The 57,671-nt window shown below is 44.5% G+C and carries 55 protein-coding genes and 1 pseudogene (1 of these 56 running past the window's edge); 48 read left to right on the forward strand and 8 right to left on the reverse strand.

Going from position 1 to position 57,671, the window contains the following annotated elements:
- Window positions 1-168: 168 nt before the first annotated feature.
- Complete coding sequence (locus tag B5G33_RS15520; protein WP_087418265.1) at window positions 169-828, reverse strand: tetratricopeptide repeat protein; 660 nt, start codon at window positions 826-828, stop codon at window positions 169-171.
- 178 nt (window positions 829-1,006) lie between these two features.
- On the opposite strand from B5G33_RS15520, the gene B5G33_RS22025 reads away from it, so the two are divergent.
- The 11 genes from B5G33_RS22025 (at window position 1,007) to B5G33_RS15570 (ending at window position 9,859) form a co-directional block, all read left to right on the forward strand.
- A complete protein-coding gene (locus B5G33_RS22025) occupies window positions 1,007-1,204 on the forward strand; it encodes a hypothetical protein (protein WP_140403136.1) in 198 nt (65 codons plus the stop codon).
- On the forward strand, window positions 1,201-1,374 hold the full coding sequence (locus tag B5G33_RS21185; protein ID WP_242974721.1) for a type II toxin-antitoxin system RelE family toxin: 174 nt from the start codon (window positions 1,201-1,203) through the stop codon (window positions 1,372-1,374). The genes B5G33_RS22025 and B5G33_RS21185 overlap by 4 nt, the downstream gene beginning before the upstream one ends.
- Window positions 1,375-2,003: 629 nt before the next feature.
- On the forward strand, window positions 2,004-2,756 hold the full coding sequence (locus tag B5G33_RS15530) for an ABC transporter ATP-binding protein (RefSeq protein WP_087418267.1): 753 nt from the start codon (window positions 2,004-2,006) through the stop codon (window positions 2,754-2,756).
- Complete coding sequence (locus tag B5G33_RS15535; RefSeq protein WP_087418268.1) at window positions 2,756-3,673, forward strand: SufB/SufD family protein; 918 nt, start codon at window positions 2,756-2,758, stop codon at window positions 3,671-3,673. Before B5G33_RS15530 ends, B5G33_RS15535 begins: the two co-directional genes overlap by 1 nt.
- 111 nt (window positions 3,674-3,784) lie before the next feature.
- A complete protein-coding gene (locus B5G33_RS15540; RefSeq protein ID WP_242974722.1) occupies window positions 3,785-4,756 on the forward strand; it encodes an alanine-tRNA synthetase second additional domain-containing protein in 972 nt (323 codons plus the stop codon).
- Between the two features lie 86 nt (window positions 4,757-4,842).
- On the forward strand, window positions 4,843-5,022 hold the full coding sequence (locus B5G33_RS15545; protein ID WP_140403134.1) for a FeoB-associated Cys-rich membrane protein: 180 nt from the start codon (window positions 4,843-4,845) through the stop codon (window positions 5,020-5,022).
- A 9-nt stretch (window positions 5,023-5,031) separates the two neighbouring features.
- Window positions 5,032-5,391 carry a heavy-metal-associated domain-containing protein gene (locus B5G33_RS15550; protein ID WP_087418269.1) on the forward strand — a complete coding sequence of 120 codons (360 nt, stop codon included), beginning with the start codon at window positions 5,032-5,034 and terminating at the stop codon, window positions 5,389-5,391.
- Window positions 5,392-5,624: 233 nt separating this feature from the next.
- A complete protein-coding gene (locus B5G33_RS15555) occupies window positions 5,625-6,857 on the forward strand; it encodes an NAD(P)-dependent oxidoreductase (RefSeq protein WP_087418270.1) in 1,233 nt (410 codons plus the stop codon).
- Window positions 6,858-7,073: 216 nt separating this feature from the next.
- Window positions 7,074-7,286: a FeoA family protein gene (locus B5G33_RS15560; RefSeq protein ID WP_087271461.1), complete on the forward strand. Its 213-nt coding sequence runs from the start codon at window positions 7,074-7,076 to the stop codon at window positions 7,284-7,286.
- Window positions 7,287-7,393: 107 nt separating this feature from the next.
- Entirely contained in the window at window positions 7,394-9,391 is a 1,998-nt protein-coding gene (feoB, locus tag B5G33_RS15565; RefSeq protein WP_087418271.1) for a ferrous iron transport protein B, read from the forward strand.
- 87 nt (window positions 9,392-9,478) lie between these two features.
- On the forward strand, window positions 9,479-9,859 hold the full coding sequence (locus B5G33_RS15570; protein ID WP_087418272.1) for a heavy-metal-associated domain-containing protein: 381 nt from the start codon (window positions 9,479-9,481) through the stop codon (window positions 9,857-9,859).
- A gap of 93 nt (window positions 9,860-9,952) precedes the next feature.
- Here the strand turns inward: B5G33_RS15570 and B5G33_RS15575 are convergent, their stop codons facing one another.
- Window positions 9,953-10,759, reverse strand: a complete 807-nt coding sequence (locus B5G33_RS15575) for an ABC transporter permease (RefSeq protein ID WP_087418273.1) — start codon at window positions 10,757-10,759, stop codon at window positions 9,953-9,955.
- Window positions 10,746-11,489: an ABC transporter ATP-binding protein gene (locus B5G33_RS15580; protein ID WP_087418274.1), complete on the reverse strand. Its 744-nt coding sequence runs from the start codon at window positions 11,487-11,489 to the stop codon at window positions 10,746-10,748. The genes B5G33_RS15575 and B5G33_RS15580 overlap by 14 nt, the downstream gene beginning before the upstream one ends.
- Here B5G33_RS15580 and B5G33_RS21410 point away from each other — a divergent pair.
- Window positions 11,479-11,643, forward strand: coding sequence for a hypothetical protein (locus B5G33_RS21410; protein WP_158229633.1), 165 nt, complete (start codon window positions 11,479-11,481; stop codon window positions 11,641-11,643). The two genes, B5G33_RS15580 and B5G33_RS21410, sit on opposite strands and share 11 nt — an antisense overlap.
- A gap of 140 nt (window positions 11,644-11,783) precedes the next feature.
- On the forward strand, window positions 11,784-12,494 hold the full coding sequence (locus B5G33_RS15585; RefSeq protein ID WP_087418275.1) for a hypothetical protein: 711 nt from the start codon (window positions 11,784-11,786) through the stop codon (window positions 12,492-12,494).
- A 160-nt stretch (window positions 12,495-12,654) separates the two neighbouring features.
- Here the strand turns inward: B5G33_RS15585 and B5G33_RS15590 are convergent, their stop codons facing one another.
- Complete coding sequence (locus tag B5G33_RS15590; protein WP_087418276.1) at window positions 12,655-13,236, reverse strand: LysE family transporter; 582 nt, start codon at window positions 13,234-13,236, stop codon at window positions 12,655-12,657.
- A 156-nt stretch (window positions 13,237-13,392) separates the two neighbouring features.
- Here B5G33_RS15590 and B5G33_RS15595 point away from each other — a divergent pair, with 156 nt between their 5' ends.
- The 4 genes from B5G33_RS15595 to B5G33_RS15610 are packed head-to-tail and all read left to right on the forward strand — an operon-like array spanning window position 13,393 to window position 17,856.
- Window positions 13,393-13,935, forward strand: coding sequence for a helix-turn-helix domain-containing protein (locus tag B5G33_RS15595; RefSeq protein WP_330396337.1), 543 nt, complete (start codon window positions 13,393-13,395; stop codon window positions 13,933-13,935).
- Window positions 13,932-14,900, forward strand: coding sequence for a carbohydrate kinase family protein (locus tag B5G33_RS15600; protein WP_242974723.1), 969 nt, complete (start codon window positions 13,932-13,934; stop codon window positions 14,898-14,900). The genes B5G33_RS15595 and B5G33_RS15600 overlap by 4 nt, the downstream gene beginning before the upstream one ends.
- Complete coding sequence (locus tag B5G33_RS15605; protein WP_087418277.1) at window positions 14,893-16,206, forward strand: L-cysteine desulfidase family protein; 1,314 nt, start codon at window positions 14,893-14,895, stop codon at window positions 16,204-16,206. The genes B5G33_RS15600 and B5G33_RS15605 overlap by 8 nt, the downstream gene beginning before the upstream one ends.
- A gap of 45 nt (window positions 16,207-16,251) precedes the next feature.
- Complete coding sequence (locus tag B5G33_RS15610; RefSeq protein WP_204247407.1) at window positions 16,252-17,856, forward strand: recombinase family protein; 1,605 nt, start codon at window positions 16,252-16,254, stop codon at window positions 17,854-17,856.
- On the opposite strand, the pseudogene B5G33_RS22635 reads toward B5G33_RS15610, so the two are convergent.
- Window positions 17,852-18,001, reverse strand: a pseudogene (locus B5G33_RS22635) (spermidine/putrescine ABC transporter ATP-binding protein); the annotation flags it as partial. The gene B5G33_RS15610 and the pseudogene B5G33_RS22635 sit on opposite strands and share 5 nt — an antisense overlap.
- A gap of 158 nt (window positions 18,002-18,159) precedes the next feature.
- Between B5G33_RS22635 and B5G33_RS15615 the strand changes: the two are divergent.
- From B5G33_RS15615 to B5G33_RS15730, 24 genes are all read left to right on the forward strand, one after another.
- Window positions 18,160-19,155: a 2-hydroxyacid dehydrogenase gene (locus tag B5G33_RS15615; protein ID WP_087418279.1), complete on the forward strand. Its 996-nt coding sequence runs from the start codon at window positions 18,160-18,162 to the stop codon at window positions 19,153-19,155.
- A gap of 85 nt (window positions 19,156-19,240) precedes the next feature.
- Window positions 19,241-19,885: an epoxyqueuosine reductase QueH gene (locus B5G33_RS15620; protein WP_087418309.1), complete on the forward strand. Its 645-nt coding sequence runs from the start codon at window positions 19,241-19,243 to the stop codon at window positions 19,883-19,885.
- Window positions 19,886-19,997: 112 nt separating this feature from the next.
- Complete coding sequence (gene argH / locus B5G33_RS15625; RefSeq protein ID WP_087418280.1) at window positions 19,998-21,380, forward strand: argininosuccinate lyase; 1,383 nt, start codon at window positions 19,998-20,000, stop codon at window positions 21,378-21,380.
- 92 nt (window positions 21,381-21,472) lie between these two features.
- Window positions 21,473-22,558 (forward strand): aspartate-semialdehyde dehydrogenase, encoded by a 1,086-nt coding sequence (gene asd, locus B5G33_RS15630; protein ID WP_087418281.1) that lies wholly within the window; start codon window positions 21,473-21,475, stop codon window positions 22,556-22,558.
- A gap of 21 nt (window positions 22,559-22,579) precedes the next feature.
- Window positions 22,580-23,368, forward strand: coding sequence for an MBL fold metallo-hydrolase (locus B5G33_RS15635; RefSeq protein WP_087418282.1), 789 nt, complete (start codon window positions 22,580-22,582; stop codon window positions 23,366-23,368).
- A gap of 285 nt (window positions 23,369-23,653) precedes the next feature.
- The gene (locus B5G33_RS15640; protein ID WP_158229634.1) at window positions 23,654-24,403 is read left to right on the forward strand and encodes a Tim44 domain-containing protein; all 750 of its coding nucleotides are present in this window, start codon (window positions 23,654-23,656) and stop codon (window positions 24,401-24,403) included.
- Window positions 24,404-24,521: 118 nt separating this feature from the next.
- On the forward strand, window positions 24,522-25,715 hold the full coding sequence (locus B5G33_RS15645) for a dicarboxylate/amino acid:cation symporter (RefSeq protein ID WP_087418283.1): 1,194 nt from the start codon (window positions 24,522-24,524) through the stop codon (window positions 25,713-25,715).
- Between the two features lie 13 nt (window positions 25,716-25,728).
- Window positions 25,729-26,637, forward strand: coding sequence for a LysR family transcriptional regulator (locus B5G33_RS15650; protein ID WP_087271414.1), 909 nt, complete (start codon window positions 25,729-25,731; stop codon window positions 26,635-26,637).
- Between the two features lie 347 nt (window positions 26,638-26,984).
- Window positions 26,985-28,877 carry an anaerobic carbon-monoxide dehydrogenase catalytic subunit gene (cooS, locus tag B5G33_RS15655; protein ID WP_087418284.1) on the forward strand — a complete coding sequence of 631 codons (1,893 nt, stop codon included), beginning with the start codon at window positions 26,985-26,987 and terminating at the stop codon, window positions 28,875-28,877.
- Window positions 28,878-29,102: 225 nt separating this feature from the next.
- A complete protein-coding gene (locus B5G33_RS15660) occupies window positions 29,103-30,575 on the forward strand; it encodes an APC family permease (protein WP_204247408.1) in 1,473 nt (490 codons plus the stop codon).
- A gap of 133 nt (window positions 30,576-30,708) precedes the next feature.
- A complete protein-coding gene (locus tag B5G33_RS15665) occupies window positions 30,709-31,956 on the forward strand; it encodes an aminopeptidase P N-terminal domain-containing protein (protein ID WP_158229635.1) in 1,248 nt (415 codons plus the stop codon).
- A gap of 3 nt (window positions 31,957-31,959) precedes the next feature.
- On the forward strand, window positions 31,960-32,814 hold the full coding sequence (locus B5G33_RS15670) for a DegV family protein (RefSeq protein WP_087418285.1): 855 nt from the start codon (window positions 31,960-31,962) through the stop codon (window positions 32,812-32,814).
- A 4-nt stretch (window positions 32,815-32,818) separates the two neighbouring features.
- Entirely contained in the window at window positions 32,819-33,493 is a 675-nt protein-coding gene (locus tag B5G33_RS15675; protein ID WP_087271403.1) for a response regulator transcription factor, read from the forward strand.
- The gene (locus tag B5G33_RS15680; RefSeq protein ID WP_087418286.1) at window positions 33,490-34,842 is read left to right on the forward strand and encodes a sensor histidine kinase; all 1,353 of its coding nucleotides are present in this window, start codon (window positions 33,490-33,492) and stop codon (window positions 34,840-34,842) included. Before B5G33_RS15675 ends, B5G33_RS15680 begins: the two co-directional genes overlap by 4 nt.
- 87 nt (window positions 34,843-34,929) lie before the next feature.
- Window positions 34,930-35,610, forward strand: a complete 681-nt coding sequence (locus B5G33_RS15685) for a PepSY domain-containing protein (RefSeq protein ID WP_087271396.1) — start codon at window positions 34,930-34,932, stop codon at window positions 35,608-35,610.
- 552 nt (window positions 35,611-36,162) lie between these two features.
- On the forward strand, window positions 36,163-36,777 hold the full coding sequence (locus B5G33_RS15690) for a biotin transporter BioY (protein ID WP_330396713.1): 615 nt from the start codon (window positions 36,163-36,165) through the stop codon (window positions 36,775-36,777).
- Window positions 36,774-37,187, forward strand: coding sequence for a DUF1284 domain-containing protein (locus B5G33_RS15695; RefSeq protein ID WP_087418287.1), 414 nt, complete (start codon window positions 36,774-36,776; stop codon window positions 37,185-37,187). Before B5G33_RS15690 ends, B5G33_RS15695 begins: the two co-directional genes overlap by 4 nt.
- Window positions 37,188-37,594: 407 nt before the next feature.
- Entirely contained in the window at window positions 37,595-37,807 is a 213-nt protein-coding gene (locus B5G33_RS15700; RefSeq protein WP_087203261.1) for a helix-turn-helix domain-containing protein, read from the forward strand.
- 66 nt (window positions 37,808-37,873) lie between these two features.
- Window positions 37,874-41,110 carry a helicase-related protein gene (locus tag B5G33_RS15705; RefSeq protein WP_087418288.1) on the forward strand — a complete coding sequence of 1,079 codons (3,237 nt, stop codon included), beginning with the start codon at window positions 37,874-37,876 and terminating at the stop codon, window positions 41,108-41,110.
- Between the two features lie 21 nt (window positions 41,111-41,131).
- The gene (locus B5G33_RS15710; protein ID WP_087418289.1) at window positions 41,132-41,734 is read left to right on the forward strand and encodes a DUF4391 domain-containing protein; all 603 of its coding nucleotides are present in this window, start codon (window positions 41,132-41,134) and stop codon (window positions 41,732-41,734) included.
- Window positions 41,731-42,594, forward strand: a complete 864-nt coding sequence (locus B5G33_RS15715) for a hypothetical protein (protein ID WP_087418290.1) — start codon at window positions 41,731-41,733, stop codon at window positions 42,592-42,594. The genes B5G33_RS15710 and B5G33_RS15715 overlap by 4 nt, the downstream gene beginning before the upstream one ends.
- On the forward strand, window positions 42,587-44,479 hold the full coding sequence (locus tag B5G33_RS15720) for a site-specific DNA-methyltransferase (RefSeq protein WP_204247409.1): 1,893 nt from the start codon (window positions 42,587-42,589) through the stop codon (window positions 44,477-44,479). Before B5G33_RS15715 ends, B5G33_RS15720 begins: the two co-directional genes overlap by 8 nt.
- Window position 44,480: 1 nt before the next feature.
- Window positions 44,481-45,536, forward strand: a complete 1,056-nt coding sequence (locus B5G33_RS15725; RefSeq protein ID WP_087418291.1) for a virulence RhuM family protein — start codon at window positions 44,481-44,483, stop codon at window positions 45,534-45,536.
- Window positions 45,526-48,675 (forward strand): type III restriction-modification system endonuclease, encoded by a 3,150-nt coding sequence (locus tag B5G33_RS15730; RefSeq protein ID WP_087418292.1) that lies wholly within the window; start codon window positions 45,526-45,528, stop codon window positions 48,673-48,675. Before B5G33_RS15725 ends, B5G33_RS15730 begins: the two co-directional genes overlap by 11 nt.
- Window positions 48,676-48,908: 233 nt before the next feature.
- Here B5G33_RS15730 and B5G33_RS15735 read toward each other — a convergent pair whose 3' ends face one another.
- Window positions 48,909-50,081, reverse strand: coding sequence for a cation diffusion facilitator family transporter (locus B5G33_RS15735; RefSeq protein WP_087418293.1), 1,173 nt, complete (start codon window positions 50,079-50,081; stop codon window positions 48,909-48,911).
- Between the two features lie 141 nt (window positions 50,082-50,222).
- On the opposite strand from B5G33_RS15735, the gene B5G33_RS15740 reads away from it, so the two are divergent.
- The 7 genes from B5G33_RS15740 (at window position 50,223) to B5G33_RS15770 (ending at window position 55,536) form a co-directional block, all read left to right on the forward strand.
- Entirely contained in the window at window positions 50,223-50,645 is a 423-nt protein-coding gene (locus B5G33_RS15740) for a bacteriohemerythrin (protein ID WP_087271387.1), read from the forward strand.
- Between the two features lie 11 nt (window positions 50,646-50,656).
- Window positions 50,657-51,022, forward strand: a complete 366-nt coding sequence (locus B5G33_RS15745; protein ID WP_087271384.1) for an arsenate reductase family protein — start codon at window positions 50,657-50,659, stop codon at window positions 51,020-51,022.
- A 166-nt stretch (window positions 51,023-51,188) separates the two neighbouring features.
- Window positions 51,189-52,043 (forward strand): hydroxyethylthiazole kinase, encoded by an 855-nt coding sequence (gene thiM, locus B5G33_RS15750; protein ID WP_087418312.1) that lies wholly within the window; start codon window positions 51,189-51,191, stop codon window positions 52,041-52,043.
- Complete coding sequence (thiE, locus tag B5G33_RS15755; protein ID WP_087271381.1) at window positions 52,000-52,641, forward strand: thiamine phosphate synthase; 642 nt, start codon at window positions 52,000-52,002, stop codon at window positions 52,639-52,641. The genes thiM and thiE overlap by 44 nt, the downstream gene beginning before the upstream one ends.
- Window positions 52,638-53,282: an HAD family hydrolase gene (locus tag B5G33_RS15760; protein WP_087418294.1), complete on the forward strand. Its 645-nt coding sequence runs from the start codon at window positions 52,638-52,640 to the stop codon at window positions 53,280-53,282. The genes thiE and B5G33_RS15760 overlap by 4 nt, the downstream gene beginning before the upstream one ends.
- Window positions 53,279-54,064 carry a bifunctional hydroxymethylpyrimidine kinase/phosphomethylpyrimidine kinase gene (gene thiD / locus B5G33_RS15765; RefSeq protein WP_087418295.1) on the forward strand — a complete coding sequence of 262 codons (786 nt, stop codon included), beginning with the start codon at window positions 53,279-53,281 and terminating at the stop codon, window positions 54,062-54,064. The genes B5G33_RS15760 and thiD overlap by 4 nt, the downstream gene beginning before the upstream one ends.
- 65 nt (window positions 54,065-54,129) lie before the next feature.
- Entirely contained in the window at window positions 54,130-55,536 is a 1,407-nt protein-coding gene (locus B5G33_RS15770) for a uracil-xanthine permease family protein (protein WP_087418296.1), read from the forward strand.
- Between the two features lie 150 nt (window positions 55,537-55,686).
- Here the strand turns inward: B5G33_RS15770 and pckA are convergent, their stop codons facing one another.
- Window positions 55,687-57,291 carry a phosphoenolpyruvate carboxykinase (ATP) gene (gene pckA / locus B5G33_RS15775; protein ID WP_087418297.1) on the reverse strand — a complete coding sequence of 535 codons (1,605 nt, stop codon included), beginning with the start codon at window positions 57,289-57,291 and terminating at the stop codon, window positions 55,687-55,689.
- A gap of 178 nt (window positions 57,292-57,469) precedes the next feature.
- Window positions 57,470-57,671, reverse strand: partial view of a LysR family transcriptional regulator gene (locus B5G33_RS15780; RefSeq protein WP_087418298.1) — the end only. The gene runs 683 nt beyond the window's last position; 202 of the gene's 885 nt are visible here — the last part of the coding sequence; its start codon lies beyond the right edge, outside the window; its stop codon occupies window positions 57,470-57,472.

Genomic DNA, 57,671 nt, shown 5'->3' on the forward strand with positions numbered 1-57,671 from the left:
GATTTGGTCTTTTGCTACTGCCATAAATAAACTCCTTTTCGATAAGAATTGTCATATCTGTAATTCTTACCAAAAAGGAGCCATTTTTTACCAAAGCCACAAAGTTTTTTACACTACCACGACAGCGTCCTTTATTCCATTATTCTTCCCCTTTGTTGTCTATAGTTTTCACGCCAGTTCCTCCGGATCTTTATCCGGATTTTCCAGCTCTTTTATGGCAAGCTTAAAACCGTTCTGGGCAGCCTTCATCCGCCAGAAATCTGACTTTTCCTCATCTTTTTCCACTCCTTCTCCGTAACGGTAGAGTACAGAGAGGTTGTACTGGGCAGCAGGGATATTGGCATTTGCAGCTTTTTCAAATAGCTGGAAAGCTTTGACCGGGTCGTATGGAACAGGTTGTCCGGAGAGATAGGAGACGCCCATACAGCACATAGCCCGGAAGTCTCCTTGTGCGCCAGCCTTTTTATACCAGTCGAAGGCCTTGGAGGGATCTGGTTTTGTTCCCAGGCCTTCCTCATAGCACCGTCCCATATTAAACTGGGCGTTGACATTTCCGTCTTTGGCCGCCTGTTCCATATACCGGAGGCCTTTCCGCTCATCTTTTTCCACGCCTTTTCCCTGGTAATACATAAGCGCCAGGTGCATGGCGGCTTCAGCTTGCCCCTTTTTTGCCGCTTTCTCATACCAGACGGCGGCCTGGGCCAGATCTACAGAGGTGCGGATTCCGTTTTCATAGTAATAGCCTACTCCATAAATAAAATCTCTCTGGCCGTTTTCCGCCAGAATTTTTAGTTCTTCTACACTGAGATTCAGATTTTTAACGTTCATAAGTAACTCCTTGAAATTTAGTAAAGCCGATATATCGGCGGATTATTTTCTGATATCTTAGTATAGCATAAGACAGGATATTTGTGTATAAATAAAGAGACAAGTATTTTGGAATACATGTTATAATACAGACAGAAAATAATTTAACAGTCTGCTCGCTGAGAAAGGGCGTGATTACATGAGTAATAAAGAGCGTATTATGGAGTTGATAGATGGGATACCTGACAGAAGACTGGTGTTTATAGTGGATATGCTGGAATCTCTAAAGGCTTATGCGAGAGAGGAGATTCCACCAGATGAATGGGATCTTCAGATGATTCAGGAAGCGGAAAAAGAAAATGATGGAAAAACTATAAGTTTTGAAGAAATATTTTGAAGGCGATATCTGAATTGCCAGAAGGAACAGATATAAAACGCCTTCAGGGGTATGATCTGTTTAGACTCAGAGTAGGTACTATCAGGGTGATTTACTCCATTGATGAGGAAATGAAAATTATTAATATTGAAAATATCGGAAATAGAGGAGACATCTATAAAAGATATTAGAAAATCTTAGAGGGCATAAAAAGATTAGAGAAGTAACAAAGCTTTTTATGCCCTCTTTATGTTCAGCCGCTGACTATGGACAAAGAAGCAAAGTCGTACCAAATCAGGGAAAGCAGCAATAGTCCCAGGGAAACAGAGGTAAAAATGATCTCAAGGATAAAAAAGGTACAGTGATGTTTTTTCTTGAGGATCAAAAGTACAAGGATAAAAAGGTTAAGGACAATCCACAGTCCCCAAAGACCATAAAACCAGGTAAAGGGAGTGGTCAGAAGATAATTTCTGCTGTATCCCCGAAAAGTAAATAATCTCAAATAAAAGGCTGTGAAATAAAAAACACCATGGAAAAGAAATAATGCGATATAAAAAGTATTTGATTTTTTCAATTTTATCACCTTCTGATTTCAATGGCGCCGGTTAAAGAATGGCTGTGTCAGCCCCATGCCAGGCGAATGATCCGAAACTGTCTTATATATATCATCTGACTGCGGGTCTGTCAATCTATATTCTAAGATAGCTCTGTTTTCTTATGGAAAGAAAAGTAAAAATAGAGTTTACAAGAGCCGGACAGGCGTATATAATAGAAACCGGACAAAAAATATCTATATTCATATATAAACGGAGGAAAAACAATGCTTGAATTAAGAGATGTTTCTTTTCGTGTAGACGACGAAAAGGACAAGGAGAAGGATATCCTGGAGCATGTAAGCTTTACCCTGGAGGACAATAAGTTTGTTGCCATTACAGGACCGAACGGGGGCGGAAAGTCCACTATGGCCAAGATCATTGCCGGTATCCAGAAGCCCACGGAAGGAAAGATCTTCTTTGACGGAGAAGACATTACAGACTGGAGCGTTACAGACAGAGCCAAAGCCGGTATCAGCTATGCTTTTCAGCAGCCGGTGCGGTTTAAAGGCGTGACGGTCTTTGACCTGATCAATCTGGCTGCAGGAAAAGAGATTTCCCTTTCAGGAGCCTGTCAGTACCTTTCTGAGGTAGGGCTTTGTGCGAAAGATTATATTAACAGAGAAGTAAATTCCAGTCTTTCCGGAGGCGAGATGAAACGTATTGAGATCGCCACCGTTATGGCCAGAAATACTAAATTATCTGTTTTTGACGAGCCGGAGGCAGGGATCGACCTTTGGAGCTTCCAGAATCTGATCCATGTGTTTGAAAATCTTCACAAAGAAAAACATGGTTCCATTCTGATCATCTCTCATCAGGAAAGGATCCTGAATACAGCAGATGAAATCCTTGTGATCGCAGAAGGTAAGCTGGTGAAGAGAGGAACCAGAGACGAAGTGCTGCCGGGACTGTTAAATGCGGCAGATGCTCCGGAAGATACAGCAAACTGCGCCATTTGGCAAAAAGGAGGACTGAACTGATGGATACAATACAGAAAGAACTTTTAGAGGCGGTTTCCGGACTCCATGAGATTCCGGTGGGAGCCTATAATATCCGCACAAACGGCAAGACGGAGGCCAGAAACAGCACAGAACATATTGAGATTCTGCCAAGAGAAAGCGGAGACGGCATCATCATCAAGATTAAACCGGGAACAAAAAATGAAAGTGTGCATATTCCCGTAGTGCTGTCCCAGGCAGGCCTGAAAGAGACCGTTTACAATGATTTTTATATTGGTGACGACTGTGACGTGACCATTATTGCAGGATGCGGTATCCACTGCGGTACTGATGACGGAAGCCAGCATGATGGTATCCACAGCTTCTTTATCGGAAAAAATTCCAGAGTAAAATATGTGGAGAAGCATTATGGAACCGGCGACGGAAAAGGTCAGAGGATCATGAATCCGGAGACTATCATTGAAGTGGGCGAAAACAGCTATATGGAAATGGACACTGCTCAGATTAAAGGTGTGGACTCTACTATCCGTAAGACCACTGCAAAACTGGCGGACCACGCCAGCATTAAGGTTATGGAAAGACTGATGACCCATGGTATCCAGAAGGCAGAGAGCCGTTTTATCGTAGATATGAACGGAGAGGATTCAGGGGCCAACATCATTTCCCGTTCTGTTGCAAGGGATGACTCCTACCAGTTATTCCAGTCTGTCTTAAACGGAAATGCCAAATGCAGCGGTCATACAGAATGCGATGCCATTATCGTAGGCAACGCCAAGATCAGTTCTATTCCGGAGATTACGGCCAACAATTCCGATGCAGCTCTGATCCATGAGGCAGCTATCGGAAAAATCGCCGGAGAACAGATCATTAAACTGATGACTCTGGGACTGACCGAGGAAGAGGCAGAAGAGCAGATCATCAGCGGATTTTTGAAATAATCAGACGTATTTTAGACTCTTTCTCTGATAAAATAGAAGCAACTATAAAACGATAGGGACTGTGATATGAAACAGATCAATATTCTTGATTTGGCTTCGTGCCACAGTCCCATGGATATTGGGAATGAGGGTGTTTCTATGGTTTATAACAATGTAAGACATGAGTGCAATCTGTACAATTTCTTCTTTGCTCCCAGAGGGAACAAAAGAATGATGGAACTGGGGAGAAAGATTACCCAGATGTATCTGAATCCCTTTGACCGTATCATCGGAATCATTGGGGCAAAGGACTCAGGAAAGAGCTGGCTGATCAAGGGGATGTTTCCTGGAATCCAGACAGTAGAGGAAGACGATGAATTTGATATTCTGAACATGCCTCTTTTAAATTCTGAGGAAGTGGGATTTTACACGCCAAAGACCTTTCATGTAGATGTGCGGACAGCAAAAAAATATGTGTCTTTGGAGGAGATCGCAGAGGCTGTTCGCCATGTGACCTCCCAGCATAAGCGGGTAATTGTGGAGCATTTTGAGATTTTATATCCGGCTTTAAAGAGAAATGCAGACCTGCTGATCGGAATTGGAGAAGAGGTTATCGTTACCAGACCTTCTCTTTTCGGACCGCCGCCGGACAATATTGCCCAGATTGCTTTCAGTTCTCTTATATATCGGAAGATGGCTCACAGTGCTGAAGATCTTTTTGGATACTGTGTGAAGGACATTCCCAGGCCAGACTATCACCGCTCGGATATCCGCCATGGATTTGCCATAAATTATCAGAGCAGGCCGGAGTTTGATCTGGAGGAAATAGAAGCAAAGATACTGGATATAATCCGGCAGGACCTTCCTATAGTCCCCTATGATGAAGAACATGTGAAAATCGGGGATTATCTCATGCACTGTACAGGTCCTTTGATGCATGTGGAGAGTACAGGGAAGATAGAGAACTTTTCTCTGATGAAGGAATTCTATTATGAACCCAGGTTCAACTATTATGTGGTGGCTGGAACAGTGGGAGTAAAACACACGGAGAATGAGACTGACGAAGAGGTCAATAAGATAGAGATAGCTGATGAACCTTTGTAAATCAGGTGTTGACAAGTTCCTGAAAAAAGAGTATTTGTATTAATAGAGTTAGTGATAACTAAAAAGACTCTCAGGAGATGGATAAGATGATCGCAGATATATTGGTACTTACAGTAATTGGGATCTGCTGCGGATTTGTGATCCGCAGGCAGATTAAAATCAGGAAAAATCCCCAGGCTGGGTGCAGAGGCTGTTCCGGCTGCGGCGGAAACTGTCCTGGGAGCAGAGAAAAGGATTATTGTGATATGAAAAATCCAGGAAAGTAGGGACTTGTTATGACAGATGCAATTATATTGATAATTGTGCTGATTGTACTGATTTTTGCAGTAAAAGGCACGGTAAAGCATTTTAAGGGAGAAGGAGCCTGCTGCGGAGGCGGAAGCAGTACGGTGAAAGCCAAGAGAAAGATGCTGAAGAATCCTAAAATAGGAGAAAAGATCATCCAGATTGAAGGGATGCACTGTGAACATTGCAGGCAGAGCGTGGCCTCAGAGCTGAATAAGATTGACGGTGTGGCTGCGAAAGTGGATTTGAAGAAAAACAGAGCAATCGTCTCTTTCGACAGACCGGTAGAAGATGAAACCTTGCGGCTGGCAGTGGAAAAAGCCGGTTTTAAGGTGGTTTCTATCGGCTGAGAGAAGCAGAAAGGATTGAAGCAGATGGGACTGGAACTGAGGTATGAAACCTATGTCAGGAAGCGCTATTCTTGATTTGGTTTTATGGGCAGTTCCAGTCCCTTTTTCTAAATTTTATTCTATATTCCCTAAAGAGGGAACTTTGACAGTGCAATACACGGATAGTACAATGGAGATATACAAAAGCTGATAAAAAGGAGAGGTTTCTGCCAGAGAAGAAAGGAAGGATGAATATGGCAATACATGTACTAGATGAGGCTAAAAGATGTTTGAACTGTAAAGTCCCCCAGTGCCAAAAAGGGTGCCCGATCCATACTCCCATTCCCCAGGTGATCCAGCTTATGCTCAACGGAGAGCTGGACAAGGCGGGATGGATGCTTTTTGAGAACAATCCTCTGACTACGGTATGCAGTCTGGTCTGTAATCACGAAAATCAATGTGAGGGACATTGTGTCCTTGGTAAAAAGGGAGCTCCGGTACACTTTTCCACCATTGAAAATTATATTTCCAGTACCTACAGTTCAAAAATGGTAAAAGGACCGGCAGAGCCAAATGGAATGCGGGTGGCGATCATCGGCTCCGGTCCAGCCGGATTGACCATTGCAGTCCTTCTGGCCAGGAAGGGATATCAGGTAACTATTTTTGAAGGAAAGGATAAAATCGGAGGTGTGCTGCGGTATGGTATTCCGGAATTCCGTCTGCCAAAGAGCGTGCTGGATGACTTTGAATACAGACATCTGCTTCTGAAAGACATCAAAGTGCGGCCAAATACGACCATTGGCGGGGCGATCACCATAGACGACCTTCTGAGAGACGGCTATAAGGCAATTTTTGTGGGAACCGGAGTGTGGCGTCCAAATACTCTCCACATTAAGGGAGAAACTCTGGGACATGTACATTTCGGCATAAATTATCTGAATAATCCGGACAGCTTCCACCTGGGAGAACGGGTCATTGTTATAGGAGCAGGAAATTCCGCCATGGATGTGGCCAGAACAGCCTTACGTAAAGGTGTACGCTGGCTTCAGTGCTTTTCCAGAACGTCTACAGTAGCGGCCAGCCAGCATGAATATAATTATGCACTGCTGGAAGGGGTAGAATTTGTCTATTGTAAGATACCGGTAGAGATTACCGATGAAGGGGTCATCTTTGCTGATGCAGAGGAAAAAGAAGACGGCTCCATTGAGCAGATTCCGGGAACAGAAAAGCTTTACCCTGCGGACAGCGTGATCATCTCCATTAGCCAGGGCCCCAGAAATCAGCTTGTAAACACTACAAAAGGGTTGGATGCCAACCAGAGAGGACTGCTGGTGGCAGATGAGGAGGGGCATACCTCACGTCCGGAAATCTTTGCCAGCGGTGATGTAGTAAATGGCGCAAGAACTGTAGTGGAGGCAGTCGCCCATTCCAAAAAAGTGGCAGAGGCCATGGATAAATATATGCAGGGCTTAAAAGAAGAAGAATAGGAAATCGCTAAAACTCCAGGCGGAAATTATAGTCATGAAAGCCTGGAGTTTTTGCTGTCTACAGTATTTTTTTGTTAAAAATAAAAAAAATATAAAGTATTTCTTGACAGAATCAATTAGTTAGAATATACTAATCATTGTGAAAGGTAGCGATACCTAACTTAACAAAAAGGATTTAAAGAGACTTTTTGTATTTAGTTAGAAAGGACAAAGAATATGACTTTATTGGATGCCAAAGAAGGCGAAGAATATATTATAAAAGACATTGCCACAGACGATGAGGAACTGGAGGCCTTCCTGTTTTCTCTGGGATGTTATACAGGGGAGCCTATTACGGTAGTTTCCCATTTAAAAGGCGGATGTGTGGTTTCCATTAAAGATGGCAGATATAATATTGATACTGATTTAGCCAAGGCTATTTCAATATAAAATAAGCAGTGATCCTGTTCACTGAAAAAATTTAATAATTGGCCATAGGTTAGTAAAAACTAATTTTTGTTTGCGCCAACTAATTGGATGAAGGAGGAACCTTGTATATGAGAATTGCTTTTGCAGGAAATCCTAACAGCGGAAAAACCACCATGTACAATGCGTTAACAGGAAGAAATGAACGTGTTGGAAACTGGGCCGGTGTTACGGTAGAGCGAAAGGAAAGCCCGATCAAAAAGGCTTACTATGATGGAGGGGAAGAATTGATCGCAGTGGACTTGCCTGGCGCCTATTCTATGTCTCCCTTTACTTCAGAAGAGAGCATCACCAGCAGTTATGTGAAAAATGAACATCCAGATGCGATCATTAACATTGTGGATGCCACAAACTTAAGCCGAAGCCTGTTTTTTACCACACAGCTTCTGGAACTGGGCGTTCCTGTAGTAGTAGCTTTAAATAAAAGTGATATTACAGAAAAGAAACAGACAAAAATCGATATAAAGCGTCTGTCTGAGAAGCTGGGCTGTCCGGTGGTGAAGACCGTCTCTACTTCCTCGGGACATGAAGGGTTGAAAGAGGCTGTAAGCCAGGCTGCCGCCTTATATGGAAAAGGGCAGAAGGCGCCTTATGTCCAGGCAGATATCGACCTTCATGACAAAAGCGCAGTAGAAGCTGCGGACAGAAAACGTTTTGATTTTGTAAACAATATTGTAAAGGAAGTAGAAAAGAGAAAAGTCTTTACAAAAGATAAGACTATTCAGGATAAGATTGACGCGGTGATCACCCATAAGATCATTGGTATTCCCATTTTTGCCGTGATTATTTTCCTGGTTTTCTACATATCTCAGACTACACTGGGAACCTGGATCGCAGACTGGCTGGTTGCCTGGATTGAAACCTTCCAGGGATGGGTAGGCGGAATGATGGAAAATGCCAATCCTCTGCTGTATGCAATCCTGGTTGACGGTATTATTGGCGGCGTTGGCGCAGTAGTAGGTTTCCTGCCGCTGGTAATGGTTATGTATTTCCTCATTGCTCTTCTTGAGGACTGCGGTTATATGGCCCGTGCCACTGTTGTACTGGACCCGATTTTTAAAAGAGTAGGTCTTTCCGGTAAATCTGTAATTCCTATGGTGATCGGTACCGGATGTGCGATCCCAGGCGTTATGGCCTCCCGTACTATCCGCAATGAGAGAGAGCGGAGAACAACCGCTATGCTGACGCCATTTATGCCCTGTGGAGCTAAAATTCCTGTAATCGCATTATTTGCCGGAGCTTTCTTCGCAGACGCATGGTGGGTATCTGCAACTATGTATCTGGTAGGTATTGTACTGGTCCTTCTGGGAGCACTCCTTGTAAAGAGGATCACTGGACAGAAATATCGTAAATCTTTCTTCATCATTGAGCTTCCGGAATATAAAGTTCCTAGCTTAAAGAGAGCCTGCGTATCCATGCTGGAGCGTGGTAAAGCATATATCATCAAAGCCGGAACCATTATCCTGGTCTGCAACACAGTGGTTCAGATCATGCAGAGCTTTAACTGGCAGTTCCAGCTTGTGGCAGAAGGTGCAGAGAGCACTTCTATCCTGGCAAGTATTGCCCATCCGATCTCCATTTTATTTATTCCTCTGGGATTCGGCGTATGGCAGCTTGCAGCAGCAGCAGTTACCGGTTTTATCGCCAAAGAGAACGTAGTAGGTACTCTGGCTGTTGTTTATGGTGTGACAAACCTGATTGATACGGAAGAACTGGCGCTGGTGGGAAGCGGCAGCGATGTAGCAACTGTTATGGGACTTACAAAGGTTGCTGCCCTGGCATACCTGATGTTTAACCTGTATACGCCTCCTTGTTTTGCGGCTCTGGGAGCTATGAACTCGGAAATGAAGAGCGGAAAATGGCTCTTCGGCGGTATCTGCCTCCAGCTTGCTACCGGCTATACAGTAGCGTTCCTTGTATATCAGATTGGTACCCTGGCTGCTACTGGCGCTCTGGGAACAGCCTTTGTTCCAGGACTGATTGCTATTTTAGTATTTGCAGCTATTATCATCTGGAGAATACGCAAATCCGATCAGGAATTCGCAGCAGAATACAGTCTGCATGCATAAGAAAATAATTTTTCAGCCGGCAGGAAATTCTCCCGCCGGCTGCTTCTTCTTAGTACAGAGAGTTTTGAATGGAGGAGAGGACAGTATATGGAAAATGTGATTGCACTTCTTGTTCTGGTCATTATCTTAGGTCTGGCAGTTTCTTATATTGTGAAAGCCAAGAAAAAGGGCGTGAAATGTATCGGCTGTCCAGCTGGCGCAAGCTGTCCCAGTGCTGGGAAAATGAAGAAAAAGAAACTGGAGGGTCCGGTACTGGGCAAAAAGATCATGGAGATTTCCGGCATGAGCTGTGACCACTGCGTGATGAATGTGACTGCAATGTTGAACAGGATCGACGGTGTCAGCGCCGAGGTGAATCTTTCTAAAGGAAGAGCCGTAGTTTCCTATGACCGGGAAATCGGAGATGATATTTTGAAGGATGCTGTGGAAATGATCGGGTATCAGGTTACCGGGATCAGACAGAAGTAGAAGTCAATAAAGAGAAGTAGTTTAAAAGGCTGCAGTACAAACAAGGTTTGAAAGAAATTTTGCCTTGTTTATACTGCGGCCTTTTTAAATATTTCATAGGCGCTTTTGGTAAATCCACTGGAGAAGATTGATCAATGCATAGAGCAGTATTGCCATGACGCAGAGTATCACAATGGACATGATCATGGTGGTAAGCTGGAAGACCTGGCTGGAATAGATGATCAGATATCCCAGGCCTCGCTTGCTGCCGATCATTTCCCCGATCACGATACCAATGAGAGAAAGGCCGATATTTACTTTCATAACGCTTAAGATCAAAGGGACCGACCCGGGAAGGATCACTTTCAGCAGTTCATCTTTCTTGTTTCCTCCCAATGTTCGGATAAGCTTTAGTTTATCCGGGTCTGTCTCGCAGAATCCCGTATAAAGATTCATAATGGCTCCGAAGACAGCCACAGAGATTCCTGCCAGGATAATGGTTTTCATATTGCTGCCCAGCCACACAATGAGAAGAGGGGCCAGAGCAGATTTTGGAAGACTGTTCAGCACTACCAGATAAGGCTCCAGAATGAGAGACAGCCGGGGAAAGGCCCAGAGGAGCACACCGCAGCCGATTCCCAGTATGGTTACCAGTGCAAAGCTTATGAGAGTTTCCAGAAGGGTAATGGAAACGTGGTCGATCAAGGTGTGGTCCAGAAGCATTTCCCACATCTTTTCCAGGATCTGCCCCGGGCTTGAAAAGATAAAAGAGTCAATGAGCCCGGTTCTTGCAGATATCTCCCACAGTCCTACTAAAAATACAAATAGAAGAACTCTGGAGACCTGTATAAGAATGGAATTCCGTCTGATGGACAGAAGATATTTTTTCTGCCGCAGGGAAACCGGCTCAGAGTTCTTCATGGCGGTTCAGCTCCTTCCAGATTTCATTAAAATAATTTTTAAATTCCGGAGCGCTTCGGGAGGCCATGGGAGTCCGGTCTTCCAGATCAAACTCTATAGAGATGATTTTCTGTACGGTGGCTGGCCGCCTGCTGAAAACAATGACCCGGTCTGCCATGCTCACGGCTTCTGAAATATCATGGGTTACCAGTATAGCGGTTTTTTCTTCCTTCCTGATGATCTTTCCAATATCGTCGCCTACAGAAAGCCTGGTCTGATAATCCAGGGCGGAGAAGGGCTCGTCAAGGAGGAGAAGCTCCGGGTCAAGGGCCAGGGTGCGGATCAGAGCCGCTCTTTGGCGCATGCCTCCGGAAAGCTGGGATGGCCGTGAATCCTTAAACTTATCCAGCCCGTAATCGGTAAGGAGATGTTCTGCTCTTTCAATATTTTCTTCGGATTTTTTCTTCTGTATCTCAAGACCCAGCAGAACATTGCTGTATATGGTGCGCCATTCAAAAAGATGGTCCTTTTGAAGCATATAGCCGATATTGGTGGCGGTCTCTTCCATAGGCTTTCCCTTTAAGAGGATTTCTCCTTTTTCAGGCTTCAGAAGTCCGCAGAGCATATCCAGAAGGGTAGATTTACCTACAGAAGACCAGGGGAAACAAAAAGAGCCGGAAGGCATAGTATAGCAGAGAGAAGGAAAAGGCGGGAGAAGAATGAGAGACCGGGAAATCCCAATGGAGATCATAGAGCAGGGAGAACTGCGCCGAAAAGAAATCCTGGACTTCTGGGCTGTACAGATTGGAGAAAAGTTGAGGGAAGAAGTGCCGTCAAAAGAAGAGAGAATAGAAATCCTGGACCGGATTTTGAAAAATCTCAGCTACCCTTCTGAATGCCCTTGATTTTGCAGAAAAAGAGGTTGGATTTGCGGAATAGAGATTGTTTTTCGACTATTATGCGGTACAATATAATTAGAAACTACATACGGATAATATCATTTCCTTACAGAGAAAGGCGGCAGGCCGCCAAAGGAGGCGTTCCTATGAAGAAAAATCGGTGGCAGCAGTTAAAATACGATAATGAAAACAAACAGTGGAAACTGGAGCCGGAGAACCAGGAAACACTGGAGGAAATTATTCGTTTTCTTTATCACGAAAAGGTAGGGGTGATGGAAAGTGAGCTGATCCGCAGGGATTTGATCAGTATGGCCCAGGAAGCAGAAAAAAACGGAGAAAAATTAAAAACCCGGCTGGGTGATATGGAAGCCTTTGCCCGGGAACTTGTTTCAGAGAGAAAGAAATCCTGCAAAGAAGAAAGGCTTTATTATAGCCTTTGGAAAACAGGAAAATATCTTTATATTCTTTGGATTTCTCTTGCTGGAATAATATTTGTAAATGCCCTGTCAATGATACGGGCCGGCTTAGATCCCGGTATTGCGGAAGGAGTAAATTTTCTTTTTATTCCCTATTGCATTTTATTAGCTTTTTTAATCTATTCTTATGACATATATGTCCAAAACCTGTTTCCTCTTAAAGGAACAGGAGGGAAAGTTCTGAGGGGGATTCTGGTTGTGGGATTCTTATTCCTCCTGAATGTGCTGCCCCGTTTTACTGCTGATCTCTGGAGCTCAGAGACTCTGGAGATACTAAGGGTGCCAAACCTGATCTACCTGCCGCTGATCCTGGCAGCCTGGCTGGTTTCCAGGTGGGGGTATCTGCGGTTCAGCCAGTATGTGGAGAGAATAAACCTATAAACAATATACATTACGGAATGCCAGCTTTGGGTGTACAAGGAGATCTTTGTCCCTGGTGCACCCAGGGCAGAGCCGCGAAAAAAGAAAGAAGCAGGAACAGTTCAGATAGAACTTCCTGCTTCTTTCTTCTACGACAGATATATTCAGAAATTCTCTGGTCTTACAGAAAAAGGGATACTGCACAATATACCAGCAGTAAAGCCATGACCAAATTTACGGCCTTTGTATGCCGGGCAAAGAATCTGCAGAAAGCAGAACCGAACAGGGCCCATACATAGGAACTGGAAGCACCGATGAGGGTCAGGACCAGGACAAAGCCGAAAAGGATCAGAGGAGAGGAATATAAGGGCAGGATATAAAGGGACATGGCGGTAATGGCGTAGATGTAGATTTTGGGATTCATAAACTGCAGGAGCATTCCGGCAGTGAAGCTGGCTTCTTTGCCCCCTTCTGCCTTCAGGTCTCCGGAGCTTTTCCATACCTTCCATGCCAGATAGAGCATATACCCGGCCCCCAGTATCTGCATGAGGAACTTTACTTTGGGAAGAAGGGTATATAAAGTGGCGCTGAACAGGGTACAGATACTCATAACAAAGAAAAATCCAGCAGTGATTCCAAAGTTAAAGGAGACACTGCGGCGAAAGCCCAGCCGGGCTGCATTGCTCATAGAGAGCAGATTATTGGGGCCTGGGGTATAGGCGGTAATAAAGCAGTAGATTAAAAAATCATACAATGGGAACAAAGAAACCACTCCTTCTTTCTTGTAATATTTTCATCTTTACAAACAGCGAGTATAATTTTATAATGTAATAAAATGTATACTATACTGTTGAAATTACAATATAATAATATATCTATATCAATATAATGTCAATAGGGAAGTGATATTTTGGACTCAATGAATAAGATTGTTGCAAGAAACGTGAAAGACCTCCGGGAAAAGAACAATCTGAGCATGGATGAGCTGGTCAGGCTCAGCGGAGTCAGCAAGAGTATGCTGGCCCAGATCGAGAGGGGGGACGCCAATCCTACGATTTCTACTTTATGGAAAATTTCCAATGGATTGAAGGTGCCTTTCGACGCCCTTACCCTGCGGCCAAAATCCGATTATGAAATTGTAAAAACAGAGGAGGTCCAGCCTCTTTTGGAAGATGAGGGAAAAGTCAGAAATTATTCTCTCTTTCCTGATGATGAGAACCGGAGATTTGCAGTCTATTATCTGGAACTGGATCCGGGCAGCTTCTGGGAATCAGAACCTCATCTGAAAGGAACTGCGGAATTTATTACAGTTTTTGCCGGGAGCCTGGAGGTACGGACCGGGGACCGGGTGTTTACTGTAGCGAAAGGAGAAAGTATCCGGTTTCCGGGAGACAGGATCCATTCTTACAGAAATACAGGGCAGGAGATGACGGTCCTGCATATGATCTTATACAATCCATGAGAAATGAGAGAAAAGCTATGAAAAATATTATGATCATAGGAGCGGCTGTGGGAGATGTGCTGGTTTATCCGGCGTCTCCTGAGGTTTTTGCCGCAGGTTCCTGGCCGGCCAGGGAAATCCTCTTGTCTACAGGGGGAGACGGACTGAATGAAGCCACGGTTCTGGCAGATCTGGGAAAAAGTCCCTACCTGTGTACTTTACTTGGAAAGGACAAGATGGGAGAAATGGTGAGGGCTCACTGTGAAGCAAGAGGAATCCGCAAGGATTTCCTTCAGTATGACCAGGATATTCCTACGGGATTAAATGTAGTATTAGTCCAGGAGAACGGAGAGAGAAGCTTTCTGACCAATCCGGCCAGCTCTCTGCGAAAGTTGAAAAGGGAACACATTCCCAGGAAGTTTCCCGAGGACGTGGGTATCCTCTGCCTGGCCAGTATTTTTGTCTCTCCCTGTCTGGAAAACCAGGAACTTTCAGAGATTTTTGCCAGAGCAAAAGAGCAGGGGCTCACAGTCTGCGCGGACATGACCAAGAGGAAAAAAGGAGAGACAGCCTGGGATATGAAGGAGACTTTCTCCCAGGTGGATTACCTTTTTGCCAACCAGGAGGAGGGCCAGCTGCTGACTGGAAAATCTGCACCGGAAGAGATTGCCCATGCACTATTAGAATGTGGGGCAGGCTGTGCAGTGATCAAGACGGGAGGGAAAGGCTGCTATATAAAAAACAAAAAAGAAGCTTTTGCCATTCCCGGATTTTCTGTAGAATGTGTGGATACCACCGGAGCAGGAGACAGCTTCTGCGCCGGGTTCCTTTACGGACTGTCTGAGAAGAAAGATCTGTATACCTGCGGACTGTACGGAAATGCCTGCGGTGCTCTGGCCGTCCGGCAGGTGGGAGCCTGCAGGGAAAAGATTTTATGGAAAGATGTGGATAAAATAATCAAAGAACAGGGGAAGAAAAATGGATAAGAAACTCTATGAGGCGTATATAAAGATTCTGGAGGAAGAGCTGGTACCTGCCATGGGCTGTACAGAACCTATTGCCATTGCCTATGGAGCAGCTCTGGCCAGAGAGACTCTGGGGAGCCTGCCTAAGAAAGTGATCATCAGCGCCAGCGGAAATATCATTAAAAACGTAAAAAGCGTAGTAGTGCCAAATACCGGCGGCCTTCGGGGAATTCCTGCCGCAGCAGCAGCGGGAGTTGTGGCCGGAAAGGCAGAGAAAAAGCTGGAAGTACTGGCAGATATTACTTCAAAGGAAGTAGAAGAGATCAGCGCCTATCTGAAGGCGGCAGCTTTTGAGGTGAAAACTGTGGAATCCGGCTGTGTTTTTGACATTATCGTAGAGCTTCAGGGAGAGGGACATCAGTGCTCTGTGCGGATCCAGGGACATCATACAAATGTAGTCTATGTGGAGAAAGACGGAGAAGTCCTGCTGGATAAGGATTATGCAGAAGGACAGGAAGGAGAGCGGACAGACAGAAGCCTGCTCAGTGTGGAAGAGATCATCCGGTTTGCAGACCAGGTGGAGATTTCCCATGTAGAAAAGGTGATCCAGAGGCAGATTGATTATAACACGGCCATTGCCCAGGAAGGTCTCAGTGGAAAATGGGGCGCCGGAATCGGAAAGATCTTACTGCTGTCTTACGGAAACAGTGTCCATAACCGGGCCAAGGCCATGGCTGCTGCAGGCTCTGATGCCAGAATGAACGGCTGCGATATGCCGGTAGTGATCAATTCCGGCAGCGGAAACCAGGGAATGACCGCCTCTCTTCCGGTTATTGTTTACGGAGAAGATATGAAGGTATCCAGAGAAACACTGATAAGGGCCCTTGTGGTTTCCAATCTGGTGACCATACACTTAAAATCCGGCATCGGTACGCTGTCCGCTTACTGCGGCGCTATCAGTGCAGGCTGCGGAGCCGGAGCGGGGATTACTTATCTCTATGGAGGCAGATTTAAGGAAATCGCTCATACTATTGTAAATGCTCTGGCCATTAATTCCGGAGTTGTCTGCGACGGAGCCAAAGCAAGCTGTGCGGCAAAGATCGCCTCTGCAGTGGAGGCCGGTACTCTGGGAATGAAAATGTATCAGTTCGGCAGTGAATTTTATGGGGGAGACGGCATTGTGGCCTCTGGAATCGAGGAGACCATCGAAAACGTATCCCAGCTTGCCAGAGACGGCATGAGAGAAACCGATAAAAAGATCATCGACATTATGATCCGCAATCAGGGAAAGGAGAAACAGAAGGAAGATCCTCTGCATATACTATAAGGAACCCAAGGAAAAGAAGGGATTCCTGTGCGGATCGCTGTTTATGTGAGAAAGTCAAAATGGACAGGCAGAGGAGAGAGCATTGAAAATCAGATCTTCCTGTGCCGGGAATACATAGAAAAATATATAGAAAATTCCCGGGAAGCCCAGATCCTGGTCTACAGGGACGAAGGGTTTTCCGGGAAGGACACCAACAGGCCTCAGTTTCAGAAAATGTTAGCAGACATGAAACTAAGGCCTTTTCAGTATCTGGTCTGCTACCGGCTGGACCGTCTGGGAAGGAATCTGGCAGATCTGGCTCTGCTCATTGAAAAGCTGAACCGGGAGCATACAGAATTTGTCAGTATCAGGGAACGTTTTGATACCTCCACCCCTATGGGAAAGGCCATGGTGTATTTTTCCGGGGTTCTTGCCCAGATGGAGCGTGAGCAGATCGGAGAGCGGGTCCGGGACAATATGTATCTTCTTGCTAAGAGCGGGAGATGGCTGGGAGGAAATACACCTCTGGGCTTTCAGGTCCGGGAAAAGCTTTACGGAGAGGGGAAGCTTAAAAAGGCCTTTTATCTGGAAGTAAAGGAAAAAGAGGCAGAGATTCCCCGGCTCATCTTCCGGGAGTTTTTAGATTCCCATTCTCTGACTAAAACGGCAGAACTGCTGGTAGAAAGGCAGATTTTTACAAGAAGAGACAGAATTTATACTCCTGAAGCCATAGGGGAAATCCTGGAAAATCCTGTATACTGTCAAAGCGGAGAGAAGGCTTATGAATATTTTGCTTCTCTGGGCTGCCAGATGGGGTTTTCCAGAGAGGAGATCAGAGAGGAAAAGGGGCTCATAAGCTATGGAAGAACGGTATCTTCCAGGTACCGGGGCCAGGAGGCGTCTCCACAGGAATGGATCATCGCCCAGGGAGAACATGAAGGAATGATCTCACAGGAAGACTTTTTAAGAGTACAGAAGCTTCTGAAAAGACATCGCCTGGGAAAACCAGGGGAGGGCCGGGTCCAGAATGAAGCCTGTCTGCTGTCGGGATTTTTATTCTGTTCCTGCGGCTGCAGGATGCGTCCTAAATATTACAGAAGGGAGCAGATTACCACAGAAGGACAGCGGAAATTTTCCTATCGGTGCCCCTGCCGGGATAAAACCAGAGGACGGGATTGTCAGGAGATCCCCCTTTTGGGGAATCTTGGAGACTGCCTGGTGTGGAAATTTCTCATGAAAAAGACAGGCGAAGAGTTTTCTCTGGAAGAAATCTTCCTGGAAATCAGAAGGCGAACGGAGAAGGAAAAATCCCGGGAAGGAGAATGGGAAAAGATACGGAAGGAAGCTCAGGGACTGGAGAGAGAAGCCCGGCGACTGACCCAGAGACTGGCAGAAACAGAAGATGGGGACCTGGCAGAATTTCTAAAAAAAGAGATTCAAAGCCGGCTGGCCCAGAGAGAATATTTGAGAGAAAAGGCGAATGGGGAAAAGAATTCTTTCAACAAGAAAGAGAGAGAAAACATTGCTCGCCGGTATTCGGACCCGAAATTTTTATCCTCATGTTTGTCTGTTCCAAATAAGCGGGCTTATCTGGGACTTTGGGCGGAGAAGCTCATCTGGGAGGGAGGAGTGCTGAAACTTTACCTTTTTGTTTCTCCTGAACTGCCGTAGCATTACCGCAGCCTGAGGGACCTACCACGGCTACGAATTCTCCGGGATAAACCTGAAAAGATATATGAGAAAGGGCGGGAGTTTCCCCGGATTTTGTGTGATAAGCATAACTGATATCTTTAATTTCTAAAAGAGGTGCAGCCATAAGGCACTTCCTTTCCTGTGGGAACCAGAGTTCCTTTTTTGTCATATACCATATGATATGTGGATTTTCCGGTACTTGACAAATATAGTACAAATTATTATAGTATAGAAATAGAAAATGAGGAAATCCTTTTGATGACAATATAGGAGGTGCAGAAGATGAAAATCTTATTTTTTGATACAAAAAGTTATGACAAGGAATCTTTTGAAAAACAGGCACTTAATTATCCAGGTATTGAAATTGAATATCTGAAGACGGATCTGGCTCCGAAGACCGCTCCTCTGGCAAAAGGCTATGATGCGGTATGCGCTTTTGTAAGTTCTGATGTTGGAACACAGACTATGGAAGTCCTTCATCAGGCAGGAGTAAAGCTGATTCTTATGCGCTGTGCCGGATTTAACAATATAGACCTGGAAAAAGCAAAGGAATACGGCATTAAGGTCATGCGTGTGCCGGGGTACTCTCCGGAAGCTGTAGCAGAACATGCCATGACACTGGCTCTGTCGGTAAACCGCCGTATTCATAAGGCCTATGTGAAAGTTCGGGAAAATGACTTCAGCCTGGGGGGACTTATGGGCTTTAACTTCTACCAGAAAACCGCTGGTATCGTGGGAACAGGTAAGATCGGCGCTGCCATGGCAAGGATCTGCAGAGGCTTCGGTATGAAGGTTATTGCCTATGACGTATATGAAAATCCTTCTTTAAAGGATTTTGTGACTTATGTGTCCTTAGATGAACTGCTGGCACAGAGCGACCTGATCTCTCTTCACTGCCCGCTGATGGACAGCACCTATCATCTGATCAATAAAGATACTATTGCCAAGATGAAAGACGGTGTGATCCTGGTCAATACCTCCAGAGGCGGTCTGGTAAAGACCAACGATCTTATCGATGGAATCCGGGCCAGAAAATTTTCCGGCGTAGGACTGGATGTATATGAGGAAGAGACCAAGAATGTTTTCGAGGACCGTTCTGATGAGATTTTGGAACACTCCACCACAGCCAGACTTCTTTCTTTCCCGAATGTTATGATCACTTCCCACCAGGGATTCTTTACCCAGGAAGCTCTGGAGGCTATTTCCAGAACTACTCTGGACAATGCCGTGGCCTTTGAAAAAGGGGAGACTACAGGAAACGAAGTGGAGGCACAGTAGAAAAAATATATTAATCATAGGGAGCTGCCGCATTAAATACTTAGGATTCTGATTAATGCGTCAGCTCCTTTTTACAGGAGAAGATATGAATAAAAGAAATTATCAGAAAGAACTGGAAAAGATCATAGAGGAAAATCAAAAAGAAGGCAGAGTTCCCCGGCTGTTCCTTCATAGCTGCTGCGCTCCCTGCAGCAGCTATGTGCTGGAATATTTAAGTCCGTATTTTGAAATTACAGATTTTTTCTACAATCCCAATATTTCCCCCAGAGAAGAATATGACAAAAGGACCAGAGAGCTTCAGCGGCTCATTGAGGAAATGCCTTTTCTCCATAAGCCCAGGTTTGTAGAAGGGAAATACGACCCTCAGGAGTTCTTTCAGATGGCAAAAGGTCTGGAAGAAGCGCCGGAGGGAGGGGAGAGATGCTTTAAGTGTTACCGGCTCCGGCTGGAAGAGGCGGCCAAAATGGCTTCCAGGGGAGGCTACGATTATTTCACCACCACCCTTACCATCAGTCCCTTAAAAAATGCCCAGAAGCTCAATGAAATCGGAGAAGAACTGGAGCAGATTTATCATGTGAAGCATCTTCCTTCGGACTTTAAGAAGAAAAACGGCTACAAGCGTTCCACAGAGCTTTCCAGGGAATATGGTTTATACCGTCAGGACTACTGCGGCTGTGTCTTTTCTAAAATGGAACGGGAGAGACAAAAAGCGGACAGTCAGCAGCAGTAAAGGGCGAAGCATTCCGGAAATGGAGGAGCTGCCAGAGGAAAAGTCTTGCGGTTAATACTATAAAGTGATAAAATTTTACAGAAGTTAAAAACAAAAGAAATGAGGATAGAATATGGCACAGTTATGGGGAGGCCGTTTCACCAAGGAGACGGATCAGTTAGTATATAATTTTAACGCTTCACTTGGTTTCGATCAGAAGCTTTATAAACAGGATATTACCGGAAGTATGGCCCATGCTTCTATGCTGGCAAAGCAGGGAATTCTTACGGACGAGGAAAAAGAGGAGATCCTGGACGGACTGAAAGGGATCTTAAAGGATATTGAAGAGGGAAAACTTTTATTTTCCCCGGAGTATGAGGACATTCACAGCTTTGTGGAAGCAAATCTCATTGACCGGAAAGGGGATGTGGGAAAGAAGCTCCATACAGGAAGAAGCCGGAATGACCAGGTGGCCCTGGATATGAAAATGTATGTCCGGGACGAGATAAAAGAAATGGATCTGCTGTTAAAGGAACTGCTGGAATCTCTTCTGAAGATCATGGAGGAAAACCTTCACACTTATATGCCGGGCTTTACCCATCTTCAGAAGGCCCAGCCGGTAACTCTGGCCCATCATTTCGGGGCGTATTTTGAAATGTTTAAGAGGGACAGAAGCCGCCTGGCCGATACAGGAAAAAGGCTGAATCTCTGCCCTCTGGGAAGCGGCGCCCTGGCAGGGACCACTTATCCTCTGGACCGGGAGTATACGGCCAAAGCTCTGGGCTTTGACGGCCCTACCCTGAACAGCATGGACTCTGTATCGGACAGAGATTACCTTATTGAAGTTCTTTCCGATATGTCTCTGATCATGATGCATTTAAGCCGATTCTGCGAGGAAATCATTCTGTGGAATTCTAACGAGTACCAGTTTGTAGAGATTGATGACGGTTACAGCACCGGAAGCAGTATCATGCCCCAGAAGAAAAATCCGGATATTGCAGAGCTGGTAAGAGGAAAGACCGGAAGAGTTTACGGAGCCCTGATGTCCATGCTCACTACCATGAAAGGCATTCCTCTGGCATATAATAAGGATATGCAGGAGGATAAAGAGTTTACTTTTGACGCCATTGACACGGTAAAAGGCTGCATCGCTCTGTTTAACGGCATGGTTTCTACCATGGAATTTAAGAAAGAAAATATGGAGAGAAGCGCCAAAAACGGATTTACCAACGCTACAGATGCGGCAGATTATCTGGTAAATCACGGGGTGCCTTTCCGTGATGCTCACGGGATTGTGGGTCAGCTTGTCCTTCACTGCATTGAGAAAAACATTTCACTGGATGAGATGTCCCTGGAGGAATATAAAGCCATCAGTCCGGTGTTTGAGGAAGATATTTATGAGGCCATCAGCATGAAGAACTGTGTGGAGAAACGAAATACTATCGGGGCCCCGGGTACAGAAGCCATGAAACAGGTAATCGAGCTTCATAAAAAATATTTGAAAGAAAATTCTTGACTTTTCTGAAAAGTTTGATATATTAGAATCTATGAAAAATGTATGCGGAAAGAAGACATATGTCTTTCTGGGAAAGGATAGAGGGCTAAAATATGAGTGAGAAATTAAGAGTTGGAATTTTAGGTGCTACAGGAATGGTTGGACAGAGATTTATTTCTCTTCTGGAAAATCACCCCTGGTTTGAGGTTGTAACTGTGGCAGCCAGTGCAAGAAGTGCAGGAAAAACCTATGAGGAAGCAGTAGGCGGACGCTGGAAAATGGATACACCTATGCCGGAAGCAGTAAAAAAGCTGGTTGTGATGAATGTATCCGAGGTAGAGAAGGTAGCTTCTACTGTAGACTTTGTATTCTCTGCAGTGGATATGTCCAAAGAGGAAATAAAAGCTATTGAAGAAGAGTATGCAAAGACAGAAACCCCAGTTGTTTCTAACAACAGTGCACACAGATGGACTCCCGACGTGCCAATGGTAGTGCCGGAGATCAATCCTCAGCATTTTGAAGTGATCAAATATCAGAAAGAGCGTCTGGGAACCACCAGAGGATTTGTTGCTGTTAAGCCAAACTGCTCGATCCAGAGCTACGCGCCGGTGCTTACTGCATGGAAAGAGTTTGAACCATATGAAGTAGTGGCAACTACATATCAGGCAATCTCCGGAGCCGGAAAAACTTTTAAAGACTGGCCGGAGATGGTGGAAAACATTATCCCTTATATCGGAGGAGAGGAAGAAAAGAGCGAGATGGAGCCTCTTCGTCTCTGGGGCGAGATCAAAGATGGTCAGATCGTTCCAGCCAAAGAGCCGGTGATCACCTGTCAGTGTGTTCGTGTTCCTGTCTTAAATGGACATACTGCAGCAGTTTTTGTGAAGTTCCGGAAGAAACCTACCAAAGAGCAGCTTATCGAGAAGCTGGTAAACTTTAAAGGAGTTCCTCAGGAACTGGAGCTGCCAAGTGCGCCTAAGCAGTTCATCCAGTATATGGAAGAGGAGAACCGTCCTCAGGTAAAGGCAGATGTAGACTATGAGAGGGGAATGGGAATTTCTGTAGGCCGTCTGAGAGAGGACAAGGTTTACGATTTCAAATTTATCGGTTTATCCCACAATACAGTCCGCGGAGCAGCAGGCGGCGCTGTACTGTGTGCAGAGACTCTGAAAGCTCAGGGATACATTACCAAGAAGTAAGAGGACTACAGGGAAAATACTATGAAAGCAATTATGCTGGTAGAAAATCAGTCCGTGGGTGAGTGTAAGGCCGCCCACGGGCTTTCTCTTTACATAGAGACCCCGGATCACAGGCTGCTCTTTGATCTGGGACCGGACCGTACCTTTTTGGAAAATGCCGGGAAACTGGGAATCAATCTGGAAAAAGTAGATACTGTGATCATTTCCCATGGCCATTATGACCATGGAGGCGGTCTGGAAGAATTTTTGAAGCTCAATTCCAAAGCCAGAGTCTATATACAGAAAAAGGCCTTTGAGCCCCATTATTCCACAGCTCAGGGAAAAGCAAGGAATATCGGACTGAAGCCGGAGTTGGCCAGTCATCCCCAGGTCCTACTGCTGGAAGGAGATTTTCAGATTGACCAGGAGCTGGAACTATTTACCGTCACAGGTCAGGAAAAATGCCATTCCCAGGCCAATGACGTCCTACTGGATGAGAAGGGGAGAGACGCCTTTGCCCATGAGCAGAATCTCCTCATCCACGGTGAGAATCCTGTACTTATTATGGGCTGCGGACATAAGGGAGTAGTAAATATCATGGAAAAAGCTTCCAAGTGGAATCCCAAGGTGTGTATCGGCGGATTTCATCTGAATATCCCCGCCACAGGAAAGGCAGTTCCCCCAAATGTTCTGGAGGAGATCGCAGGCCAACTGAAAAAATACGATACAAAGTTCTATACCTGCCACTGCACCGGCCAGGAAGCCTATGATTATCTGGCCCAGAGAATGAAAATCCAGTATCTGCGCTGCGGAGAAGGGCTGGAAATATAATCGGGTATCGGGATTTTAAAAGCTTTGCAGTATATAGGAATTATAGGGGGCCGAGCATACAGGGGCGTACCGGTGGAAATTGGATTTTATCACGAAATTTTATTGGGGTTCTTCCTGGAGTTCTGACTGTGGCAGCATGGGTGGCAGCCTTTATCGTAAGTGTTGGACTGGCACAATTTACAGTTCATAAGATAGAGGAGACAGACTTCTAGAAGAATAACGTCATAAGAAAAATAATTCTGGCAGAAGTCTGTTTTGTGCCGATTTCATTTTAAGGAGATGAACATGAGAAAAAACAAATACATTCCAATCGTTACCCTGCTCCTTATATTTCTTCTTGCAGCACCTGTCTGGGGAAGAGCAGGAGGAGGGGGAAGCTCCGGAGGCGGCGGCTCCTCAGGAGGGGGCAGTTACAGCAGCCACAGCAGTTATCGTAGTGGAAGCAGCAGAGGTTCCAGCCTTGCAGGGTTTATCATGCAGGCTGGCATTATGGTCTTTGCAGCCAGCGGCGGCACCATTATCCTGATCCGAAAAGCAAGGGCAGCCAGAGCAAAGAGCTGGAAAGCTATGGAAATTTTCTCCCAGCTGGGAGATAACTGGGATTATCGGGAGGTCCAGAAGCAGGTAGAAGAGACCTATTTCCAGGTGCAGGAATGCTGGCGGCGGATGGATGCGGCTTACGGCGCACCCTATCTCAGTGAAGACATGCTGGAAGAATTTAACAGTAAGCTCCAGTGGATGCAGGTCCGGGGAGAGGCGGTGATCCAGAAAAACGTAAAACTTTTAAGCGCCATGCCCGTGTATGTAGAAGACAATCCAGGAGAAGAATATGATATGATCTGGTATCTGATCCATGGGAAAATGATCGGTTATTACATAGATACAAAAACCAGAAAGGTAATCCGGGGAAATACCAGGCCGGAAGCTTTCTTTGAATATTGGAAGTTTGTTTACCGGGGAGAACGGTGGGTGCTTCAGGAGATCAGACAGAAAGAAGAGATGGATATAGATGCCCTGTCTCAGGGAATACTATGAAATATTGGCAGCAGGTGGGTCTGAGAAATTTATCCGTAAATCTTAAGGAAAAAAAGATAGACCTGACCTGCTGTATAGTCTATAATCAACTAGAAATCTTACATGAAAGGAAACGACTATGAAAAAAATATGGAAAAGCCTTCCCTTTCGGCTGATTCTGGGAGTGATCATCGGTATTATATTAGGACAGGCAGCAAATGAGACCTTTATGAATGTCATTGTGTCCCTGCGGTATATTCTCAGCCAGGTGATCAATTTCTGTGTTCCGCTGATCATTATCGGTTTTATCGCACCGTCTATAACAAAGCTGGGAAGCAGCGCCTCCCGGATGCTGGGTGTAGCCCTTGTCTGCGCCTATGCTTCCTCGGTGCTGGCAGCATTGTTTTCCATGGGGGCCGGATATGGACTGATCCCACATCTGTCTATTGCTTCACAGGCAGGGAACCTGAAAGAACTGCCGGAAATGGTATTTCAGCTTGATATTCCTCCCGTGATGGAAGTAATGAGTGCTCTGGTGCTCTCGGTGCTTATCGGTCTGGCCGCTGCCTGGACCAAAGCGAAAAATACGATCCGGCTTCTGGAGGAGTTTCAGAAGATGATCCTTCTGATCGTGACAAAAGTGGTGATACCCATCCTTCCCTTCTTTATTGCGGCAACCTTCTGTACCTTATCCTATGAGGGGACCATCACAAAACAGCTTCCGGTATTTATCCAGGTGATCATAATCGTGCTGATAGGCCACTATATCTGGCTGGCCCTTTTATACGGAGTTGCCGGTGTTTACTGCAGGACCAATCCTCTGAAGGTATTGAAAAATTATGGCCCGGCCTATATTACGGCTATAGGAACCATGTCTTCTGCGGCTACCATGGCAGTGGCTCTGAAATGTGCAAAGAAGTCTGAACCTGCTCTTCGGGATGATATGGTGGATTTCGGGATTCCTCTTTTCGCAAATATCCATCTCTGTGGTTCTGTGCTGACGGAAGTGTTCTTTGTAATGACGGTATCCAAAATCCTTTATGGAAGTCTTCCGGATCTGGGGACTATGGTGCTGTTCTGCTTCCTGCTGGGTGTTTTTGCCATCGGAGCCCCTGGGGTTCCGGGAGGTACGGTTATGGCTTCCCTGGGCCTGATCACAGGAGTAGTTGGATTTGATGAGACGGGGACAGCTCTGATCCTTACGATTTTTGCACTTCAGGACAGTTTTGGAACTGCCTGCAACATTACCGGAGACGGAGCTTTGACCATGATCCTTACCGGATATGCCAGAAAACATGATATTAAGGAACAGAAGATAGAGTTGGAATTATAAAGGAAGATAAAAAATGGATCTGAAGGAACTGGAATATTTTAAAATCGTGTGCGAGCAGAAGAGCATTACCAAAGCGGCTCATGCTCTGTATATGACCCCTCAGGGACTGAGCAGGATCATAAAGAATGTAGAAAATGAAATGGGAGCCACTTTGCTGAACAGAACAGCCTCAGGAATCAGCCTGACCAGGTCAGGAGAATATCTTTATGAGCATCTGAAAGATTTTATAGGGCCTTACCGGATGGTGTGCAGTGAAATCCGCTGTATGGAGCAGCAGGAGAAACATGAGATCGACCTTCTTTCTGCCTATGGGATCCTGCGTCTGGTGACGCCAGAATGCATTGCAGACTTCAAAGAAAAGTATCCCCAGATCAGTCTTCACTACCGGGAATATCCGGATCATCAGGTGGAGAGCCGTTTTTTGTCCGGGGAGGGAAACGTGGCCTTTACTGTGGGGAACCACAGCTTAAAATATATGGAAGCCACTTTTATGGAAAAGTTTGAGATCAAGCTTCTGGTGAACCAGGCCCATCCTTTAAGCAAAAAGGAAACGGTTTCTATCCAGGATCTTGAAGGCGAGAGACTGTATATTGAAAGTCCGGAATTCCACATTCACAGTCTGATCGTGGAAAAATGCCGCAAAGCCGGTTTTGAGCCAAATATTGTTTTTGAAACCAGCGGCTTCAGCCTCTGCCACAAAATGGTCCAGCAGAACAAAGGGATTTCTGTAACCGTAGATTTTATTTTTGACGATATGAAACAGGAAGATCTGGTCATGATCCCCTTTGAGGACGGCCCTTACGAGTGGGAAACCTATATGCTCACCAGAAAAGGAAGCACACCCAACCCGGATATCCGACTCTTCCACAGCCATGTAATGAAATGGCTGAAGGATATCAAAGAGAAAAATATTTCCAGATAGTATCACAGATTTGTTGAAAGGAATCAAATCATTGTTGATTTTCCCATTGAAGAAACCGTGATATGATACAAGTGAATTCACTTATATTATATCTTCTTAAAGAAAGAAACACATCCGATTGGCGTGGGATGTGTTTCTTTTTTTGTGTAACTATTCAGCCATGCGGCTTCGGATAGAGAAAAACTGGCGCAAGCTGGCTTGCAGAAGTTTTTCTCTATCTGAAGACATATGGCTGGCCCTATCAATAAAACGTTGCAGGTACTCAATAAAACGTTGATGGGAAGAACGGAAAAGGATTGTTATAATATAGACAAACAATGATTGTCAAGCAAACATAGGAGGTTAATATGAGTACATTCAGACTTACGACTATCGAAGAATTCGAAGCCGCAACAGAAAGACTTCTGGAAACAGGAGCAAAAGTAGGTGCAGATTCCTGGCAGGCACGTGTTAAGAATCAGACTCCACACTGTAAATTCGGAGAGGAAGGTATCTGCTGCCGTATCTGTACCATGGGTCCCTGCCGTATTACAAAAAAGGCTCCAAGAGGAATCTGTGGATGTGACGCTCACGGAATCGCAGGAAGAAACTTCCTTCGTTTCACTGCCGGCGGAGCTGCTACCCATTCTGACCACGGAAGAGAGATCTGTCATACTCTTCACACCGTTTCTCCAGATGGAAACTACAAGGTAAAAGATCCGGAGAAACTGATCCGTATCGCAAAAGAGTGGGGCGTTGAGACAGAGGGGAAGGATATCTATGATCTGGCCCATGAAATGTCCGAGCTGGCATTGTTAGAGTACGGAAAACCTTTCGGCGTTCAGAGATGGCTGACCAGAGCGCCGGAACATACAAGAGAACTGTGGAAAAAGGCAGAAATTGAACCAAGAGCCATTGACCGTGAGGTTTCCACAGCTATGCATATGACCCATATGGGATGTTCTTCCAAACCGGAAGCTCTGGTAAGACAGGCCCTTCGCGCAGGTATGTCTGATGGATGGGGCGGTTCCATGTGCGGTACAGAATTTTCTGACGTAATGTTCGGAACTCCAAAGCCTGTAGATACAGAAGCGAATCTGGGCGTAATGAAAGAAGACGAGGTAAATATCATTGTTCACGGACATGATCCAAGCCTTTCTGAGATGATCTGTGAATATGCAGAAGATCCGGAAATGATCGCTCTGGCAAAATCTTTAGGCGCAAAAGGAATCAACGTAGCCGGCGTATGCTGTACTTCCAACGAGGTTGCCATGAGAAGAGGAGTGCCTATGGCAGGTAACTTCTTACAGCAGGAAAACGTAGTTCTTACCGGCGCATGCGAAGCTATTATCGTAGATGTTCAGTGTATTTTCCCGGCACTTGGACCTCTGTCCAAATGCTTCCACACTAAATTTATCACAACTTCGCCAATTGCTCAGATGCCGGATTCTGATTTTATCCGCTTTAATGCAGAGACAGCAGGAGAAAATGCAAAACAGATCGTAAAGATGGCTGTGGAAAACTTTGTAAACAGAAAACAGGAACTGGTACATATTCCTCAGTTAAAACAGAAAGCTACCGTTGGATATTCTGTAGAAGCCATCATCAAACAGCTGGATAAAGTGGCAAGCTCTCAGGGAGATGAGCTGGGAACTACAAAACCGCTGATCAACTGTATTACCTCCGGTGTATTAAGAGGAGCAGTTGCCATGGTTGGCTGCAACAACCCAAGAGTACGTCCTGATTCTGCACATATCGAACTGATGAAGAAACTGATCAAAAATGATATCATCGTTGTCCTTTCCGGATGTTCCGCTCAGGCTGCTGCAAGAGCAGGACTGATGGACAAGAGAGCCAAAGACCTCTGCGGCGACGGCCTGAAGAGAGTCTGTGAACTGGCAGATATCCCTCCGGTGCTTCACATGGGCTCCTGTGTAGATATCAGCCGTATGATGGTGCTGGCTTCTACACTGGCTAAGGACTCCGGATTAAATATTTCCCAGCTTCCTTTAGTAGGATGTGCGCCTGAGTGGATGTCTGAGAAGGCTGTATCTATTGGAAACTATGTAGTGGCAACAGGTATCGATACTTTCCTAGGTGTAGATCCACAGGTAAGCGGTTCCTCTGAGATGACTTACTGGCTCACAGAAGGCGTCAGAGACTGGGTAGAGGCTGCTTACACTGTTGAGAAAGACATCGATAAACTGGGAGACGCTATTATTGCAAGGATCGAAGAGAAGAGAGCAGCTCTGGGAATCTAAGAAAGAATTGGATAACTTATTATAAATCATAGCTTAGAAAAGAGCGGGTATGGTCTGCACAGAACATACCTGCTCTTTTCTTGTTTCCAGATTTTTCTGACCAGAAGATAAATACGGAGTATACTCCAGGAAAAAGGAAAATCGAGTAAATAAAGTGGTTGACCTGAAGTATGCTGAAGGCTTTATGATATAACAAAATATAACACAGAAAAATGGAGGGGAACCATGAGTGGAAATACTTTAAAAAGAACTTTTGGAATGAGGGAAGCGGTGACTATCACAGTGGGCACCGTAGTGGGCGTTGGACTTTTTACAACGGGAGCGAACGTTGTTGGTGATATGGGACCGGCGGTTATACTGGCTACCTTTGTGGCCATGCTGATCAGTATATATCCGGCATTGCTTTATGCAGAGATGGGAGCAGCCCTGCCTTATGCAGGGGGAACCTATAAATATGCTTCTTTAGGGATTGGAAAACCCTTTGGAATGCTTGCAGGATGGAATTTTATTATTTCTCTGGTTGCAGTTACCAGCGGGGAGGCGCTGGCCTTTAGTTTTTACTTTAAAACGCTATTTTCTGCACTAGGTGTGGAACTGCCAATCAGCGACAGGACTTTGGCAACTATTGTTGTTGTTATTTTTATTATTACAAATGTCTTAGGCGTAGAAATGACAGGAAAGCTTCAGAACGGGTTCATGTTTTTCTTCTGGGGAGTAGCTATTATCTGGTTTATAACAATGATTCCCAATGTACAGCTGCCATATTTTCTGGAAATGCCGGAATTTATACAAGGGGAGACTCCTTTAGGATTTGTGGCGGCAGTTAGCATGATCTGGTGGTGTTTTGCGGGATTTGAGACCTGCTGTGCCATGGGAGAAGAAATTAAATATCCTCAGATTAATATCCCCAGGGCTTTATTTTTAGCGCCATTTATTGTATTTGCTGTCAATGCAGCCTTTCAGTGGTTTTTAGTGGGAATTGTTCCTACAGAAGAAATTTCTGCGTTATCTACAGCTTCAGCACCTTTTGCAGAGGCCATGACAAAAGCAGGTATTCTTGGTTTTCCGTTGATTCTTTTGGCTGCCGGAATTGCTTTTGGGGGCGATTTTTCTACATTGAATGCAAGTATAGCAGTACCGCCCAGATATTTATTTACTATGGCAAGGGATGGGGCAATGCCTAAAATTTTCGCCAGAATCCACAAAAAATATCAGACACCGTATATTGCAATCCTGACACTTGGCATATTATCCGCGTTTTTGATTGCGTCAAATTCTATGGTATATATTGCTTCCGTCAGCTTATTTGCAGATTTGTTTTATTACGTGATTGGAATCGGCGCGTCTTTTGGTCTTAGGAAAAAACATCCTGAATTAAACCGTCCTTATAAAGCACCGGGGATTATGATTGGAGCGCCAGTCAGCGTGATCATTTATATTGTTATGATAACACAGTTAGAGCGAGAAGCTCTGATAACAGGAGTAGTCTGGTGTGCGCTTGGGCTGGTTGTCTACGGTGTATGCCGCAGAATGTACAAAGATGAGGAAAATGAGGAGGAAGCCGGTGTTCTTCAGCCGGAAATTCCTTCTCCGGAAGAAAAGAAGAAAATGGACAGAGAATTTAATATCTGGAAGACAGTTGTGGCAGCAGCAGTTATTATAGTGTTGCTCGCCTATGTAGTTCCTTTTCTTATCTAGTCTGGCGGCGGCAGCTGTCGTATTAATGCAATATTTTTGCTTAATGCGGCAGTTGTTTTTTTATCTTCTTGTATTGGAACTCTTTCTGAAAGGTGCTACAATAGTACCACAACAGAAAAAGGAGCGCAAAAATATGAACAGAGAATTTTTTATGGAAAATCGGAAAGCCCTTTACAGCAAGACAGAAGAGAAAGGGCTCCTTCTTTTATTCAGCGGCCATGCACCCAAGAAAACCAATGATGAAAATTATCCTTTTTTTGCAGACCGCAGTTATATGTATTTTACCGGCGTACACCAGGAAGATACCATACTGATGACAGAGATTTACACCAAGGAAGAGTGGAAAGAAGCTCTTTATATCCTTCCTCCTGACATGTTGGCAGAGCGGTGGACAGGAAGGCGGATCAAGCCGGAGGAGGCAGAAGCACAGTCCGGTATCCAGGAATACAGAAATACAGAGAATTTCCAAAAAGATCTGGAAAACTGTCTGATGAACAAAGGATTTACCACGGTTTATATGGATTTTGGAAAGCTGGAGGCTTCTGAGGCAGATACAGAAAGCTACCGTCTGGCAGCCTGGCTCAGGAAAGAATATCCCTATGTGCAGATTAAAAACCTGAATCCCTGGATCCGTCAGCTCCGCACCATCAAAAAGCCCTGTGAACTGGAGGCTCTCAGGAAGGCGGAATGGGTGACAAAAGAGGGAATTGAGGCTATGATGAGGGCTTCTAGACCGGGAATGTTCGAATATCAGTATAAGGCAGAGTTTGACTATGCCCTTGCCCAGCATGGGATCCTTGCACCGGGATTTCCTTCGATTATATCTGCAGGACAAAATAATTTCTGCATTCACTATTATTCCTACCGGGGACAGGCTCAGGACGGAGATATGATCTTAAACGATGTTGGTTCCGGCTGGGACCTGGAAGTCAATGATATTTCCAGGGCTTTCCCCTGCAACGGGAAATTTACAGAGAAACAGCGGCTTCTCTATGACTGCGCCTACCGGACATCTGAGCATATGTTTGAAATCCTGAAACCGGGAATCCCTATGAAGGACGTGGATTTAATTGCCAGAAAATATAACTATGAGCAGTTAAAGGATATCGGTCTTTGCAAGAGCTATGAAGATATCGGGACTTATATGTGGCATGGGGGAGCCCATCACGTTGGCTTTGATGTCCATGATGCAGTAGCTCCGGACCTGATCACGGCTCCGGGCATGGTGTTCTGCGTGGATATCGGCATTTACTGTGAAGAATGGGGAATCGGCTTCCGTATAGAGGATAACTGTCTGATCACCGAGGATGGCTGCGAAGAGCTTTCTTATATGATTCCGAAAAAGGCAGAGGATATTGAGGCATTTATGGGGAGAAGGTAGAAGATGAGAAAGATTATTTTAAGTGCGGACAGCACCTGCGACCTGGGAGATGAGCTGAAGGAAAAATATCAGGTTCATTATTATCCTTTCCATATTATCCTGGAAGGAAAAGATTACCAGGATAATGTAGATATCACGCCGGGAGATATTTTCCAGAGATACTATGAGAAAAAGGTACTGCCCAAGACAGCAGCTATCAATGTGGAAGAATATGTGAACTATTTCCGTCCCTTTGTAGAGCAGGGATATGAAGTGGTACATCTGAATCTGGGAAGCGCCCTGTCAAGCGCCCATCAGAACTGTATGCTGGCGGCCAGGGAACTGAAAGGAGTCTATCCTGTGGACTCTGGAAATCTTTCTACCGGGATCGGCCATCTGGTCCTGGACGCCGGAGAAATGATAAAAGAAGGACTGGGGGCAGAAGAAATCGCCGGGAAACTGAACCAGAGAAAGAATCTGGTCCACTCCAGCTTTATCCTGGATACTTTAAAATTTATGAGCGCTGGGGGACGGTGCAGCAACGTTATGGCTTTAGGCGCCAATCTGTTGAATATAAAGCCCTGTATAGAGGTAAATAATAAGGATGGTTCTATGGATGTAGGGAAGAAATACCGCGGTCCCCTGAAAAAAGTCCTGCCTCTTTATGTAAAAGACAAACTTCAGGAATACCAAGGAATCTGTACAGATAAAATTTTTATCACCCATTCCGGCATTGACCAGGAATATATTGAGCTGGTAAAGGAAGCTATCCAGGAGGAAAAAGAGTTCCAGAATATCTATGTGACCAGGGCAAGCTGTACCATTTCCTGTCACTGCGGGCCTAATACCCTTGGAATATTATTTGAGACAAAGGAGTGAGGGAATGAGGATTTTAATCGCAGAGGATGAGAGAGACCTGAATCACATTCTCACAGAACGTCTCCGAAAAGAGCATTACAGTGTGGATGCCTGTTTTGACGGACAGGAGGCTCTGGATTATCTGGAGGGGGCAGAGTACGACGCCCTGATCCTGGACATCATGATGCCGGTCATGGATGGACTGACGGTATTAAAAAAGCTCCGCAGCAGAGGAAACTCTGTCCCTGTGCTCCTGCTTACAGCCAAGGACAGTATAGAAGACCGGGTGAATGGACTGGACGCAGGAGCCAATGATTATCTGGTAAAGCCCTTCGCCTTTGAGGAGCTGCTGGCCAGAATACGGGTTATGCTCAGAAAACCGGCAGATGCCCCCAAGACCTGCTACAGCGTGGGAGATCTGGAGGTACACCTGGATACTCATGAAGTATACAGAGGAGGAAAGCAGATCACCCTTTCCGGAAAGGAATTTTCTCTGCTGAGATACATGGTGCAGAATCCGGGTATTGTCCTTTCCAGAGATAAGCTGGAGCAGCATATCTGGAATTATGATTTTACAGGAGGCTCTAATGTGATCGACGTGTATATCCGGTATCTGAGAAAGAAGATTGATGAGGGACACGATAAGAAATTGATCCACACTGTCCGGGGAGCCGGCTATGTATTAAAGGAGCAGGAATGAAAAGATGGTCCTTAAAAGTTAAACTTACCGTTTTATATACCTTTTTCATGACACTGGTCACCTGTTTTGCCTTGGGGGTCCTTTTTTCTCTCAGCAGCCAGGAGCTGCTGTCCTCAGTCCAGTCTGACCTGCGGCAGCAGGTAGAAGAAAGCCTGGAGGATGTGGAGGCAGAAGAGGGCTGGCTGAATGTGGACAATGATTTCTATGATCTGGAAGACAGTGTCTATCTTTCCCTTTACAGTGAACAGGGAGAGTTTCTCTACGGCAGGCTTCCCTATGGATACAATGCTGGGGCGGAGTTTATGAACGGTCAGATCCAGACGATCCGGGATGATCAGGAGGAATGGTACATTTATGATGTGAGCTACAGGATAGAAGGTTACGGAACCGTATATTTCCGGGGGATTACTTCTGTTACCAGGGCAGAAAACAGTATTGCTATTACTATTCGGCTCGCAGTGATCATTCTTCCCCTGCTGGTAATTTTGACGGGTATTATAGGATACCGTTTCACCAGAAGGACTCTTCTGCCCGTTCAGAAGATAACGGAAACCGTCAAGAAGATCCGGAAGGACGAGGATCTGTCTCAGAGAGTGGGCTTAGGAAATGGAAAGGATGAAATCTATCAGCTTTCCGAGACCTTTGATCAGATGCTGGAAGAGCTGGAGGAAACTTTTAAAAGGGAGCAGCAGTTTACTTCTGATGTATCCCATGAACTGAGAACTCCGGTGACAGTAATCCTGGCCCAGTGCGAGGCCATGCTTCAGGACCCGGTATTTACGTCAGGGCAGAAGGAACAGGTGAAAGTCATTGAACAGAAAGCCCGGTCTATGGCCAGGATGATCTCTCAGCTTCTCCTGCTTTCCAGGGCAGACCAGGGAAGGCAGCAGGTACAGAAGGAACGTCTGAACCTTAGCGAACTGACTCAGATGATCGCTGAAGAACAGGAAATCCTTGCCAGAGAAAAAGAGATTCAGGTCCTTGCTGAGATTCAGCCAGATATTTACGCCCAGGCAGATGAAAGCCTTTATATCCGTATGCTGGATAATCTGATCTCCAATGCTGTGAATTATGGAAAAAAGGGCGGATATGTAAAAGTCCTTCTTTTAGAAAAGGAAAATATGGTAAAGGGCGTTGTAGAGGACAATGGGAAGGGAATTCCCCAGGAAAGTCTGCCCAGGATCTGGGAACGCTTTTACAGAGTGGATACTTCCAGAACAGACCAGGAACATTCTGGCCTGGGCCTATCTATGGTAAAATGGATTGTCCAGGCCCATGGGGGAGAAATTACCGTGGAGAGCCAGGAAGGTCAGGGAAGCAGGTTTATTTTTCAGATTCCGGAAGATTAAAAAAATAAATTTATTTTTTAATCTGGTTTTAATCTTTCTGTTTTATAGTAATACTAACAAAAGAAAAACAGAAAGGGGAAATGAAAAATGATGAAAAAATATATAGTATTAACAGCACTCACACTTACACTTACAGGAGGACTTCTGGCAGGATGCGGCAGCGGCAATGATATCGGACAGGATGCGGCAAAGGAAGCGGCTTTCGCCGATGCCCAGGTCTCTGAGGATGATACCAGCAGACTGAGAGTAAGCAAGGACAGAGACGACGGAAGAAGTATTTACGAGGTAGAATTTACTGTAGGAAATACAGAATACAATTATGATATCGATGCTTCTGACGGATCTATCCTTACCACAGAAACAGAGGAAGTCCAGGGAAGTGCTAGTACTGCCCAGAGCGGAACACAGAACAGTACTACCCAGACACAGGATGACAGTCAGGACGCAGCCGCTCAGCAGGGACAGGAGACTGCCCAGAGTACTGACACACAGACAGATCAGACCCAGGCTGGGCAGAGCGCACAAAATACTCAGAATGGACAGAACAGCGGAGGTGCTGCTAATGTAGCAGTCAGTGAGGCAGATGCCAGAGCCGCAGCCCTTGAGAGAGTGTCTGGAGCCACAGACAGCGACATTAGAATGGAACTGGATTATGATGACGGCCAGTATATCTACGAAGGCGACATTATCTACAATGGTAAAGAGTACGAGTTTGAAATTGACGCCAATACAGGAAACTTCTTAAAGTGGAGCGAAGAGAGAGATTAAAAATTCGATTTCAAGTGGAAAGACCCTGAGGAACTTCCAGCTGTGCAGGATACGGCGAGAAGACCTCAGGGTCTTTTATTATATAGTACATGGCTACACTGAGGGAAACTTCACTTTCTAAGTAATGAGCTGTTTTATGGACCCATTTTTAATAAATAAAGTGTGGGAACGGTTACAGAGAAGAAATCAGGTTATGAACCGTACTTTGCGGCCTACCGGAACGGTTATAGAAAAGAAAATCGGCTATGGACCGTACTTTACAGCCTACTGGAACGGTTACAGAGAAGAAAATCGGCTATGAACCGTACCTTACGGCTTTCCGGAACGGTTATAGAACGAAAAACAGGTTTTAGACCGTAATAACAGGGCTAAAGGGACGGTTAAAAAGAAGAAAATTGGGTTAAGAACCGTAACTGTATGATTCCAAGGACGGTTTATATGACCTGAAGTGTATTTTGAACCGTTTCTTTCATTCAAAAATATGATTGAATAAAGACGGTAGGAAGTTGACAATAGGCCAGAGATGGTTGATTGTAAACCATTTTAAAGTCAATGGTTGACAATACAAAAGAAAAAGTGATACACTATCAGACAGAAAGTGAGGAAAAGTGTATGGCTGAAATGGTAAGACAAAAAACGAAAACCTATGACCTGGTCTATATAAGTATCTTTGTTGTGCTCATAGCAATCTGCTCCTGGATCTCCATACCGCTGACTGTACCGGTGACCCTTCAGACCTTTGGAGTATTTATGGCGGTGGGACTTCTTGGCGGAAAAAGAGGAACCCTGGCGGTACTGGTCTATATTCTCATGGGAACCCTGGGCATTCCGGTCTTTTCCGGATTTACAGGCGGTATCGGCATAATAGCCGGAACCACAGGAGGATACATAGTGGGATTCCTTTTTTCAGCTCTGCTGATGTGGGGAATGGAAAAAGCTTTTGGAAGAAGCACAGCTGTATTGGCCCTGTCCATGGTCCTGGGTCTGGTTCTCTGCTATGCAGTAGGGACGCTGTGGTTTATGGCAGTATACGGAGCTTCTTCAGGAGCCATAGGTATCCTTACCGTTCTGGGATGGTGTGTATTTCCTTTTATTATTCCTGATGTGGCCAAAATTGTTTTGGCTCTTATATTGACCAGAAGACTGTCAGGAGTGATACAGAGATGAAGGAGCCTTTAAAACTTCGGGCCCATCACGGTATGTGCCTGGCTTTTTTTGAAGGAAAAGGCTACAGCAGTGCTTTTACAGAAAATATGGAAAAAGTTCTGGAAGAGATGGAAGAGGACACGCCTCTGGAGCTGTGCAGGGAGAAAGATATCATATGCAGAGCCTGCCCAAATCTGGAAAAGGGAGTCTGTATTACCGGAGAAAAGGTAAAAGCATATGACGAGAAAGTGCTGAAAGCCTGCGGACTTCAGCCAGGCAGCAGACTTACCTGGCAGGAATTTTCAAATGCAGTGAAGCACAATATAATAGAAGCAGGAAAAAGAAAAGACATCTGCGGCGACTGCAGCTGGACAGAAATCTGTTCCCGAAGGGAACAGGCTGAAAATGGCTGTGCCAGTACACCAGAATAGAACAGTGAAAACGATGCGTTCAATTTGAGCGCATCGTTTTTTGAGGTTTCACAAATTGGCAAGCAATGCTTGTGGCTATCCATAGCCACTAACTGCTTGTTGGGGCAGTTGCCCCAACAAGCAATTTTTGAAAATTGAGCCGGCGGCGAAATTGAAAAAATGAGTGAACCTGTACAGGTTTACACTGCTTGCCAATTTGTGTACACAAGAAATGTGACCCGTAAATTCAGAAACATTGATAAATATATAAAATAACAAGGTTATATTTGTTGTAAGAGGTAAAAATATAGTTATAACTATATTTTATGTTGAATTTGTAAGAAGGCATGCTATAATTTATAGTGTGATGATTTAGATTGGAGATATTTAAAAAAATACAAAGTTTGTATGAAAGGATTGGTGAAGCGATGGCTGTCAGCTATAAAAGACTTTGGAAACTGTTAATTGATCGTGATATGAAAAAAAAGGATTTAGCTGAAAAGGCTAATCTGAGCAATTACACAATCAATAAGATGACTCGAGGAGATAATGTGACAACGGATACGCTCGTAAAAATATGTACCGTTCTCAACTGCTCATTTGATGATATTATGGAAATGGTTCCTGACGAAAAATCATAATGCCTGTTTTGCTTGGACAGCACCTTTGACACATTACTGATTAAAGGATTATAGGGAGATTAGCAAATGGAACTAATTAACAATACAACAAAAACATTGAGAGATGATTTGGCTGTTGAAATCAAGAAAGGGAGTAAACTTTCTATTGCAGCATCCTGCTTCTCTATCTATGCGTTTCAGGAATTAAAAAAGGAACTGCAAGGTATTGATGAGTTGAGATTTATTTTTACATCGCCTACATTTACAACAGAAAGAGCGAAAAAGGAAAAAAGAGAATTCTATATTCCCCGTTTGAATAGAGAGCGCAGTTTGTATGGAACAGAATTTGAAATAAAGCTTAGAAATGAACTAACACAAAAAGCTATTGCCAAAGAGTGTGCGGAATGGATTCGTCAGAAGGTGACGTTCAAATCCAATGTAAGTAACGAAAATATGATGGGATTCATCAATCTGGATGACAAGAATTATATGCCGATCAATGGGTTTACTACTGTAGATTTGGGCTGTGAGCGTGGTAATAATGCTTATAATATGGTTCAGAAAACAGAAGCTCCGTTTTCAACAGCCTATATAGATTTGTTTGAGAGCATATGGAATGATAATGTGAAATTGCAGGAGGTTACAGATGAGGTAATTGATAACATTACAGCTGCCTACAATGAAAACTCTCCTGATTTCATCTATTTTGTAACATTGTATAATATCTTTAATGAGTTTTTGGAAGATGTATCGGAGGACAATCTCCCGAACGAAGCTACCGGATTCAAGGAAAGTAAAATCTGGTCGATGCTTTATAATTTCCAGAAGGATGCGGTCCTTGCAATCATCAGTAAGCTTGAACAGTACAATGGGTGTATTTTGGCAGATAGTGTTGGTCTGGGCAAAACCTTCACAGCCCTGGCGGTAATTAAGTATTACGAAAACAGAAATAAATCTGTACTCGTGCTATGCCCGAAAAAATTGACCAATAACTGGAATACTTACAAAGATAACTATGTGAACAATCCTATCGCTGCGGATCGTCTGCGATATGATGTTCTTTATCATACAGACCTGAACCGTACACACGGAAAGTCCAATGGCTTGGATTTGGATAGATTGAACTGGAGCAATTACGATTTGGTTGTAATTGATGAATCCCACAACTTTCGTAACGGAGGAAAATTGTCGGGTGCGGATAATGAAAAGGAAAACCGCTATCTGAAATTGTTAAATAAGGTAATTCGCAAAGGAGTCAAAACGAAAGTTTTGATGTTGTCGGCGACTCCGGTAAATAATCGTTTCAATGATTTAAAAAATCAGCTGGCACTTGCCTATGAAGGCAATACCGAACTGATTGATGATAAACTGAACACTACTCGCAGCATTGATGATATTTTTAAGAGTGCACAGAGAGCGTTCAACACCTGGAGCAAATGGGAGCCTGCCGATAGAACAACTGAAAATCTACTTCGGATGTTGGATTTTGACTTCTTTGAGGTTTTGGACTCCGTAACGATTGCCCGTTCCCGTAAGCATATTCAGAAGTATTATGATACTACAGACATCGGAACATTCCCAACCAGATTGAAGCCAATTTCATTAAGACCTCCGCTCACCAGTCTGAAAAGAGCTATCAACTATAACGAGATTTATGAACAGTTGACACTGTTGTCCCTGTCGATTTATACACCTACTCATTTTATTCTTCCCAGTAAAATGGAGAAGTATGCCGAGTTGTATGAGGACAATAAAGTTAATATTGGTTTTACTCAGGCGAACCGTGAACAAGGTATCCGGCGTTTGACTGCAATCAATTTGATGAAACGTATGGAAAGCTCTGTGTATTCTTTTAATTTGACATTGAAGCGAATCCTTGAGCTGATTGACTCAACGATACATAGCATCGACACTTACGATAAGACGTCTTCTGTCAAACTTGATTTGACAGACATTACCAATATTGACGATTACGACAGCGAAGATCAGAATGGTGACGAGCTGTTCACTTTTGGCAAAAAAGTCAGGATTGAAATCGGGGACATGGACTATAAGTCCTGGAGAGACAGTCTTGTAAAAGACCGTGAAGTTCTTGAGTTGCTGACACTGATGGTTGGGGATATTACGCCTGAGTATGATTCCAAGCTTCAGGAGCTGTTCCGAGTTATCAGAAATAAATTGGAGCATCCGATCAATGAAGGAAACAAGAAGATTATTATCTTTACAGCCTTTGCAGACACAGCTGGCTATCTTTACGACAATGTAAGTAAATTCGTGATGGATAATTTCGGGCTGAATACAGCAATGGTATCCGGTTCTGTAGAAGGGTGTACAACTGTTCCGAATCTCCGCAGCGATCTGAATACTGTGCTTACTTGCTTCTCTCCGATTTCCAAGGACAAGCATCTTTTGATGCCAGGAGATAAAACGGAAATAGACTTCCTGATTGCGACTGACTGTATTTCTGAAGGTCAGAACTTACAGGACTGTGATTATCTGATCAACTATGATATTCACTGGAATCCGGTTCGTATCATTCAGCGTTTCGGTCGTATCGACCGTATCGGAAGTAAAAACACTTACATCCAGCTGGTGAACTTCTGGCCGGATGTAACGCTTGATGAGTATATCGACCTGAAGGTAAAAGTCGAGACTCGTATGAAAATCGTGGATATGACCGCAACTGGCGATGATAATCTTCTGAGCGAAGAAGAAAAGACTGACCTTGAATATCGTAAGGCACAGTTGAAGCGTTTGCAGGAAGAAGTTGTGGACATTGAAGATATGTCATCGGGTATTTCTATTATGGATTTGGGGTTGAATGAATTCCGTCTGGATTTGCTTGAATATATCAAACATCATCCGGATATTGATAAAACTCCATTCGGGCTTCATTCTGTAGCAGCTGCATCGGAAGATACACCGGCAGGAGTAATCTATGTTCTGAAGAACCGTCCCAATAGTGTGAATATTGATAATCAGAACAGATTGCATCCGTTTTACATGGTTTACATCAGCAATGATGGTGAAGTGATTTGCGATCATCTTTCTCCAAAGCAGATGCTTGATAAGATGCGATTTCTTTGTAAAGGGAAGACGGAGCCTATTCCCGAATTGTATCGTCAGTTTAATAAAGAGACTCGTGATGGGCGAAATATGTCGGCACTCTCTAAGTTGTTGGGCGATGCCATTTCTTCTATCATTGAGGTTAAGGAAGAAAGCGATATTGACAGTTTCTTAGGCGGCGGTCAGATCAGTTTTCTCACAAATGAAATCAAAGGGCTGGACGACTTTGAATTGATCTGTTTCCTGGTTGTCCGATAACATAGAAAGCGAGGTGGGAGAATGCTTGGTTTGCCAAAGGCTACCGAACTGAGTAAGCAGCTTCCCAAGAATGCGATTTATGCAAAGTTTCAAATGAACACCGCAGAGAGAGCAAAAATTGATGCCGATATTTCAAGGATTACCATTGTCAACGAGGTGTCCCCAGCAAAAATAAATATTGCAGAGGGTGAGCAGGTTAAATCGTTCTTTGTCCTTCAGGTTGCTCTGAAAAGGAAAGATTTTGAGGACAAAACCATTATCACCATTTCAAAATTGATCCCGCAGAATATGCTGCTGATTCTCGAATGTGGCAGTGAAGCGAAGCTTGTCACCTATCACACGAAGCTGATGCAGACGGATTGGGAACCCAAAGATGACCTTTCCATTGAACTGAAGGGATTGAATATGGATGCCGTTTGGGAGAACATTATTGTCCAAATTGGCGGTATCACGATAGATCAGGGCAATACCCTGGATGAGCAGATAGCGGTTGACGAGAAGCGAATGAAGATTCAAAAGGAAATCGACCGTTTGACAAAATTGGCTAAGAATGAAAAGCAGCCGAAGAAAAAGTTTGAGCTGGTGCAAAAACTGAACGAAATTAAAAAGGAGATAATACCTTGATAAAGTTATTGAATTTTATGAGAAAGCATAAAGTTTGCGTGTTTACACTTTCGATGCTTATATTTGCAGTTCCGCTTGTCATCGTCCATGTGTTATATAAGATAGATTGTGAAATTGTATGGTTACAATCTAAATTGACTGCCGGTGATGTTTTAACATATATCGCCGGGTTTGAGGCTTTCATAGGTACGGTATCCTTGGGGTTTTTAGCATTGTGGCAAAACCACCAAATACAGGAACAGCATATAGAAAGTCAAGAACCGCTTTTGAGCATGAACCTGATTGACGAAGCCTCAACGTTGTATTTGACCATAGAAAACACCGGCGGTGTAGAAGCAAAAGATATAAGTATTAAGGTTTTGGACATTTATAACAACGGTAAAAATAAAGAGCTTTGTCTTGATGGACTATTTAATACGGTATTTGAGCTTTATCCAAAAGAAAAAGTCAAAGGAAGAATAGCATTTAGCGGAGAAAATATTGCTACGGAAATCTTCCCTCAGATTAAATTAAAAGTATCTTATACTCGACCTGACCTTAAAAGAAAAAAAGAATATGAAAGAACGGTTATTTACAATAATGATTTTTCGCAAAACACAAATGCAAATACGAATACGGAAAATGAGAAAATTGCATCTGATGTAGATAAAATTGCAAGAGCAAATGTAAGAATTGCAAACTATCTTGATGGTCGTCAGGTTACAAAATTTGATGAGTTAAATATTTTAGCAAACCGGTCACTAAAAAATGACATTGTTGAAGCAATAAAAACAAAAGAAGAAACGCCAATATGCGATAGAACACAAACAATAGATGAGTGCCATAAAAATAAATTACGGGAGGAAAAAGAAAATGGATAAATTGAAAATGCACACGCCGAATAAGGCGGATGAAAATTTCAAAAAGCTCGCAGCATTGTTCCCGAATGCTGTTACGGAGACAATCAACGAGAACGGCGAAGTAGTCCGTGCCATTGATAAGGACGTTCTGATGCAGGAGATTTCCTGCACAGTGGTTGAGGGCAAAGAGGAACGATACCAGTTCACTTGGCCTGATAAAAAGAAATCTGTTCTTCTGGCAAATGCGCCTATTGCCAAAACCCTGCGTCCTTGCCGTGAAGAAAGTGTGGGTAAGGATGGTACTCCTGGTGGCTTTGATTCCGAAAACCTCTATATCGAGGGCGACAACCTGGAAGTACTCAAGCTGCTACAAGAAACTTATCTTGGCAAAATTAAAATGATTTACATTGACCCGCCTTATAACACGGGAAATGACTTTGTGTACGAAGATGATTTTGCACAGAGTACGCAAGAATATATGGAAAACAGCGGACAGTTTGACGAGGAAGGCAACCGACTTGTGCCAAACACAGAAAGCAACGGTCGTTTTCACACTGACTGGTTGAATATGATTTATCCTCGTTTAAAGCTGGCAAAGGATTTACTGACGGATGATGGAGTTATTTTTATTAGTATTGATGACAATGAACAAGAAAATCTTAAGAAGTGCTGTGATGAAGTGTTTGGCTCGCAAAATTTTGTAGCACAGCTGGTATGGGAACGAGCTTATGCACCCAAGAATGATGCAAGATTTATTTCAAACAGTCACGATTATGTTTTCATGTATGCTAAAAGCTTGGACTGTTTTGTAATCGGTAGATTACCACGAACTGATGCGGCTAATGCTCGTTACCAGAATCCGGATAATGATCCTCGAGGAATTTGGAAACCAAGCGATATGTCTGTAAAAACATACAATGCAGCCTGTGATTATCCTATTACAACGCCATCTGGGCGTGTAATAGAGCCTCCAGCAGGTCGCTGCTGGAGTCTCTCCAAAAAAGCATTTTTGGAGAGACTCCAAGATAATAGAATTTATTTTGGGGTAGATGGAAACAGTGTACCCTGTATTAAAAGATTTTTATCAGAACTCAAACACGATGGAATGGCACCTACTTCTATTATGTTCTATAAAGATGTTGGACATAGTCAAGAAGGAGCAAAAGAGGTTACGAAACTTCTTGAGGCTGGTGTTTTCGACGGACCTAAACCTGTGCGCCTTCTAACAAGATTGATTACATTAGCGAACTTAAAGGATGATTCGATTGTTCTTGATTTTTTCTCAGGTTCATCTACAACTGCTCATGCACTCATGCAGATTAATGCAGATAGAGAGAGTCACAGAAAATTCATCATGGCGCAAGTGCCAGAGCTATGTTCTGAAACAGGGAAGGCATATAAAGCTGGCTACAAAAATATTTGTGAAATCGGAAAAGAGCGTATCCGCCGTGCCGGTAAGAAAATTAAAGAGGATAGTCCTTTGACAACACAAGGTCTCGACATCGGTTTTCGTGTCTTAAAATGCGATACCTCCAACATGAAAGATGTCTACTACAGCCTTGCTGATTATGGAGCAGACCTGTTTGACTTTATGACTGACAATATTAAAGAGGATAGAACCCCAGAGGATTTGCTGTTCCAAGTGATGCTTGATTTGGGAATTGAGCTTTCTAGTAAGATTGAGGAAACTGTAATTGCCGGCAAGAAAGTATTTGATGTTGCCGATGGATTCCTGATTGCCTGCTTTGATGCCGATGTGAACGATGAGACGATCAAGGCGATCGCTCAGAAGGAACCTTATTACTTCGTGATGCGTGACAGCTCTCTGGCAAACGATAGTGTCGCTACGAACTTTGAGCAGATTTTTGCTACATACAGTCCTGACACAGTAAGGAAGGTGCTGTAATATGGCGGATAAAAAGAAAAAAGAATTGGCGATCCGCAGCTCGGCGGCAGAATATCTGACTTTTGTAGCTTCCACCGGGGAGAGCGATACCAGCTTTGAAATGCGCTATGAGGACGAAAATATCTGGCTGACACAGAAAATGATGGCGGCGCTGTATGATGTAACCAAGCAGACGATTTCTCAGCATATAAATCGAATTTATGCGGATGGCGAGCTTACACCGGAGGCAACTGTCAAGAAATACTTGACAGTTCAAACCGAGGGAAATCGTCAAGTCAGTCGCAGCCAGGATCATTATAATCTTCAGATGATTATTGCCGTTGGCTTCAAGGTGAATAACCAGCGGGCGGTACAGTTCCGCAAGTGGGCAGGGCAAATCGTGAAAGACCACACCATTCAAGGCTGGACAATGGATGCGGAACGCCTGAAAAAAGGTCATATGTTCACGGATGAATATTTTGAACGCCAGTTACAGCAGATTCGTGAAATCCGCTTGTCGGAGCGCAAATTTTATCAGAAAGTAACGGATTTGTACGCTACGGCGTTTGATTATGACAAAAACGCAAAAACCACCCGCCTGTTTTTCCAGACGGTTCAGAACAAGATGCACTTTGCCGTCCACCGCCACACAGCGGCTGAATTGATCGTGGAGCGTGCTGACGCCAATAAGGAACACATGGGTCTGACCACATGGGAGAACGCCCCGGATGGTAAAATTCTGAAAGCCGATGTGACGATTGCAAAAAACTACCTGAGCAAAGAAGAAATGAACTATTTGGAGCGCATTGTGTCGATTTATCTGGATTATGCAGAGTTGCAGGCAGAGCGTAAAATTCCCATGAGTATGGAAGACTGGGCGAAACGGCTGGATGGTTTCCTGGAATTCAACGGAAATGAATTGCTGACCGGTCCGGGCAAAATCAGTGCAGAACAGGCGAAACTCCATGCGGAAACGGAATACGAAAAGTACCGTATTATTCAGGATCGCTTGTATGAGAGTGATTTTGACCGTTTCCTTATGCTGGAACAGGAGGTGAACCGCAAGGATGAAGTTTAATTTTAAGATACAGCAATACCAAACGGATGCTGTCGATGCTGTTGTTAAGGTGTTCCAGGGACAGGGATACTACGATAAGATCAGCTATATTCGAGATGTGGGGAAAAGACAAGCCGTTCAGCAGATGCGGTTAAATATTGAGATGGATCAGCAGTATTCGATGGATACAGGTGAGGATCGTCAGCTGAATATCTATGATTTAGATGATGACGATACGGGCTACAAGAACGAAGTGGTAGAACTGACGGACGATCAGTTGCTGATGAATATTCAGAAGATACAGAGCCAGAACAACATCAAACAGTCCCCAAATCTTGTGAAAGACTTGGGCAGGTGCAGCCTTGATATTGAAATGGAGACTGGCACTGGTAAGACCTATGTCTATATCAAGACCATGTTTGAGCTGAATAAAAAATATGGCTGGAGTAAGTTCATTGTTGTCGTTCCGTCTATTGCCATCCGTGAGGGCGTGAAAAAGACCTTTGAAATTACCGTAGACCACTTCATGGAGTATTATGGGAAAAAAGCTCGTTTCTTCATCTACAATAGCTCAAATCTGAACCAGCTGGATAACTTTTCATCCAGCTCCGGTATCAATGTAATGATTATCAATACGCAGGCTTTTGCTTCTTCTCTGAAAGAGGACGGCAGGAGTAAGGAAGCCCGTATTATTTATTCTAAGCGTGATGAGTTTGGTTCCCGCCGTCCGATCGATGTGATTAAGGCGAACAGACCGATTATCATTTTGGACGAACCGCAGAAGATGGGTGGCGCTGTTACCCAGAAGGCGTTGAAGAATTTCAATCCTCTATTTACGTTGAATTATTCTGCAACTCATGCCGTTAAGCATAATACGGTTTATGTTCTGGATGCACTGGATGCGTTTAATAAGCGTTTGGTTAAGAAGATTGAGGTTAAGGGCTTTGAAGTGAAGAACTTCCGGGGCACGGATAGTTATATGTTTCTGGAGCAGATTGTTCTCTCTTCCAAGAAACCGCCTATGGCTCGTATCGAGCTGGAAATCGGTTATAATAAGTCCATTAATCGGGAAACTCGTGTTTTGGGCGTTGGAGATGACCTGTATTATGTATCTCAGGAGATGGAACAGTATAAGGGATATACGATTTCTGATATTGATCCTTTTCGTGGTACAGTGACCTTTACCAATGGTGAAGTGATCAAAACCGGTGAAGTTTCCGGCGATGTGTCAGAGTCTGATATGCGTAGGATTCAGATTCGTGAAACCATCCTTTCTCACTTCGAGAAGGAAGAAAAGCTGTTTAATATGGGAATTAAGTCCCTTTCTCTTTTCTTCATTGACGAAGTTTCCAAGTATCGTCAATATGATGCGGATGGCAACGAAGTTCTGGGTGAATATGGGAAGATATTTGAAGAGGAATACCTGAATGTACTCAACGACTACATTACTGTTTTCGATACTCCTTACCAGAAATATTTGAAATCTATGTGCAGTGATGTAAGTGCGGTTCACAAAGGATATTTTAGTATTGATAAAAAGACCGGCAGAAGTATCGACAGCCAGCTGAAGCGTGGAAGCGAGTTTTCTGACGATATTTCCGCTTACGATCTGATTTTGAAGAACAAAGAACGTCTGCTGTCTTTTGACGAGCCGACACGCTTTATCTTCTCCCACTCTGCTTTGCGAGAGGGGTGGGATAACCCGAATGTATTTCAGATTTGTACGCTGAAGCACTCTGACAGCCAGACAGCAAAACGCCAGGAAGTTGGTCGAGGTCTGCGCCTGTGCGTCAACCAACATGGTAATCGTATGGATGCCGAAAGTTGCGGTGATAACGTTCACGACATCAATATGCTTACGGTTATCGCAAGCGAAAGTTATAAAGGCTTTGTGGCTGATCTTCAGAGCGACATTAAGACCGTTCTGTATGACAGACCGACGACTGCCACCAGCGAATACTTCAAGGGCAAATATATTAAAGTGGATGGAACACCTACTCTTATTGACAGCAATACTGCCGATGCCATTGAGTTCTATCTTATCAGCAATGGCTATGTCGATATGAAGCGGAAGGTTACGGATAAGTACCGTGCAGATGTGAAGATGGGAACGGTTGCTCCGCTTCCTGAAGAAATTCAGCCTATGGCAGATGGAATCCATACACTGATCCAGTCTGTTTACGATGATAGTGTTCTTAAGGATATGTTCTCTGATGGTCATGAGACGAAGGTTAAAGAGAATCCTCTGAATGAAAACTTTGCGAAGGCGGAATTTCAGGCACTATGGAAGCAGATCAATCACAGATATGCTTATACCGTTGAGTTTGACAGTAATGAACTTATTCATAAGTCTATAGCTCATATCAATGAGAAGTTATTTGTTTCAGAACTTCAATATACAACAACTATTGGCAGACAAAAGTCTCAAATGGATGAATATGAGATAGGTCGTGGCGATTCGTTTGTAAGGGAAAGTTCCGGAACTTACACATTGAAACACGCTCAGACCAGCCAGATTAAATATGACCTTATCGGAAAAATTGCTGAAGGTACTGTTCTGACTCGTAAAACGGTGGCTGCTATCTTGAAAGGATTAAGAGTAGATAAACTCTATATGTTCAAGAACAATCCGGAGGAGTTTATCTCTAAGGTTATTAAGCTCATCAGAGAACAAAAAGCAACCATGATTGTTGAGCACATTTCTTACAATCAGCTTGAAGTTGGTTATGACAGTACCATTTTTACCGCAGAAAAGAGTGCACAGACCTTTGACAAAGCGTTTCGGGCGAATAAAGCAATTCAGGATTATGTATTTACAGATGGTTCGGCTGAAAAGAGCATTGAACGTCGCTTTGTGGAAGACTTAGATGCAGCACAGGAAGTCTGTGTATATGCAAAACTGCCGAAGGGCTTCCATATCCCTACTCCCGTGGGGAACTATTCACCTGACTGGGCGATAGCTTTTTATGAAGGAACGGTAAAACATATTTTCTTTGTGGCGGAAACCAAGGGTACTATGGAAAGTTTGAATCTTAGACCGATTGAACAAGCAAAGATTTCCTGCGCTAAGAAGCTGTTTAATGAAATGTCTACAAGCAATGTAAAATATCATGATGTGGATAGCTATCAGAACCTACTGAATGTGATGAAGTCACTATAACATTGCAATAACCTACTATGTGCTGAGTACATTTTGAGTACACTTTTTATGAGAGACAGAAACAATCAGGCGAATGTGGAGAAAAATGCGTCGAATTGTAGTGTAAACGCTACATAAGATGTGTATATTTCAAAGCCCTACCTTGAGTAAAAATAAAGGCAGGAGATATTCTGTAATAGCCGGATAGGGAATCTCTATTTACAGAATATCTCCTGCCTTTTCGCTTTTCAATTCTATCTGGTGCCGTAATCCTGGTCGATACAGATCACTCCATAGAAATTTCCAGGCAGATTGTGAATTTTGGATAAAAGGGCCTTTTCCACTTCACTGGGAGTCATAGGGCAGTTATAAGGAACCACCACATCGAAAATAAGGTTGGTATGGGAAGGGCCAGTTACCATGCGGAAGTCATGCATTTTCAGCTCCGGATCCAGCTCATTGAGAAGCTGGTTCATTTTATTCCGCATTTGATTGGAAAAATCATCATCTGTCACCACTGGGTCCATATGTATGGTGGCGGTACAGTTCAGGCGCTGCTTCAGCTCCCGCTCAATGTTGTCGATCTCATCATGGATCTTCAGTATATCCCCTTTAGCAGACACTTCTGCATGAAGGGAAATGATCAGATTTCCTGGACCGTAGTCATGGACCAGCAGGTCATGAATCCCCAGCACAGAGGGATGAGCGTTTACAATGTCCATAATCTGCTGCACCAGCTCTTTAGTAGGAGGCTGGCCCAGAAGGGGATCCACAGTTTCCTTCATGGCAGTAATGCCTGTATAGAAAATAAAAAGTCCTACCAGGATCCCGCACCAGCCGTCCAGGTTAAAGTCTGTAAACAGGCTGGCAATAGTTACCAGAAAAACAAAAAAGGTAGAGATCATGTCGCTGAAGCTGTCGGCAGCAGTGGCGGCCATGGCTGCACTGTTCAGTTTCTTTCCCAGTTTTTTATTGTAATAAGACATATAAAATTTTACCAGGATAGAGGCTGCCAGGATCACCAGGATCATAGGAGTGCATTCTATGGCTTCTGGATGAAGGATTTTTTCTATAGAAGTCTTTACCAGCTCAAAAGCCATGATCAGTACAGCAGCGGCTACAAAAAGCCCTGAGAGATACTCAATCCTGCCGTGACCGAAGGGATGCTGAGAATCCGGCCTCTGCCCCGCTATTTTAAATCCGATGAGAGTGATAAAAGAAGAACCTGCATCAGACAGATTGTTTACTGCATCAGCAGTTATGGCAATGGAGCCGCTTAAGATTCCGGCAAAAAATTTTCCTATGAAGAGAAGTATGTTCAGCCCGATCCCCACAGAGCCGCAGAGCATGCCATAGGCCTGACGGACCTGGGGAGAGGATGTATTTTTGTAGTCTTTAATGAACATTCTGGCAAGGAATGATATCATAAAAACACCTCCGTTTTGGTCATTGGATATTATTCTATAATAAAAGAGAATTTGGTGCAAGAGAAAGATGGCAATATATTGGAAATCGGAGAAAAATGTGGTACACTAATAAGAAAGTATGATAAATGGAGGAACAAGATTATGAGAGCTGAATTTGATGAAACACTGGTTACAGGAAATGATATGATTGATTCTCAGCATAAAGAACTTATTGACAGAATTAATCAGCTTCTGGAAAGCTGTGAGGACGGTCAGGGCAAGGTAAAAGCAGTAAAAATGCTGGATTACCTGCTGGACTATACAGTCTTCCACTTTGAGGCAGAAGAGAAGCTTCAGGAAGAGATCCAGTATCCGGGCATTAAAGAACATAAAGAAAAACATCAGGAGTTTAAACAGGCAGTAAAAGAGCTGCAGGAAATGCTGGAAGAGGAAGAAGGTCCTACAGAGGCATTTGTATCTCAGGTACAGAAAAATGTAGTGGACTGGCTTTACGACCATATCAAAGGCTTTGACCGTTCTGTAGCAGAATACAAATTCATGGCTTCCAACACAGACAGACTGTAAGGAGAGAGGCTATGCTGCTATTTGTTGAATATCCTAAATGCAGTACCTGTCAGAAAGCAAAAAAATGGCTGACAGAGCAGGGACTGGAGTTTCAGGACAGACATATCGTAGAGGAGAATCCCACAAGAGAAGAGCTGGAGAACTGGTATAAGCGAAGCGGCCTTCCTCTGAAAAGGTTTTTTAATACCAGCGGAAATAAATACAAAGAACTTCACTTAAAGGATAAGCTGCCTACTATGACTGAGGAGGAACAGCTGGAGCTTTTGGCTACAGACGGAATGTTGGTGAAACGTCCAGTTTTGGCAGGCGAGGACTTTGTTGTCACAGGCTTTAAGGAGAAAGAGTGGAGAGAAAAGCTGGGAATGCCTTCAGAATAGAAAATTCAATATTATAACCAGGGAGTCTGAAAACAGGCTGCTGCACTATCTGGAGTTTACACATTTTGTGCGGCATCCTGTTTCTTGCTTTCTGTGTAATACATACCCTCAGTGCATAAGGAGGTTTTGCTCCTTGCACAGGGAGAAAACAGGGCGGAAGAGATATATGCTGAGAGAATTATTAGACAATGTAAGAGAGAAAGCTCCTCTGATACAGAATATTACCAATTATGTCACAGCAAATGACTGTGCCAATATAACGCTGGCCTGCGGGGCATCTCCTATTATGTCTGACTGTAAGGAGGAGGCCGAGGATATGTCCCGGATCTGCTGGGGTCTGAATATCAATATGGGAACTTTAAATCCCCGGAAGGCTGAGACCATGGTCCTGGCAGGCCGCTGCTACAATGAAAAAAACAAACCAGTGATCCTGGACCCTGTAGGCGTGGGAGCTTCCGGATACAGAAAAGCTCTTGCGGCAGAACTTATGAAGAATATAAAGTTCCAGGCCATTAAAGGAAATATTTCGGAAATCCGGAGTCTTATCACAGGAGGAACAGGAAGCCGGGGTGTAGATGCGGACCAGGGAGAGGCTGTGACGGAAGTAAATCTGAAAAGCTATATAGAAATGGCTCAGGATTTCGCAAAAGAGACTGGTGCAGTGATCCTGATCACCGGGGCCATAGACATTGCGGCAGACTCTTCTCGGGCCTTTGCAGTCCGCGGGGGACATGAGACCATGTCCCGGATCACAGGCTGCGGCTGTATGCTGGGATCTCTCCTTGCCGCCTTTGAGGGGGCAAATCCGAAAAAACCTTTGGAGGCCGCAGCAGCCGCTGCTGCAGCTATGAGTCTGTGCGGAGAGAGGGCCTGCAGGCGTATGGTGAAAGAACAGGCAGGAAATGCCTCCTGCCGTACCTGGCTTATTGATGAGATGTACAAGCTTTCAGGAGAGGAACTTGAGAAAGGAGCAGACTATGAATTGTACGAAAAAGGACATGTTGTTATATGCCGTCACTGACCGTTCCTGGACAGGAGAGAAGACTTTGATGGAACAGGTGAAGGAAGCTCTGGATGGAGGGATTACCTTCCTTCAGCTGCGGGAGAAGCATCTGGGAGAAGAGGAACTTTTAAGGGAAGCCAAAGACATGAAGGCCCTGGCTGCAGCTTATCATGTGCCCTTTATTATCAATGATAATGTAGAACTGGCTCTGGCCATAGATGCTGACGGCGTCCATGTGGGACAGGAAGATATGGAAGCGGGAAAGGTCCGGGAAAAGCTGGGACCAGATAAGATTATTGGTGTCTCCGCCCATTCTGTGGAAGAAGCTATAGAAGCAGAGAAAAATGGAGCCGATTATCTGGGAGCAGGAGCAGTCTTTTCCACCTCTACCAAGGAAGACGCAGGGGCTCTTTCCAGAGAAACCCTGGAGGCCATCTGCCGCAGCGTGTCCATACCGGTTGTGGCTATCGGCGGAGTTAAAGAGGAGAATATTTCCACTTTGAAAGGGACAGGGATTTCCGGGGCTGCCATTGTTTCCGGAATCTTTGCTCAGGAAAATATCAGAGAGGCCTGTGTCCGGCTGAGAAGCCTGCTCAGGGAAGTGGTGGAAGAATGAAAAATACAGAGATACAGGGAGCTATTTTTGACGTGGACGGAACCCTGCTGGATTCTATGGGGTACTGGGAACATTTAGGAGATGAGTACCTTATGTCCCGGCAGCTTCAGCCCCCGGAAAATCTGGCAAATCTCCTGGCTTCCATGACCCTTTTGGAGGCGGCAGAGTATTTCAGAGAACGGTATGGACTTCAGGAAGAAGGGGAAGAAATGATAAGAGACTTTGACAGACTTATGGCAGTGCACTACCAGCAGGATATTCCGGAGAAAGAAGGGGTGCGGCAGGTGCTGGAGGAGTTAAAGGAAAGGGGGATTCCCATGTACATTGCCACAGCCACTCAGCGGCCATTGGTTGAAGCAGCCCTTGTCAGGACCGGATTAAATGGATATTTTCAGGGTATGATCACCTGCCAGGAAGCGGGAAAAAGCAAAAGAGAGCCTCTGATCTATCAGATTGCCAGAGAAAAGCTGGGCACAGAAACAGAAAAAACAGCGGTGTTTGAAGACGCAGTGTTTGCGGCCAGGACTGCAAAAAAAGAGGGATTTTTTCTGGTAGGCATCTATGATGTCTGGGAGCCGGAACAGGAACTGCTGAAGAAAACAGCAGATATTTATTTAAAGACGTGGAGTGAATGGAAATGAAAAAAGTATTAAGTATTGCAGGTTCGGATTCCAGCGGAGGGGCAGGGATCCAGGCAGATATTAAGACCATAACTGCCCATAAAATGTATGCCATGACGGCAATCACTGCCCTTACGGCTCAGAATACTACAGGAGTATACGGAGTGGAGGAAGCTTCTCCGGAGTTTGTGGGAAAACAGCTGGACTGTATTTTTCAGGATATTTTTCCCGATGCAGTAAAGATCGGCATGGTATCCAATCAGGAAATTATAAAGGTAATCGGAGCCAAGCTGAGAGAGTATAAAGCAGAAAATATTGTGATCGACCCGGTGATGGTAGCCACCAGCGGCAGCGCCCTTATGGTGGAAGGAGCAGGAAAAACTCTGGTGGAAGAACTCTTTCCTTTAGGAAGTATATTGACCCCGAATATTCCGGAAGCGGAAGCCCTTTCGGGAACAGAAATTAAAAGCAGACAGGATATGGAAGAAGCGGCCAGAATCATCAGTTCTTTTACTGGCGGAGCAGTCCTTGTAAAGGGAGGCCATCTTACAGACCGGGCAGATGACCTTCTCTATGAACAGGGAAAATCTACCTGGCTGTCAGGGGAGAGAGTAGAGAATCCAAATACCCACGGCACCGGCTGCACTCTTTCCTCTGCCATTGCCTGCGGTCTGGCAGCAGGAAAAAGTCTGGAAGACAGCGTAAGAGAGGCCAAAGCTTATATTACAGGCGCGCTGAAAGCCGGGTTAAATCTGGGTCAGGGAAGCGGGCCGCTGGATCATATGTGGGAGATGGATTTCTGATGGAAGAAAGTAAGATTTATGTTAGAACATAGCGATATATAATAACAGAGAAAAGAGGAAATATAATGAACAAAGAAGAAAAAGATCCGCCGATAAGTGTGGATAACATTTACCGGCTGAACGGGAGGGTACCTCTTCAAAAGGCTATCCCTTTCGGCCTTCAGCATGTGCTGGCCATGTTTGTATCTAATCTGGCCCCTGTGCTGATCGTCTGCAGCGCAGCAATCGTGCGAAGTACCGGGGAATATTTAACATCAGCGGAAATCACTCAGCTTTTGCAGTGCGCCATGTTTGCGGCGGGTATCGGTACCTGTATGCAGCTTTATCCTATCTGGAAGATCGGTTCCAGGCTGCCTATTGTCATGGGCGTCAGCTTTACCTTTCTGGGAAGCCTGCTGGTAATTTGTACAAACCCTGATCTTGGCTATGAAGGAATGGTAGGCGCCGTGATCCTGGGAGGTATTTTTGAGGGGATTGTAGGACTGAGTGCAAAGTATTGGAAGCGTTTTTTAACACCGGTGGTTTCTGCCTGTGTGGTAATCGCCATTGGACTTTCCCTGCTGTCTGTAGGCATGGATTCCTGGGGCGGCGGAAGCGGTGTGGAAGATTTCGGCGCCTGGTATCATCTCCTGGTCGGAGCTTTTACCTTAGTGGTATGCCTGGTTTCCCGCTATCTTTTAAAAGGCGTATATAAAAATCTGAATATTTTGGTTGGTCTGGTTTTCGGATATCTTCTGGCTGTGCTCTTTACAGCAGCGGGAGTTGCACCAATGGTAGACTTTTCCGGAATTTCCCAGACAATCCAGGAAGTGGGAGTTTTCAGTATTCCCAAGCTGATTTTCTTTACCAGCCACAAGCCGGTATTTGACCTGGGAGCCTTTTTTACCATTGCCATAGTCTTTCTGGTATCAGCAGCAGAGACTACGGGAGCCACTACAGCGGTATGTACCGGAGCTCTGGGAAGGGATATTAAAATGGAAGAGCTTCAGGGCTCTCTGGCAGTAGACGGATTTTCCAGCGCTATTTCCGGCTGCTTTGGCTGCCCTCCTCTGACTTCATTCAGCCAGAATGTGGGACTTGTGACTATGACTGGCGTGATCAACCGTTTTACCATCTTTACCGGAGCATTGATCCTGATCCTGGCGTCACTCTTTCCGCCCCTGGGAGCTTTCTTCAACTCTCTGCCCCAGGCTGTGTTGGGCGGCTGTACGGTTATGATGTTTGGTTCCATTATGTACGAAGGGATCAAAATGCTGAAAGAATGTGAATTTGACGACAGGACCATGATCATTGTATCCCTGGCTTTCTGCATCGGTGTGGGACTGACCCAGACCTCCGGAAACTTCTTTGCAGCCTTTCCTCAGGTGGTAGGAGATGTGTTTAACGGAAATGCAGTAGCAGGGGTATTTGTGGTATCCCTTCTGCTGAGTCTTCTTCTGCCGAAGAGTAAAAAAGAGAAGAAAGAGGCATAGAACATCTTATTGTGCTGCATATTTGATATTGTACGGTTAAAAAATCGATTTTTTGTATTTTAACCGTATTATTTAATTTTGCATAGGTGAATATGATAAGAAAAAGCCGGGTGTGGATTTCCACACCCGGTAAAAATTTGCTCTTTTGAATTATAACTGAGGACCAGCAGATACCAGAGCTTTTCCAGCTTCGTTTCCTTCGTATTTTGCGAAGTTCTTGATGAATCTCTGTGCCAGGTCTTTTGCTTTTGTTTCCCATTCGGAAGCGTCAGCATAAGTGTCACGAGGATCAAGGATATTTGTATCAACACCTGGAAGTTCTGTAGGTACTTCAATGTTGAAGTATGGGATCTTCTTTGTAGGTGCTTTTAAGATGTCGCCGTTTAAGATAGCGTCGATGATTCCACGGGTATCTTTGATGGAGATACGTTTTCCGCTTCCGTTCCATCCTGTATTTACCAGGTATGCTTTAGCACCGCTCTTTTCCATTCTCTTAACCAGCTCTTCTGCATATTTTGTAGGATGCAGTTCCAGGAATGCCTGGCCGAAGCAAGCGGAGAATGTAGGTGTAGGCTCTGTGATACCACGCTCTGTACCAGCCAGTTTTGCTGTAAATCCAGACAGGAAGTAGTACTGTGTCTGCTCTGGTGTCAGAATAGATACTGGAGGCAGTACGCCGAATGCGTCTGCAGACAGGAAGATAACTTCCTTAGCAGCAGGAGCTGTGGATACAGGACGAACAATGTTCTGGATATGATCGATAGGATAAGACACACGAGTATTCTCTGTAACGCTCTTATCGTCGAAATCAATCTTTCCATTTTCATCTACTGTAACGTTCTCAAGAAGAGCGTCACGTTTGATAGCATTGTAGATATCTGGCTCAGACTCTTTGTCCAGGTTGATAACCTTTGCATAGCAGCCGCCTTCGAAGTTGAATACGCCGTTGTCATCCCAGCCGTGCTCGTCATCACCGATCAGAAGACGTTTCGGGTCAGTGGAAAGAGTTGTCTTACCTGTTCCGGAAAGTCCGAAGAAGATAGCTGTGTTCTCGCCGTTCATATCTGTGTTTGCAGAGCAGTGCATGGAAGCGATGCCCTTCAGAGGCAGATAGTAGTTCATCATGGAGAACATACCTTTCTTCATTTCTCCACCGTACCATGTGTTTAAGATAACCTGCTCACGGCTTGTGATATTGAATACAACTGCTGTTTCAGAATTCAGGCCTAATTCTTTGTAGTTTTCAACTTTTGCCTTGGAAGCGTTGTAAACAACGAAGTCTGGTTCGAAGTCTTTCAGCTCTTCCTCTGTAGGCTGGATAAACATGTTTTTAACAAAGTGTGCCTGCCAAGCTACTTCCATGATGAAACGGATAGCCATACGTGTGTCTTTATTAGCGCCGCAGAAAGCGTCAACTACGAACAGTCTCTTGTTGGACAGCTCTTTGATAGCGATATCTTTTACAGTAGCCCATGCTTCTTCTGTTGCAGGATGGTTGTCATTTTTGTACTCATCAGATGTCCACCATACAGTGTCTTTTGAGTTCTCGTCCATAACGATGAACTTATCTTTAGGGGAACGTCCAGTATATACGCCAGTCATAACGTTTACTGCGCCCAGTTCAGTTACCTGACCTTTTTCGAAACCTTCCAGTTCTGGTTTGGTCTCCTCTTCAAATAACTGCTCATAAGAAGGATTGTAAACAATTTCTGTAGTTCCGGTAATGCCATACTTACTTAAATTGATCTCTGCCATCTTACACTAACCTCTCTTTTCTTATAATATAAGGTAAAACTTACAGGAATCTTACCTGGGGACCCCTGCAGTATTTCCGAAGAAAGGGGCAGTGCCCACTTCCCATACCCTTAATTATACATATTTAGTGAATTAAATCAATAAAAATCCTTTAAAAATTTTAAAAACTGACAATATTTTAACGAGTTTCCATGGGAAATTCCTTACAGAGATGTATAAAAGCCTCCATATTAGGGGTCAGATACTTGCTTTTGTGGTAAATGATATTCAAGTCCCGATGGAGGGGCTGGCGGAAAGGAACAGTTTTCACCTGCCCTTCCAGGATGTCTTTTTCTACCAGCATATAGGGGAGGACTGCCACGCCCAGTCCCTGAGCTACG

Origin of the sequence: Blautia sp. An81 (assembly GCF_002161285.1) — a bacterium.
Taxonomy (GTDB): Bacteria; Bacillota; Clostridia; order Lachnospirales; family Lachnospiraceae; genus Blautia; species Blautia ornithocaccae.

Excerpts from the sequence above, each read along its gene's own strand:
- B5G33_RS15535 (WP_087418268.1), top strand. The coding sequence starts at position 2,756 with ATGGATACAATACAGAAAGAACTTTTAGAGGCGGTTTCCGGACTCCAT.
- B5G33_RS15575 (WP_087418273.1), bottom strand. The coding sequence starts at position 10,759 with ATGAAGAACTCTGAGCCGGTTTCCCTGCGGCAGAAAAAATATCTTCTG.
- B5G33_RS15745 (WP_087271384.1), top strand. The coding sequence starts at position 50,657 with ATGCTGCTATTTGTTGAATATCCTAAATGCAGTACCTGTCAGAAAGCA.
- B5G33_RS15545 (WP_140403134.1), top strand. The coding sequence starts at position 4,843 with ATGATCGCAGATATATTGGTACTTACAGTAATTGGGATCTGCTGCGGA.
- B5G33_RS15735 (WP_087418293.1), bottom strand. The coding sequence starts at position 50,081 with ATGATATCATTCCTTGCCAGAATGTTCATTAAAGACTACAAAAATACA.
- B5G33_RS15640 (WP_158229634.1), top strand. The coding sequence starts at position 23,654 with ATGAGAAAAAACAAATACATTCCAATCGTTACCCTGCTCCTTATATTT.
- B5G33_RS15635 (WP_087418282.1), top strand. The coding sequence starts at position 22,580 with ATGAAAGCAATTATGCTGGTAGAAAATCAGTCCGTGGGTGAGTGTAAG.
- B5G33_RS15760 (WP_087418294.1), top strand. The coding sequence starts at position 52,638 with ATGAAAAATACAGAGATACAGGGAGCTATTTTTGACGTGGACGGAACC.
- B5G33_RS15600 (WP_242974723.1), top strand. The coding sequence starts at position 13,932 with ATGAGAAATGAGAGAAAAGCTATGAAAAATATTATGATCATAGGAGCG.
- B5G33_RS15570 (WP_087418272.1), top strand. The coding sequence starts at position 9,479 with ATGGAAAATGTGATTGCACTTCTTGTTCTGGTCATTATCTTAGGTCTG.
- cooS (WP_087418284.1), top strand. The coding sequence starts at position 26,985 with ATGAGTACATTCAGACTTACGACTATCGAAGAATTCGAAGCCGCAACA.
- B5G33_RS15680 (WP_087418286.1), top strand. The coding sequence starts at position 33,490 with ATGAAAAGATGGTCCTTAAAAGTTAAACTTACCGTTTTATATACCTTT.
- B5G33_RS15670 (WP_087418285.1), top strand. The coding sequence starts at position 31,960 with ATGAGAAAGATTATTTTAAGTGCGGACAGCACCTGCGACCTGGGAGAT.
- B5G33_RS15595 (WP_330396337.1), top strand. The coding sequence starts at position 13,393 with ATGAATAAGATTGTTGCAAGAAACGTGAAAGACCTCCGGGAAAAGAAC.
- B5G33_RS15585 (WP_087418275.1), top strand. The coding sequence starts at position 11,784 with ATGAAGAAAAATCGGTGGCAGCAGTTAAAATACGATAATGAAAACAAA.
- B5G33_RS15530 (WP_087418267.1), top strand. The coding sequence starts at position 2,004 with ATGCTTGAATTAAGAGATGTTTCTTTTCGTGTAGACGACGAAAAGGAC.
- B5G33_RS15580 (WP_087418274.1), bottom strand. The coding sequence starts at position 11,489 with ATGATCTCCATTGGGATTTCCCGGTCTCTCATTCTTCTCCCGCCTTTT.
- thiM (WP_087418312.1), top strand. The coding sequence starts at position 51,189 with ATGCTGAGAGAATTATTAGACAATGTAAGAGAGAAAGCTCCTCTGATA.
- B5G33_RS15720 (WP_204247409.1), top strand. The coding sequence starts at position 42,587 with ATGGATAAATTGAAAATGCACACGCCGAATAAGGCGGATGAAAATTTC.
- thiD (WP_087418295.1), top strand. The coding sequence starts at position 53,279 with ATGAAAAAAGTATTAAGTATTGCAGGTTCGGATTCCAGCGGAGGGGCA.
- B5G33_RS15685 (WP_087271396.1), top strand. The coding sequence starts at position 34,930 with ATGATGAAAAAATATATAGTATTAACAGCACTCACACTTACACTTACA.
- B5G33_RS15710 (WP_087418289.1), top strand. The coding sequence starts at position 41,132 with ATGCTTGGTTTGCCAAAGGCTACCGAACTGAGTAAGCAGCTTCCCAAG.
- feoB (WP_087418271.1), top strand. The coding sequence starts at position 7,394 with ATGAGAATTGCTTTTGCAGGAAATCCTAACAGCGGAAAAACCACCATG.
- B5G33_RS15695 (WP_087418287.1), top strand. The coding sequence starts at position 36,774 with ATGAAGGAGCCTTTAAAACTTCGGGCCCATCACGGTATGTGCCTGGCT.
- B5G33_RS15650 (WP_087271414.1), top strand. The coding sequence starts at position 25,729 with ATGGATCTGAAGGAACTGGAATATTTTAAAATCGTGTGCGAGCAGAAG.
- B5G33_RS15740 (WP_087271387.1), top strand. The coding sequence starts at position 50,223 with ATGAGAGCTGAATTTGATGAAACACTGGTTACAGGAAATGATATGATT.
- B5G33_RS15700 (WP_087203261.1), top strand. The coding sequence starts at position 37,595 with ATGGCTGTCAGCTATAAAAGACTTTGGAAACTGTTAATTGATCGTGAT.
- B5G33_RS15555 (WP_087418270.1), top strand. The coding sequence starts at position 5,625 with ATGGCAATACATGTACTAGATGAGGCTAAAAGATGTTTGAACTGTAAA.
- B5G33_RS15540 (WP_242974722.1), top strand. The coding sequence starts at position 3,785 with ATGGATATTGGGAATGAGGGTGTTTCTATGGTTTATAACAATGTAAGA.
- B5G33_RS15770 (WP_087418296.1), top strand. The coding sequence starts at position 54,130 with ATGAACAAAGAAGAAAAAGATCCGCCGATAAGTGTGGATAACATTTAC.
- B5G33_RS15675 (WP_087271403.1), top strand. The coding sequence starts at position 32,819 with ATGAGGATTTTAATCGCAGAGGATGAGAGAGACCTGAATCACATTCTC.
- B5G33_RS15615 (WP_087418279.1), top strand. The coding sequence starts at position 18,160 with ATGAAAATCTTATTTTTTGATACAAAAAGTTATGACAAGGAATCTTTT.
- B5G33_RS15560 (WP_087271461.1), top strand. The coding sequence starts at position 7,074 with ATGACTTTATTGGATGCCAAAGAAGGCGAAGAATATATTATAAAAGAC.
- B5G33_RS15620 (WP_087418309.1), top strand. The coding sequence starts at position 19,241 with ATGAATAAAAGAAATTATCAGAAAGAACTGGAAAAGATCATAGAGGAA.
- B5G33_RS15665 (WP_158229635.1), top strand. The coding sequence starts at position 30,709 with ATGAACAGAGAATTTTTTATGGAAAATCGGAAAGCCCTTTACAGCAAG.
- B5G33_RS15520 (WP_087418265.1), bottom strand. The coding sequence starts at position 828 with ATGAACGTTAAAAATCTGAATCTCAGTGTAGAAGAACTAAAAATTCTG.
- thiE (WP_087271381.1), top strand. The coding sequence starts at position 52,000 with ATGAATTGTACGAAAAAGGACATGTTGTTATATGCCGTCACTGACCGT.
- asd (WP_087418281.1), top strand. The coding sequence starts at position 21,473 with ATGAGTGAGAAATTAAGAGTTGGAATTTTAGGTGCTACAGGAATGGTT.
- B5G33_RS15645 (WP_087418283.1), top strand. The coding sequence starts at position 24,522 with ATGAAAAAAATATGGAAAAGCCTTCCCTTTCGGCTGATTCTGGGAGTG.
- pckA (WP_087418297.1), bottom strand. The coding sequence starts at position 57,291 with ATGGCAGAGATCAATTTAAGTAAGTATGGCATTACCGGAACTACAGAA.
- B5G33_RS15705 (WP_087418288.1), top strand. The coding sequence starts at position 37,874 with ATGGAACTAATTAACAATACAACAAAAACATTGAGAGATGATTTGGCT.
- B5G33_RS21410 (WP_158229633.1), top strand. The coding sequence starts at position 11,479 with ATGGAGATCATAGAGCAGGGAGAACTGCGCCGAAAAGAAATCCTGGAC.
- B5G33_RS22025 (WP_140403136.1), top strand. The coding sequence starts at position 1,007 with ATGAGTAATAAAGAGCGTATTATGGAGTTGATAGATGGGATACCTGAC.
- B5G33_RS15605 (WP_087418277.1), top strand. The coding sequence starts at position 14,893 with ATGGATAAGAAACTCTATGAGGCGTATATAAAGATTCTGGAGGAAGAG.
- B5G33_RS15690 (WP_330396713.1), top strand. The coding sequence starts at position 36,163 with ATGGTTGACAATACAAAAGAAAAAGTGATACACTATCAGACAGAAAGT.
- B5G33_RS15730 (WP_087418292.1), top strand. The coding sequence starts at position 45,526 with ATGAAGTTTAATTTTAAGATACAGCAATACCAAACGGATGCTGTCGAT.
- argH (WP_087418280.1), top strand. The coding sequence starts at position 19,998 with ATGGCACAGTTATGGGGAGGCCGTTTCACCAAGGAGACGGATCAGTTA.
- B5G33_RS15550 (WP_087418269.1), top strand. The coding sequence starts at position 5,032 with ATGACAGATGCAATTATATTGATAATTGTGCTGATTGTACTGATTTTT.
- B5G33_RS15725 (WP_087418291.1), top strand. The coding sequence starts at position 44,481 with ATGGCGGATAAAAAGAAAAAAGAATTGGCGATCCGCAGCTCGGCGGCA.
- B5G33_RS15660 (WP_204247408.1), top strand. The coding sequence starts at position 29,103 with ATGAGTGGAAATACTTTAAAAAGAACTTTTGGAATGAGGGAAGCGGTG.